The organism is Shewanella sediminis HAW-EB3, from assembly GCF_000018025.1.
GTDB classification, from domain to species: domain Bacteria; phylum Pseudomonadota; class Gammaproteobacteria; order Enterobacterales; family Shewanellaceae; genus Shewanella; species Shewanella sediminis.
Genome location: NC_009831.1, coordinates 2,537,543 through 2,595,213, shown reverse-complemented (window position 1 = coordinate 2,595,213; position 57,671 = coordinate 2,537,543). Strand labels below are relative to the sequence as shown.

General features: G+C 44.2%; 49 protein-coding genes and 8 tRNA genes (1 of these 57 cut by a window edge). 28 read left to right on the top strand and 29 right to left on the bottom strand.

The window, feature by feature from the left end; translation table 11 throughout:
- Positions 1-15 precede the first annotated feature (15 nt).
- The 3 genes from SSED_RS11210 to SSED_RS11200 all read left to right on the top strand — a co-directional run bounded on the left by SSED_RS11210 (position 16) and on the right by SSED_RS11200 (position 3,973).
- Complete coding sequence (locus tag SSED_RS11210) at positions 16-777, top strand: helix-turn-helix transcriptional regulator (protein ID WP_012142488.1); 762 nt, start codon at positions 16-18, stop codon at positions 775-777.
- A gap of 352 nt (positions 778-1,129) precedes the next feature.
- Positions 1,130-3,022, top strand: a complete 1,893-nt coding sequence (locus tag SSED_RS11205) for a hypothetical protein (RefSeq protein WP_041421649.1) — start codon at positions 1,130-1,132, stop codon at positions 3,020-3,022.
- Positions 3,023-3,211: 189 nt separating this feature from the next.
- Positions 3,212-3,973 carry a helix-turn-helix transcriptional regulator gene (locus SSED_RS11200; RefSeq protein ID WP_012142486.1) on the top strand — a complete coding sequence of 254 codons (762 nt, stop codon included), beginning with the start codon at positions 3,212-3,214 and terminating at the stop codon, positions 3,971-3,973.
- 84 nt (positions 3,974-4,057) lie between these two features.
- Here the strand turns inward: SSED_RS11200 and SSED_RS11195 are convergent, their stop codons facing one another.
- Entirely contained in the window at positions 4,058-4,825 is a 768-nt protein-coding gene (locus tag SSED_RS11195; RefSeq protein WP_190273202.1) for a response regulator transcription factor, read from the bottom strand.
- Positions 4,826-5,002: 177 nt separating this feature from the next.
- Here SSED_RS11195 and SSED_RS11190 point away from each other — a divergent pair, with 177 nt between their 5' ends.
- Complete coding sequence (locus SSED_RS11190) at positions 5,003-6,877, top strand: hypothetical protein (protein ID WP_012142484.1); 1,875 nt, start codon at positions 5,003-5,005, stop codon at positions 6,875-6,877.
- Between the two features lie 328 nt (positions 6,878-7,205).
- Positions 7,206-8,420, top strand: coding sequence for a hypothetical protein (locus SSED_RS11185; protein WP_012142483.1), 1,215 nt, complete (start codon positions 7,206-7,208; stop codon positions 8,418-8,420).
- An 864-nt stretch (positions 8,421-9,284) separates the two neighbouring features.
- Here the strand turns inward: SSED_RS11185 and SSED_RS11180 are convergent.
- Together SSED_RS11180 and punC are read right to left on the bottom strand one after the other, a co-directional pair.
- Positions 9,285-9,375 (bottom strand) — tRNA-Ser (locus tag SSED_RS11180).
- Between the two features lie 86 nt (positions 9,376-9,461).
- Complete coding sequence (punC, locus tag SSED_RS11175; RefSeq protein WP_041421647.1) at positions 9,462-10,721, bottom strand: purine nucleoside transporter PunC; 1,260 nt, start codon at positions 10,719-10,721, stop codon at positions 9,462-9,464.
- A gap of 118 nt (positions 10,722-10,839) precedes the next feature.
- Here punC and punR point away from each other — a divergent pair, with 118 nt between their 5' ends.
- The 6 genes from punR (at position 10,840) to SSED_RS11145 (ending at position 14,360) form a co-directional block, all read left to right on the top strand.
- A complete protein-coding gene (gene punR, locus SSED_RS11170) occupies positions 10,840-11,742 on the top strand; it encodes a DNA-binding transcriptional activator PunR (RefSeq protein WP_012142481.1) in 903 nt (300 codons plus the stop codon).
- A 249-nt stretch (positions 11,743-11,991) separates the two neighbouring features.
- The gene (locus SSED_RS11165; protein ID WP_012142480.1) at positions 11,992-12,651 is read left to right on the top strand and encodes a Bax inhibitor-1/YccA family protein; all 660 of its coding nucleotides are present in this window, start codon (positions 11,992-11,994) and stop codon (positions 12,649-12,651) included.
- Positions 12,652-12,816: 165 nt separating this feature from the next.
- Positions 12,817-13,206: a sulfurtransferase complex subunit TusD gene (gene tusD / locus SSED_RS11160; RefSeq protein ID WP_012142479.1), complete on the top strand. Its 390-nt coding sequence runs from the start codon at positions 12,817-12,819 to the stop codon at positions 13,204-13,206.
- A 70-nt stretch (positions 13,207-13,276) separates the two neighbouring features.
- Positions 13,277-13,633, top strand: coding sequence for a sulfurtransferase complex subunit TusC (gene tusC, locus SSED_RS11155; RefSeq protein WP_041422111.1), 357 nt, complete (start codon positions 13,277-13,279; stop codon positions 13,631-13,633).
- Positions 13,633-13,914: a sulfurtransferase complex subunit TusB gene (gene tusB / locus SSED_RS11150; RefSeq protein WP_041421646.1), complete on the top strand. Its 282-nt coding sequence runs from the start codon at positions 13,633-13,635 to the stop codon at positions 13,912-13,914. Before tusC ends, tusB begins: the two co-directional genes overlap by 1 nt.
- 110 nt (positions 13,915-14,024) lie before the next feature.
- Positions 14,025-14,360 carry a TusE/DsrC/DsvC family sulfur relay protein gene (locus tag SSED_RS11145; protein ID WP_012142476.1) on the top strand — a complete coding sequence of 112 codons (336 nt, stop codon included), beginning with the start codon at positions 14,025-14,027 and terminating at the stop codon, positions 14,358-14,360.
- A gap of 434 nt (positions 14,361-14,794) precedes the next feature.
- On the opposite strand, the gene serS is transcribed toward SSED_RS11145, so the two are convergent.
- The 6 genes from serS to lrp all read right to left on the bottom strand — a co-directional run bounded on the left by serS (position 14,795) and on the right by lrp (position 21,749).
- A complete protein-coding gene (gene serS, locus SSED_RS11135) occupies positions 14,795-16,081 on the bottom strand; it encodes a serine--tRNA ligase (protein ID WP_012142475.1) in 1,287 nt (428 codons plus the stop codon).
- Positions 16,082-16,099: 18 nt separating this feature from the next.
- Positions 16,100-16,474, bottom strand: coding sequence for a fluoride efflux transporter CrcB (gene crcB, locus SSED_RS11130; RefSeq protein ID WP_012142474.1), 375 nt, complete (start codon positions 16,472-16,474; stop codon positions 16,100-16,102).
- Positions 16,467-17,798: a replication-associated recombination protein A gene (locus SSED_RS11125; RefSeq protein ID WP_012142473.1), complete on the bottom strand. Its 1,332-nt coding sequence runs from the start codon at positions 17,796-17,798 to the stop codon at positions 16,467-16,469. Before SSED_RS11125 ends, crcB begins: the two co-directional genes overlap by 8 nt.
- A gap of 9 nt (positions 17,799-17,807) precedes the next feature.
- On the bottom strand, positions 17,808-18,434 hold the full coding sequence (gene lolA / locus SSED_RS11120) for an outer membrane lipoprotein periplasmic chaperone LolA (protein WP_012142472.1): 627 nt from the start codon (positions 18,432-18,434) through the stop codon (positions 17,808-17,810).
- 114 nt (positions 18,435-18,548) lie between these two features.
- Entirely contained in the window at positions 18,549-21,062 is a 2,514-nt protein-coding gene (locus SSED_RS11115) for a DNA translocase FtsK (protein WP_012142471.1), read from the bottom strand.
- 183 nt (positions 21,063-21,245) lie between these two features.
- Positions 21,246-21,749 (bottom strand): leucine-responsive transcriptional regulator Lrp, encoded by a 504-nt coding sequence (gene lrp, locus SSED_RS11110; protein WP_012142470.1) that lies wholly within the window; start codon positions 21,747-21,749, stop codon positions 21,246-21,248.
- A 180-nt stretch (positions 21,750-21,929) separates the two neighbouring features.
- Here lrp and ald point away from each other — a divergent pair, with 180 nt between their 5' ends.
- Positions 21,930-23,045: an alanine dehydrogenase gene (gene ald / locus SSED_RS11105; RefSeq protein WP_012142469.1), complete on the top strand. Its 1,116-nt coding sequence runs from the start codon at positions 21,930-21,932 to the stop codon at positions 23,043-23,045.
- A 135-nt stretch (positions 23,046-23,180) separates the two neighbouring features.
- Complete coding sequence (gene trxB / locus SSED_RS11100) at positions 23,181-24,131, top strand: thioredoxin-disulfide reductase (protein ID WP_012142468.1); 951 nt, start codon at positions 23,181-23,183, stop codon at positions 24,129-24,131.
- Positions 24,132-24,404: 273 nt separating this feature from the next.
- Here the strand turns inward: trxB and rplT are convergent, their stop codons facing one another.
- The 4 genes from rplT to thrS form a co-directional block, all read right to left on the bottom strand.
- Complete coding sequence (gene rplT, locus SSED_RS11095) at positions 24,405-24,764, bottom strand: 50S ribosomal protein L20 (protein WP_012142467.1); 360 nt, start codon at positions 24,762-24,764, stop codon at positions 24,405-24,407.
- Positions 24,765-24,782: 18 nt separating this feature from the next.
- Entirely contained in the window at positions 24,783-24,977 is a 195-nt protein-coding gene (gene rpmI, locus SSED_RS11090) for a 50S ribosomal protein L35 (protein WP_012142466.1), read from the bottom strand.
- Positions 24,978-25,060: 83 nt separating this feature from the next.
- Entirely contained in the window at positions 25,061-25,603 is a 543-nt protein-coding gene (infC, locus tag SSED_RS11085; protein WP_083758938.1) for a translation initiation factor IF-3, read from the bottom strand.
- A 3-nt stretch (positions 25,604-25,606) separates the two neighbouring features.
- Positions 25,607-27,535, bottom strand: coding sequence for a threonine--tRNA ligase (thrS, locus tag SSED_RS11080; protein ID WP_012142464.1), 1,929 nt, complete (start codon positions 27,533-27,535; stop codon positions 25,607-25,609).
- A gap of 856 nt (positions 27,536-28,391) precedes the next feature.
- On the opposite strand from thrS, the gene SSED_RS11075 reads away from it, so the two are divergent.
- The gene (locus SSED_RS11075) at positions 28,392-28,592 is read left to right on the top strand and encodes a CPXCG motif-containing cysteine-rich protein (protein WP_012142463.1); all 201 of its coding nucleotides are present in this window, start codon (positions 28,392-28,394) and stop codon (positions 28,590-28,592) included.
- A 41-nt stretch (positions 28,593-28,633) separates the two neighbouring features.
- Here the strand turns inward: SSED_RS11075 and SSED_RS11070 are convergent, their stop codons facing one another.
- Positions 28,634-29,248, bottom strand: coding sequence for a riboflavin synthase (locus SSED_RS11070; RefSeq protein ID WP_041421643.1), 615 nt, complete (start codon positions 29,246-29,248; stop codon positions 28,634-28,636).
- 32 nt (positions 29,249-29,280) lie between these two features.
- Here SSED_RS11070 and SSED_RS11065 point away from each other — a divergent pair, with 32 nt between their 5' ends.
- The 8 genes from SSED_RS11065 to SSED_RS24595 all read left to right on the top strand — a co-directional run bounded on the left by SSED_RS11065 (position 29,281) and on the right by SSED_RS24595 (position 32,216).
- The gene (locus tag SSED_RS11065; RefSeq protein WP_012142461.1) at positions 29,281-30,657 is read left to right on the top strand and encodes an MATE family efflux transporter; all 1,377 of its coding nucleotides are present in this window, start codon (positions 29,281-29,283) and stop codon (positions 30,655-30,657) included.
- Positions 30,658-30,987: 330 nt separating this feature from the next.
- A tRNA-Val gene (locus tag SSED_RS11060) sits at positions 30,988-31,064 on the top strand.
- 49 nt (positions 31,065-31,113) lie between these two features.
- Positions 31,114-31,190, top strand: a tRNA-Met gene (locus tag SSED_RS11055).
- A 45-nt stretch (positions 31,191-31,235) separates the two neighbouring features.
- Positions 31,236-31,312: transfer RNA gene (locus tag SSED_RS11050), tRNA-Met, on the top strand.
- A gap of 144 nt (positions 31,313-31,456) precedes the next feature.
- Positions 31,457-31,533 (top strand) — tRNA-Val (locus tag SSED_RS11045).
- A gap of 194 nt (positions 31,534-31,727) precedes the next feature.
- Positions 31,728-31,804, top strand: a tRNA-Met gene (locus SSED_RS11040).
- Between the two features lie 2 nt (positions 31,805-31,806).
- A tRNA-Val gene (locus SSED_RS11035) sits at positions 31,807-31,883 on the top strand.
- 228 nt (positions 31,884-32,111) lie between these two features.
- Positions 32,112-32,216 (top strand) — tRNA-OTHER (locus tag SSED_RS24595).
- Positions 32,217-32,413: 197 nt separating this feature from the next.
- On the opposite strand, the gene SSED_RS11030 is transcribed toward SSED_RS24595, so the two are convergent.
- Entirely contained in the window at positions 32,414-32,914 is a 501-nt protein-coding gene (locus SSED_RS11030) for a VF530 family protein (protein WP_012142460.1), read from the bottom strand.
- A gap of 321 nt (positions 32,915-33,235) precedes the next feature.
- On the opposite strand from SSED_RS11030, the gene SSED_RS11025 reads away from it, so the two are divergent.
- Positions 33,236-34,846: an ABC-F family ATPase gene (locus SSED_RS11025; protein ID WP_041421642.1), complete on the top strand. Its 1,611-nt coding sequence runs from the start codon at positions 33,236-33,238 to the stop codon at positions 34,844-34,846.
- A gap of 177 nt (positions 34,847-35,023) precedes the next feature.
- Here the strand turns inward: SSED_RS11025 and prpF are convergent, their stop codons facing one another.
- The 7 genes from prpF to SSED_RS23645 all read right to left on the bottom strand — a co-directional run bounded on the left by prpF (position 35,024) and on the right by SSED_RS23645 (position 44,749).
- Positions 35,024-36,241 (bottom strand): 2-methylaconitate cis-trans isomerase PrpF, encoded by a 1,218-nt coding sequence (prpF, locus tag SSED_RS11020; RefSeq protein WP_012142458.1) that lies wholly within the window; start codon positions 36,239-36,241, stop codon positions 35,024-35,026.
- Positions 36,242-36,353: 112 nt separating this feature from the next.
- Positions 36,354-38,960 carry a Fe/S-dependent 2-methylisocitrate dehydratase AcnD gene (acnD, locus tag SSED_RS11015; RefSeq protein ID WP_012142457.1) on the bottom strand — a complete coding sequence of 869 codons (2,607 nt, stop codon included), beginning with the start codon at positions 38,958-38,960 and terminating at the stop codon, positions 36,354-36,356.
- A 66-nt stretch (positions 38,961-39,026) separates the two neighbouring features.
- On the bottom strand, positions 39,027-40,151 hold the full coding sequence (prpC, locus tag SSED_RS11010) for a bifunctional 2-methylcitrate synthase/citrate synthase (RefSeq protein ID WP_012142456.1): 1,125 nt from the start codon (positions 40,149-40,151) through the stop codon (positions 39,027-39,029).
- A gap of 137 nt (positions 40,152-40,288) precedes the next feature.
- Positions 40,289-41,167, bottom strand: a complete 879-nt coding sequence (gene prpB, locus SSED_RS11005; protein WP_012142455.1) for a methylisocitrate lyase — start codon at positions 41,165-41,167, stop codon at positions 40,289-40,291.
- A gap of 68 nt (positions 41,168-41,235) precedes the next feature.
- Positions 41,236-41,898 carry a GntR family transcriptional regulator gene (locus tag SSED_RS11000; RefSeq protein ID WP_012142454.1) on the bottom strand — a complete coding sequence of 221 codons (663 nt, stop codon included), beginning with the start codon at positions 41,896-41,898 and terminating at the stop codon, positions 41,236-41,238.
- A gap of 877 nt (positions 41,899-42,775) precedes the next feature.
- Positions 42,776-43,420 (bottom strand): hypothetical protein, encoded by a 645-nt coding sequence (locus tag SSED_RS10995; protein WP_012142453.1) that lies wholly within the window; start codon positions 43,418-43,420, stop codon positions 42,776-42,778.
- Between the two features lie 759 nt (positions 43,421-44,179).
- A complete protein-coding gene (locus SSED_RS23645) occupies positions 44,180-44,749 on the bottom strand; it encodes a histidine phosphatase family protein (protein ID WP_012142452.1) in 570 nt (189 codons plus the stop codon).
- 213 nt (positions 44,750-44,962) lie between these two features.
- On the opposite strand from SSED_RS23645, the gene SSED_RS10980 reads away from it, so the two are divergent.
- Positions 44,963-45,724 carry a substrate-binding periplasmic protein gene (locus SSED_RS10980; protein WP_012142451.1) on the top strand — a complete coding sequence of 254 codons (762 nt, stop codon included), beginning with the start codon at positions 44,963-44,965 and terminating at the stop codon, positions 45,722-45,724.
- 96 nt (positions 45,725-45,820) lie between these two features.
- Here the strand turns inward: SSED_RS10980 and SSED_RS10975 are convergent, their stop codons facing one another.
- The 5 genes from SSED_RS10975 to SSED_RS10950 form a co-directional block, all read right to left on the bottom strand.
- Complete coding sequence (locus tag SSED_RS10975; protein WP_012142450.1) at positions 45,821-46,696, bottom strand: helix-turn-helix domain-containing protein; 876 nt, start codon at positions 46,694-46,696, stop codon at positions 45,821-45,823.
- 281 nt (positions 46,697-46,977) lie between these two features.
- Positions 46,978-48,204 (bottom strand): FMN-binding protein, encoded by a 1,227-nt coding sequence (locus SSED_RS10965; RefSeq protein WP_012142449.1) that lies wholly within the window; start codon positions 48,202-48,204, stop codon positions 46,978-46,980.
- An 84-nt stretch (positions 48,205-48,288) separates the two neighbouring features.
- On the bottom strand, positions 48,289-48,597 hold the full coding sequence (locus tag SSED_RS10960) for a VcrB family reductive dehalogenase putative membrane anchor (RefSeq protein WP_012142448.1): 309 nt from the start codon (positions 48,595-48,597) through the stop codon (positions 48,289-48,291).
- Complete coding sequence (locus SSED_RS10955) at positions 48,597-50,120, bottom strand: 4Fe-4S dicluster domain-containing protein (RefSeq protein WP_012142447.1); 1,524 nt, start codon at positions 50,118-50,120, stop codon at positions 48,597-48,599. The genes SSED_RS10960 and SSED_RS10955 overlap by 1 nt, the downstream gene beginning before the upstream one ends.
- Positions 50,121-50,157: 37 nt before the next feature.
- Positions 50,158-51,267 (bottom strand): tetratricopeptide repeat protein, encoded by a 1,110-nt coding sequence (locus SSED_RS10950; protein ID WP_012142446.1) that lies wholly within the window; start codon positions 51,265-51,267, stop codon positions 50,158-50,160.
- A 578-nt stretch (positions 51,268-51,845) separates the two neighbouring features.
- Here SSED_RS10950 and SSED_RS23640 point away from each other — a divergent pair.
- From SSED_RS23640 to SSED_RS10930, 4 genes are all read left to right on the top strand, one after another.
- The gene (locus SSED_RS23640; RefSeq protein ID WP_012142445.1) at positions 51,846-52,757 is read left to right on the top strand and encodes a LysR family transcriptional regulator; all 912 of its coding nucleotides are present in this window, start codon (positions 51,846-51,848) and stop codon (positions 52,755-52,757) included.
- A gap of 128 nt (positions 52,758-52,885) precedes the next feature.
- Entirely contained in the window at positions 52,886-54,310 is a 1,425-nt protein-coding gene (locus SSED_RS10940; protein WP_012142444.1) for a reductive dehalogenase, read from the top strand.
- A gap of 12 nt (positions 54,311-54,322) precedes the next feature.
- Positions 54,323-54,598 (top strand): VcrB family reductive dehalogenase putative membrane anchor, encoded by a 276-nt coding sequence (locus tag SSED_RS10935; RefSeq protein WP_041421639.1) that lies wholly within the window; start codon positions 54,323-54,325, stop codon positions 54,596-54,598.
- A gap of 820 nt (positions 54,599-55,418) precedes the next feature.
- A complete protein-coding gene (locus SSED_RS10930) occupies positions 55,419-56,348 on the top strand; it encodes a SphA family protein (protein ID WP_223295975.1) in 930 nt (309 codons plus the stop codon).
- 110 nt (positions 56,349-56,458) lie between these two features.
- On the opposite strand, the gene SSED_RS10925 is transcribed toward SSED_RS10930, so the two are convergent.
- Both SSED_RS10925 and SSED_RS10920 read right to left on the bottom strand, forming a co-directional pair.
- Positions 56,459-57,355, bottom strand: a complete 897-nt coding sequence (locus SSED_RS10925; RefSeq protein WP_012142441.1) for a helix-turn-helix domain-containing protein — start codon at positions 57,353-57,355, stop codon at positions 56,459-56,461.
- A 274-nt stretch (positions 57,356-57,629) separates the two neighbouring features.
- Positions 57,630-57,671 carry the 3' portion of an energy-coupling factor ABC transporter ATP-binding protein gene (locus SSED_RS10920; RefSeq protein WP_012142440.1) on the bottom strand. The gene runs 624 nt beyond the window's last position, so only the last 42 of its 666 coding nucleotides appear in the window; its start codon lies off the right edge, out of view; the stop codon is at positions 57,630-57,632.

Genomic DNA, 57,671 nt, shown 5'->3' with positions numbered 1-57,671 from the left:
TAGCCAGTATTATCTATGACCAATATTTACAATAAACCTTGTGACATCGACCGCGAACATGTTCGCCTTGCCAGTGAATTTTTAGCCGAACAAGGGGTGAGTGAATTCTTCTATGGTATAACAACCAAGTCATTAATGCCTGCGACCAATGAATTTAAAAAACTACGCCGACGGATGCCAAATGAGATGCTTAAGGCAAGATATGGCATCAGTTCCAGTGACAATATACGGATGTACCGTCACCGCTATCTGCAACATTTTGCCGCCGGTGATGAAGCCTACTTCGACAAAAACCTTCCCGGACTGAATATTTGGCGTGACCCAGACTATAGCGGTGGTAAAGGCGAGCAGTTTAAGCGCCTGATGGATGAGTATGGCATCGTCAGTCGTGCTCTATGGCTGTTGCCCATCAAATACAACCCTGACTGGTATGCTGTGTTTGTTATGTTTTCTCCACTGGACAGAAAAACACTCAGCCAGAAACTCAACGCTAATAGTGAACAAATTGACTACCAACTAAAACTCTACTCCAGCCTGTTCAATGAACAGTGTATCGCTCAGCTCAATCCCATCACTAACTTTAACTGCCTCTCTGCCAAGGCTCTACAGGTGCTGGAACTTACCGCACAGGGATACTCATGCGAGGAGATAGGCGAAACTCTGGTGATGACAGAGAGCGGTGTTCACTATCACCAGAACCGTCTCAAAGATTTGTTTAATGCCAAAAATCGGGCCCAACTGGTGAGCTTTGCTCACTCATTAGGCGTCTTAGATTGATTTCGATAGCCAAGGCTCGGTAATCAGAGTTCGGTAAACTATGTCCTGCAACAGCCCTGTAACTAGAGCCCTGTGACAAAGTCTCTATTAACGGACGCATCTAAATCACTATCTGTAGCTGTTCTATTGCAGCTCATTAATGGAATCAACCCACTTGTGTTATGAACCGTGGCTGTTTTCTTTGCAGTTCGTCACGCTTTACATCCCTTTTCAAATAGATATCACAGCCTCCCCACCAAATCCAAAACCCTGCAAATCTGACTAGGGTTTCAGTTATCAAGTTTCGCTACGCTTAACTCGGCCAATAATTCAATTAAAAACCCGGATCCGATTAACACTACGAGAGATGATAATGAAAAAAATACTTAGCAGTGCGCTACTACTCGGCCTGTTAACTGGTTGTGGTAGTGATGACACCACTGAAACACCCGTTATTCCTGAGCCTAAAAAGCCCAAATACCTCACCCTGGACATTAAACCCGAAGCAAAGTTCGAAGGCAGCTTCAATGTTTATCTGGGCCGTTTCCCCGACCCTCTTAAAGATTGGCTGCAGAGTGAAGATGCACGCGATCTCAATGATGATGGCCATATCGATGAGAGAGATGCACATAAAGACGGTGTCTATAACCCTAAGGCTACACCAATTGTCATCGATGCCACCAAGATGCATCAACTGCTCAGCACAAATCCCGATGGGTTGGGAGCCGGTAGTGCTCGAGGTGATATTTTTGTTGATGGTCATTACTCTGTATTTGATGCACTTCGTTATCTGGCCGTTACCCGTAATGACCTGAAGCTCGAATCCATCATCTCACCACAAAACAGCGGCCGGGATACCTATGAGTTCACCCTATCCTGGGATAGCAACGCAGATGGAGTATTCGACGAACAAGATAATGACCTTAAGGATAATCTGGTCATTTATGATAACTATATGGGCACTGACTGGCATTTTCGGTTCACCTTCGATGGTGGTGACCTGACTACGCTTAATGGCACACTCGATGGCCTGGGGCCTCAGGGTGAAGTGACCTATGGCCGCATGGATCAGTTTTGGATCCAACCGGGAATGAATATACGTTTCCAGCCGTTTTCACCTGAGATGACCCAGCGCCGACATTGGGTTCAGGACAGAGAGATGACCCGCCTGGCTGAAAATGGTGGCAAGGTGGTACTCCCACTACTGCGTTTAGTGCCCTCTATGAAGCGGGCACCGACGGATCTGATAAACCTCGAAGTTACGCCTCACAATATGAGACCGGATATTTTTCAAAGCGGCGTGATAACCAAGATGGATATCTTCCTCTCGGCAGCGGACGCGGATACAGACATAGCATTCAACTACTGGCCCTCTCTCTCTACAGGCGCCGAAGTAGGACATTTTGCACTATTCAGAGCGCTGGAAGTCGCATCGGAAGTGGGTCGTGGTTGGACAACTGCATATGGTGATATGGCGGTTCAGGGTGACTTTAATGCTCACTCAAAATGTGACTTTTCATCACCCGCCGGTGGCGGGCAAGATATCCTGGTTGACCCGGAGCACTGTCGCCTGGACTGGAACTCAAATTTTGGCGGCAATGCACTGCATATCATGCCGGATGTCGGGGTAATGAACCAACCGGTTGGCTTTGCCATGGCTGCGATTAAGTCACACTATGAATTATTTGGCATGACTGAGTATTCAGGTAAAGAGGTTACCGAACGTGATTTCAGTCCACAGGAGGATGGCAGCGATGTGATGACGCTTCAGGTATTCCCGCTGCCGAAAGATAACCAAGGGTCGATGCTGAAAGAGAGCCATTTTGGTTGGGGAATTGCCGATTGCACCGAGTGTCATAACGAAAGTAAAGATCCTAGTGGACATGGCGGATATAGCTGGCCGATAAACAGTAGTGACGGTTTCGATGTCACTCAGCCTTACTATTGCGCGACCTGTCATGGCAATAACGGCGCACCATCGGCCCATGGAGAAACCGCTCGCTGTTTCTGGTGTCACGCCGGAGAGTCCAAACCGGCTCACCATGGAGAGGCGTCGACGCAAAAACTCTATCAGGGCGATGCGATTAAGAGTAATGATCACATCTACAACGATCCCAATGAACTTAATGCCCTACCCAGAGACAAAGACGGTAACTATAAGGCCTATGAGAAGGTCTGGAGCTCGGTTAATTCTGACTGGGACATGAGCCGGGTGTTCCCTGACCCATACTCCTGTATGACTTGTCATAAGAATTCGGCTGAATAATTCGAGTGACATATTCAACCAACTCATTTAACCAGTAACTGTCATATCCAGCACAAGAGCCTGTATACTCATATGTATCAGGCTCTTAAAATTCTTAATATAATACAGGGCAAATACTGTAATTATTTTCACTAGCACAATCGAACACCATACAACTTAACAGGCTAACTAAGACAAATAACGATTATCATGGATACGATCGATACAAAACCTTGTCAGGTTTCACCGCAGCAGATGCAATTAATCAGTGACTACCTGATTCAATTCGGGATCACTGAATTTTTTTACGGGATCACCACAAAAAACAGAATGCCTCAGGGAATTGATTTTAAAAAATTGAGCCGTCGTGTCCCCAAAGAGATGCAGAAGGCCCAATACAGTGTCTTTTCGAGTGAGAAGATACGACGCTTCAGGCACGACTACCTTCAATCTTTTGCCCGTATAGATGCCGGTTACCAGGAAAAAAATGTCATGGGATTGAATATCTGGCGCGATCCCGATTACAGCGGTGGTAAAGGTGCCCAATTTAGGAAGTTGATGGAGCAGTATGGCCTCAACAGTCGTGGCGTTTGGTATTTTCCGGTTAAATACCATAGTGATTGGACCGCCGTGTTTGTCTTCTTCTCTAACCTTGAGCGAAATGAGCTGACACAGATGCTTAACGACAACATCGAGGAGATAAACGCCCAGCTGCAGCTGTTTTCAAGCTCACTCAACGAGCAATTTATCACCCAGATAAATCCAATCACAAACTTTAACTGCCTTTCAGATAAAAGCCTGAAGGTGTTGGCACTTACGGCCGAGGGCTATGCCTGCGATGAGATAAGTCATAAGCTGATGCTTACTGAAAGTGGTGTGAACTACCACCTCACACGACTGAAGGAGCTGTTTCATGCCAAAAACCGTGCTCAACTGGTCAACCTGGCCCACACATTGGGGGTGCTGGATTAAGCCGCTTTGGTTTTTGGTTCCGAATCGATATAACATGGAGGGAGCACGATTCCCTCTTACGAAGCAAAGTAACACATAAACTAATCACAATATTGAGGAAGGTTGTGGCATCGCGTTCAGAATCCCTATCTGAAAGGCGCGACTTATTAACTGCACCCTGTTCTTAGCCCCAAACAGCACCTTCATCCTGTCAATATGATAATTGACTCCCCTTTCAGTTAAATAGAGTGACTTGGCAATATCCGGACTCGAGGTGCCCTCTGCCGCCAACTTCAATATCTTAATACTGGTCGTTGTCAAACAATTAAAATTAAATATCGGATTTAACAGATGAATATATTTACTCGAAAAAAATTCTGCATAGACCTGCAGTAGTCGGTCTATTTTTTCTCTGTTTTCATCTATTGCCACCTTCAAGTCCTGATCACTTAGCGATGAGTGAAGCATAAACATATTCATCCAACTGGGATGGTATTTAGAGGGTAACAACCAGGCGACCCGGCTGTTTATCTCATTATCTTTCAGTAAATTAAGTAACTGAGCCTGGCTCGCATCGGGTTGCCGCCAGAGATTGGGGCCGACGACTTTCTTTTCGAAGTAGTACTCATCATGACGAGCAAATACGTTGAGATAGGCGTCTCTGTAGAGTCTGGTTCTCTCGTCAGAGAAAACAGCATAATGAACTTTAGCCATCTCTAATGGTAAGCGTTTCTCCAGCTTCTTAAAGGGGTGTACCTGACCCAGATTAATATTGGAGGTAATACCATAAAAGAAGCCATTGATCCCTAAGGCTTCCAGAGAAGCAAGAAAGTCTTGAATAATACCGACAGACAGCGGGCAATTTTCAGTCAAAATAGTCACCAGGTAGAAACATTGTGAAAACAAACACATTTTAGTTTGAATCGAATCATCATGCATGACCGCCATCACACTTGATTCTGTGCAAAGCAATTAACTGTCAGAAATACCAGTGCCAGAAATGTTCAGCGAGTGAAAAATGCTTACTCCTTAATAACAGAGAAGTAACCTATGAACAAACTCCTATTAGCCGCACTCCTATCTGCGGTATTAGTTTCCGGCTGCAGTGAGGACAGTAATGATACTGCATCGTCACCAGTCGTTCCCCCATCACCGGCAAAAGAGTATTCGACTATCGATGTCACCCCTGCAGCAAAATTTGAAGGCTCTATTACCGTAAGATTGGGGCGGTTCGATGATAAATACAAAGCCTGGCGTTTGAGCGGTGAGGCGAAAGACATCCATAACGATGGTCACATCGATGAAATGGATGCTCAGGCGCTAAAAATCGTCAACGAGCTCGAGCCAGCCATTGTTATTGATGCTAAAAAGATGCACTCCTTGCTGCAAACCAATCCCGATGGACTCGGAAAAGGATCGGCAAGAGCGGACATTTTTGTCAACGGTCACTATTCTGTATTTGATGTTTTACGTTACCTGGCTCTAACCCGTGATGATATTAAGCTCGAAAATGTTATCGACTATAAAGATACCGATCTTGATACTTATCAATTTACCATCTCCTGGGATCAAAATGGTGATGGGATCTTCGATGCGCAGGACATCGAAAGTTTTAACAGTTCAGGCTGGCATTTTAGATTTAAATTTGATGGTGGTGAGTTACGCAGAATAACCGGCAGTCTTGACGGAGTTGGCCCCGAGGGGGAAGCCCACTATGAACGCATGGATCAGTTCTGGGTACAACCCGGAATGGATCTTAGATTTCAGCCATTCAATGCAGAGATGACTGCAAGACGAATATGGGTGATGAAGCAAGAGATGGAACGATACCGACAGGCAGGAAATAAGGTAATACTCCCAGAGCTTGTTGCCTCATTCGACGGTGGCAAAAGCTATGAAACATTAGTGACAGATCTGGAAGTCACGGCCCATAATATTAGGCCCGATATCTTTCAGCCCGGCGTCATAACAGGAATTGATGCATTCCTGTCGGCTAAAGATATGGAACACGATTTTGTGATCAATTACTGGCCAACCGTCGCCAGTAAAGCGCCGGTAGGACATTATGCCCTGTTCAGCGTAAACGGAAAAAACTCCAGGGTTGGCGCAGGCTGGACAACCCGCTTTGGTGAGAAGTCTACTCTCAATGACTTTGCCCCATTTACAAAATGTGATTTTGGCAGTGACGGGACTCAAAACGGTGAGCCTAAGGTGAGCCATAAGGCTTGTTGGGCGGAGTGGAATACCTATTTCGGGGGCAATATGCTTCACCTAATGACAGATGTCTGGGTGATGAATCAAGCCGTCGAACAAGTCCATCTCATCTATAAGAGTCATTATGATATTTTCGGTATGGAGGAGTTCAACGGCAAGATCCCAACTGAGCGAGACTTCAGCCAATCCAATGATGGCAGTGACATGGTGTCACTCAGAACACTATCTCTTCCAAAACCAGAAACATCGACACTGCCGATATTAAAAGAATCACATTTTGGCTGGGGGATCGCCAATTGTGAAAGCTGCCACAATGACAAGCTCCCCCAAGGCCATGGCGGTTATTCATGGCCGGTTAACAGTGTCGATGGCTTCAATAGCATTCAGCCTTACTATTGCGCCAGCTGCCATGGCAGCAACGGAGCACCATTGGGCCACGGCGAAACGGCCCGTTGCTACTGGTGTCACTCAGAGGACCAATTACCAAAAAATCACGGAGAAGCCTCAGTAAAGCAGTGGCTCCGCGGTGCAGAAAACCTGGAAGGTAACTGGCATAACTATAATATTCCTGCTTCGACTCTGCCCAGAGATGCTGCAGGCAACTATGCCCCCTATACCGAGATCCTGAGTACAATTAACTCTGATTGGAACATGAGTAAGTCGTTCCCGGATCCATACTCCTGTATGACCTGTCACCCAAACCCTGAATAAACCAGAAACGAGCAGATTCACTCTCAACCACAAACCGCCCTTAATGGGCGGCTTGTTATATTCAAAATCTTCATCCATTCAAATACAACACCCACTCCAAACAATACCTTACGCAAACACCGATATTGGCTTAACGACTTTGTCTGGCATACGCCGTGAATAAAGCGGCGCGCTTACAGCTCGATTAACTATACTAATACCCACGAGCGTAACTCATGTCGTACTCGAACCACCAACCAATAAACCTAAACTGATGGACCAAAGGAATCAGGATCCCATTAAATTAAGGAATAAAGGAATGACCCGCTAACTTTGAGGAAAATAAGTTATGCAAACACTAGCTCGAATTCCCCTATTAGCAGCGATAGCTGCACTAGTGATATTGTCATACAGCCCCCCGTCAGCTTGGGCAAAAAAAGCAGAGAAAGCAGAGACATACGCGACCATTGAGTTTTCACCCGGGGCAACCGTGCCAGCAGGCACCATGGTAAAAATCACAGGCAGAGCCTTCTGCGATGAATCCCTCGGAGCAATTTGCTTAGCTCAGCATCAAGAACTCACAGTGGGTAAAATCCAGATAACGCCGACTCTCGATGTTACCGATGCGCATGTGGATTGTGTCTCTGGCGATCCGTCCGAGGACAACATTGGCATGGGCGCACCTGATTTCAGTGTTGACTTCGTTACAGCCGGCCTTGGAGGGCAGACTCTGGGGTTCCAGGTCCATTATGTAACCCCTGGGGGAAAGGATGGCCCGAAAAACAGTTTCAGTGTTTGTGTCGATCTAGCCATTACCCAGTCCGATCCCCTGCCCGATGATACTCTGAGTTATGGACAGGGCTTTTACGGCTCATCCCCCACGGGTGAAGCAGTTGTCGCTCAGTTGATTGACGAGCAGACATGTATTGTTATCAACGATATTCTCGTCGCTATTCCTGTCGACATCGGTTTTGAAAGCCAGGCTTGTGAGACATCAGACGATTTTGAATCACTTGCCCTGTTCCTAACCGGCGAGGTGGGTAGTCAAGGTGGTAATAATGATGATGGCTTCCTGACTGCCGGTAACCCATCTGAAAATGGACCGGGTCTGAATCTGGCAGCACAGAAGATAACCCTCCTTCTCAACCTTAATCTGGACGCGCTTGAAGAACTCCCGATTGAACCTGGATATTTCATTAATATCAATACGATACAAGACCTCGTCGCGGGTAAACCCGGCCCATTTGTTGACCCTGTATTCAATAACCATGACCTCTATGATTTCTGCGAGGATACGGTCGATGATGGCCATGATATCTGTGATCCAGGCAGCTTAGTGTTATCAGAACTTGGTGAGCTGGTACAAGCACTTGATGAAGTACAAACCACTGTCGAAGATATTTGCACCGCTGCCCTGTCTATGTTAGAAAACGATTTTCCTTCGATTTTGGTGAATGGTGTTGAAGTGAGCCGTGGCGATATGACCGACATCTTGGGCTTGATAAACGAGTCCTATGATGAAGGCGTTCCCAGCGGGTTTATAACTATGGGTGATGTTGATTAATCGAAACCCTGGGGGTTATATCCTTATCCGCTGTAAGTTGCCTTAAATACGAAAAGCCCCGGCATTTCTGTTGGGGCTTCATCTTATTCCCGTTTAGAAAGAGTGGCGGAGAGATAGCGTTCTGTAAAAATTAGGAACCCTAGGGTTCATATCCGTATCCGATTTATTCGTTTTTGTTTCATTAATTTATAAAACGAAAAAGCCCCAGCATTTCTGCAGGGGCTTCATCTTAATATGGCGGAGGAATAGGGATTTGAACCCTACATATTAGTGCTATAAACCTATTACTATTGAGACCTAGCAATTTTAGACAAATCTACTTGACCACCAGATAGCAAAAAGCCCGATATCTTACGATATCGGGCTTTTCTTAATGTGGCGGAGAGATAGCGTTCTGTAAACCTTAGGAACCCTGGGTTCAATTTCATATCCTTTAATACGAAAAAAGGCTCATCATTTCTGATGAGCCTTTCGTCTTTAATGTGGCGAAGAGATAGCGATCTTTAAACATTAGGAACCCTGGGTTCATATCCTTATGAGAGTTGACTAACTCTTGCTTTAATAGCCAAATACGAAAAAGCCCCAGTATTTCCGCTGGGGCTTCATCTGAATGCGATGGAGAGATAGCGGTCTTTAAACATTAGGAACCCAAGGGGGCATATCCGTATTCATTTAACTCGTTTTAGATTAATTAATTTATAAAACGAAAAAAGGCTCATCATTTCTGATGAGCCTTTCGTCTTGAATGTGGCGGAGAGATAGCGTTTTTTAAACATTAGGAACCCGGAGTTCATATCCATATCAAGTTAAACAAATTCTGAAACGAAAAAGCCCCAGCATTTCTGCTGGGGCTTCATCTAAATGTGGCGGAGAGATAGGGATTTGAACCCTAGACGGGCTATAAACCCGTGCCGGTTTTCAAGACCGGTGCATTCGACCACTCTGCCATCTCTCCGAACGCCGCGAATCATATAGCGACTCGATAACGATGTAAAGTCCTTATCTCTGTTTTTTATTCAAATTAGTGTGTTCGGATAAATTTCAGTCAAGATCCAGCTTATCTTGCTTCATTGCGACGCGGGCAGGATCCGGCATAACAAATTCTTCCCGTACTTTCTCCCATGATTTGCTGTTTCTTAACTTGTAACCGGCAATGACACCAAAGGAGCAGATTAAGATCCCAAATCCAATCGCAACTTCACCATAGCTTGCCCAGATAGCAACGAGACTAGAGGCACCAAAAGCGATACTGATCTGTAGGAAGTTCTGCAGACCCGCCGCCTTTGCGGCATGCTTGGTAAACTCCTGAAGGGCACTGTTGACCACAATCGGATAGATTGCACCATTTGCACCGGCAAGGATTGAGAATGAGATCAGCAGAGGTAGAATACTGTCCATTTTAACTAGCAATGAACAGGCGACAATCGCCACTACACACAGACCAAAACAAGTCAGTAAGACGCTGAGTGATTTTTCTGTACCCACTTTACGAATTAAAATCTTACTCGCATAGCCACCGACAATAAACATGATGGTCTGTGGTATGAAACTTAATCCGATCTCTTTAGCCTGATATCCATGCTGCTCCATAACAATCGGCCAAACGGTTAAGTAGGCAAAGAATGCACCAGAACAGGCACCAAAGATGATCACATTGCCCAGATACTTAGGGTTATTCAATAAGTTCCAATAAGTGAGCTTTTTTGTCCCCTCTTGTGCAGTGCTCGTCACTTTTTCTTTTGGCACAAACAGAACGGTTAGCAACATAAGAAAGATAGCTAAACAAGTTAAAATCAAAAAGATAGTCGGCCATCCACTAATTTCAAGTACGAAAGCTCCCAATAGCGGAGCTAATGCGGGTGAAAGTGCGACAAGCGGCATAATGTTAGAAAAAACACTCTGGGCTTTAGTGGCGTCATATTTCTCGATAACAATGGCTTGCCAAATGACACCCGCACTGCACGCACCTAGTGCCTGAAAGAATCTGGCAATGTTAAAAGAGAGCACGGTTTCACTCGATGCAAGTGAAAAGCTCGCTGCTGCGAAAATCATAAGACCTAATAGCAGTGAGTTACGTTTTCCTATACGCTGTACTAATGGTCCATACAGGAGTTGTCCTATGGCCAAACCGGCTAGGAAACAGGTTAACGAGCCTGCGACTTGAGCAGGGGTTGCTTGCATAGAATCTTCTATCGCTTTAAATGCCGGAAGGTACATATCGGTCGCGATAAAACCCAACATGCTGAGCAATGCAAGGTAGCCTAAAAAGAAGAAGTACTTGGTGTTATTAACTGGATTCATATAAATATTTAATCTGATGTTTACTGAGGATCCGGAGTCTAAATACTTGCTTAAATGATGTGAAACGTTTATTTTTGACATCAGCTTTCAATAATTTTCACAGCAAGGAACTGGTGGTATGCTTTCTGAACAATCACTCCAATTAATCGATATGGTCGCTCGTGTCGGGAGTTTCACCGCCGCGGCCAACAAATTGCACAAAGTTCCATCGGCCGTCAGCTATGCGGTAAAACAGGTTGAAGAGGAACTTGGCGCCATATTATTTGAACGCCACCATCGTAGTGTAACGCTCACCCCGGCTGGCGAATCCTTCGTAAAACAGGCAAGGTCTATTCTCACCAATATGGCTGCCATGAAAGATGATACCAAGCGAGTATCTAATGGTTGGCAACCCACACTTTCTATCGCGTTAGATAACATGGTCAGAGCCGATAAAATAAGTGTATTAATTGCCGATTTCTACCGCCACTTCACCGACGTAGAGTTGATCATTCGAATAGAAGTGTTCAACGGCGTATGGGAGTCAATTGCCAATGGGCGCAGCGATATTGCTATCGGAGCAACGACGGCAATTCCAGTCGGTGGTGATTACCACTTCAAAGATATGGGCGACATAAAATGGGCATTTTTAGTCGGTAAGAGGCACCCTCTTGCAGAGGTTGACAGACCACTAACCGATGATGAATTGCGTCAATACCCTTCAATCTGTCTCGAAGATACATCAAGAGAGATCCCAAAGCGTATGACCTGGTTACTCGAAAATCAGCGTCGGTTAGTAGTGCCTGACTGGATACGTGCTATTAACTGTTTCAGGGAAGGTCTCGGTGTGGGTTACATGCCAATGCATTTTGCCGAGCCCTTCATCAAAGCTGGCGCACTCATACAGAAAGAGTTAGTCACGAAAAAATCACCGAGTCCCTGTTGCCTGGCATGGAACGGTGCCAACATGTCACCGGCTATGTCATGGGTACTTGAATACCTGGGTGATAGTGAAAAGTTACATAAAGACTGGTTCCATTAAACCAGAATCTAGGCCAATTTAAGCTTCAATTAAGGTTCAGGGAAATAGAGGCTGATGAGTCGACGAAAATCGATTTTGTCACTTTAACCCTGTTTCCAGCTGATGTATGATTCAATAACTTAAGATTTACTTGAGCACTGACTTAGTCCATAAATTTAAAAACTAAATCATAGTTAATGGAACTCTTTTGATTTAGGTTAATCTAAACAAGATGGTTAGTGATCGTCCCAGAAGTTTTCGGAGAGCAATATGACACAACAAACACTCTATTCTACAGGAGCTTCCACACTGGAAGTGAACAAGCTCCTGAAAAACACCTACATGTTACTTTCGATGACATTGGCATTCTCTGCAGTTTGTGCAGGTATTGCAATGGCATTACAGATTGGCCCTATGCTCTCTATCGGTATGTCACTTGGTAGCTTAGCGATTTTATTTGTGACATTGAGAAAAGCTGAATCTGCTGCGGGTCTGTTTTGGGTATTCGCCTTCACAGGTATGCAAGGTGCCTCACTGGGTTATATTCTTAACCATTACGCTGGCATGGCAAATGGTCCAGAGTTAATCATGCAAGCACTTGGTTTGACTTCGGTGATCTTCGTGACCTTATCGGGTTATGCCATCACAACTAAGAAAGATTTCTCATTTATGAGAGGCTTCCTTATTGCCGGTCTAGTGATCATGTTTGTCGGCTTGCTGGTTAATATGTTCTTGGGCAACAGCATGGTATTTATGGCGCTTAACGCGGGTATCGCATTGTTGATGACAGGTTTCATTCTTTATGACACCAGCCGTATCATTAATGGCGGCGAGACAAATTACATCCGCGCCACAATCTCTCTTTACCTGGATTTCCTTAACCTATTCATCGCTCTACTTCATCTAATGGGTATCGGCGGCGACGACTAAGGACACATACTTTTATTGGATGAACTAGTATTGGTTTATCATGCCAAATAATGGCATATCCAAAATAACGTGTTTCAGTAGTGCATTTTCAGTTAGAATAGCCCCATTATCGGGGCTATTTTTTTGCCTGCCTATCTATCTATCATCAATATAGTATTTGGTTAAATGAGTAAATTCATCATTCAGGTCAACGGCGCAGCCTATGCGAGTTCGGCCAGCTATAATGCCTACCGCTTTGCGAAAGCCGCACTGGAGTCAGGTCACGAGATTGAAAGAGTCTTCTTCTATCAAGATGGCGTGCTTAATACCAATACTCTTAACAGCCCGGCTTCAGATGAATTTGACCTGACACAAGCCTGGGTGTCGTTGAATCAGAAATATGAAGTTCAGCTGGTTAATTGTGTCTCGGCCGCTCTTAGACGAGGCATCTTGTCTCAAAATGAGGCCAAAGAGAATCAGCGTAAACATTGGAACATGGAAGAACCGTTCGAGATGGGCGGCTTAGGTGAGCTGGTTACAGGTATAGAGACTGCAGACAGAGTGATAAGCTTTTAGGGCACGATTCTTTTAAGACACTATTATTTTAAGATCCTAGGAATGTGTGATTGTTGATGAGCAGATTAAAATGAAAAAAGTCGCGATACTATTTCGTCGGGCGCCCCATGGTTCTCCCCATGGCAGAGAGGCATTAGATCTCGCTCTCTTGAGTGCCAGTTTCGAGCAGGAAGTGAGTTTGATTTTTGTCGATGACGGCGTGCTTAACCTTGTCAAAGATCAGCAACCTGAACGTGTTGGCGCGAAAGATTATATTGCCACTTTCGGCGCCCTCCCCCTGTATGATGTGGAGACTGTACTTGCCTGTGAAGAGTCTTTGGTTGAGTATGGACTTGATTTGACAGACCTCACCATTGAGGTAGATAAGGTATCCCCATCATTAATCACTGAGCAACTATCGAAGGTTGATGAGGTCTTGGTATTCTGATGAATTTACACCATATTCAAACATCGGCAAAACAAGATAATGCGCTCGCATGTTGCATTAAATACATGGATAAACAGGACTCGATACTGTTGTCCGGAAATGGCGTGAATAGTCTCTTATTGTCACAGTGGCGAGAAAGACTAGCCAATATCAGGGTCATGTTACTCATCGACGATGTCGAAGCTCGTGGATTGAGCCAGCGGTTTGAAGACTATACCCTTATCGACTACGACACATTCGTAAAAGAGTCTTTAACGCATGACAAGGTGATCACTTGGTGATGAGTACTATCATCCTAGTGCTATCATCTTTGTCAGTTTGGCTGGACATCAGCCCTTTAAACATTAGTCAGATCAGTTATGGATCTAACAGGTCCAGAGGTTAATAGCAGTTGAATAGTTTTGAATATAAAGGCGAGCAGATTGAAACCGATACTCAGGGCTACCTTAAGCAGGTTTCACAGTGGAACGAAGAGATTGCCGAACTCATAGCCGCACAGGAGGAGATCACGCTCACTCCGGCTCATTGGGAGGTCATTCACTTTGTGCGTGATTTCTATTTAGAATACAAGACAAGCCCGGCAATACGTATACTGGTTAAAGCCATCGGCCAAAAGTTAGGTGCCGATAAGGGTAACTCTAAGTACCTGTATACTCTATTCCCTACTGGCCCAGCTAAACAAGCGACTAAGGTTGCAGGTTTACCTAAACCGGCGAAATGTATCTAGCCTTCCTGAATCTGGCGAGCATCATAGATGTCGCCAAACAACCTTTGTACTCTAATTTTGCGTATTTCAATAAAAAACCCGAAGCTTCTATAATGAAATTTCGGGTTTTCGCTTTTCAGGTGATATAAAAGTCAGGTAATGTTCTTTATAACCAGTATTGCAGCCTTCCCGAATGCAGCGAACATAACAGCGCCGAAAACACAGATGATCGCCACATAGGTAAGCCACTGAAAGTAGCGCCTACCATTATCCATTGCACTTAATCCTTTGTTTTAATTATTATTTTACTAACGTTTTGTAAGTGATTTTTAAAAGCTATTGTTACTAGCTATATTTACAAATTAAAGTTTACAAATTACTCGTTCTAACCAGAATGATTCTAACCAGATTAGGCACTCACCTAAATATGATGAATGCCTAAGTAGATTATGGCTTTAACCGATCTTTTCTAAACCGCCCATGTATGGACGTAAAACTTCAGGTACTGTGATGCTACCGTCTTCATTTTGGTAGTTTTCAATTACCGCTACGAGCGTACGACCTACAGCGAGTCCGGAGCCATTTAATGTATGTAATAGTGCAGGTTTTTTCGCTGACTTAGCCTTGTAACGGGCTTGCATACGACGAGCCTGGAAGTCTTGCATGTTGCTACAAGATGAGATCTCTCTATAGGTGTTTTGAGCTGGTAGCCAAACTTCAATATCGAAGGTTTTGCTTGAACCGAAGCCCATGTCGCCCGTACATAAAACAACGGTACGATAAGGAAGTTCCAGCTTCTGAAGAACCGTTTCTGCATGACCTGTTAATGAATCTAATGCAGCCATAGAATCTTCAGGCTTAACCAATTGAACCAGTTCAACCTTGTCGAATTGGTGTTGGCGGATCAAACCACGAGTATCACGACCGTAAGATCCCGCTTCACTTCTGAAACAAGGTGTATGAGCAGTCAACTTAACCGGAAGATCTGCTTCATCGATGATGGTATCGCGCGCGATATTAGTTAACGGTACTTCAGCCGTTGGGATAAGGCTTAGACCTTGGCCTTCTTCAGTTGCAGGCTTGGTATGGAAAAGGTCTTCACCAAATTTAGGTAGCTGACCCGTACCAAGCAAGCTCTCTTCATTAACCAACAGAGGAACATAGGCTTCAGTATAGCCATGCTCTGTCGTGTGAAGGTCCAGCATGAACTGCGCCAGTGCTCTGTTCATGCGGGCAATTTGCCCTTTCATGATAATGAAGCGTGTACCGGTAATTTTAACCGCGGCTTTAAAATCTAATCCACCTAAAGTTTCACCGAGTTCGACGTGATCTTTCACTTCAAAGTTAAACTCTTTAGGTGTGCCCCAACGTCTAACCTCGACATTTTCACTTTCATCGGCACCGGCAGGCACAGATTCGTCAGGTAAGTTTGGCACACTCATGGCAATAGCATTCAGTGTCTCGAGTAACTCTGCCAGCTCCTGCTTCTTTGTATCGAGTTGCGAACCAAGATCGCCCACTTGAGCCATGATAGGTGCAACATCTTCCCCTTTCGCTTTTGCTTGTCCAATGGATTTGGATATTGCATTACGGGAAGCTTGCAGCTCTTCAGTCGCCATTTGCAACGACTTTCGCTTTTCCTCTAACTTACTTAGACGCTCAACATCTAGAATAAAACCGCGGGTTGCCAGGCGCTCGGCCGTAGCTTCTAATTCTGTACGTAAAAATTTTGGATCTAACATGTTTTATATTCTTAATAGTTAAATGCGAGAAAAAACCAACTGCTGTCCCAAATAGACCATGAATATACATAGGCAGAGGTTCAGAGCGATATTAAAAAATGCCTTTATCCAAGCACCACTCTGGATCAATAACAGAGTCTCATTGGAAAAAGTTGAAAATGTAGTAAGCGCCCCTAAAAGCCCAACACCAACCAACGCCTTAATTTCAGGACTCACTTGACTGACTTGGCCGAGGGCATAAATTGTACCCATCAGAAACGAGCCGATGACATTAACTAACAGTGTACCAAAAGGAAATGCTGAGCCAAATAGCTGAAGCATGAAAATTGAGAGCAGATAGCGAAAAACTGCCCCAATTGATCCACCCAGCGCGACAAATAGAATATTATTCATACCGTTTGATCTCACTGTCTCTATCAAGTTGCGCCAAATGTTCTAATTTAGCTTTTATTCGCTTCTCAAAACCATGTTCCGTCGGGTAGTAAAACCGGGATTCTGCCAAACCTTCGGGGAAATAACATTCACCGCTCGCATAGGAGTTTGGCTCATCATGTGCGTAGCGATAGCCTTCGCCATATCCGAGGTCTTGCATCAACTGTGTGGGTGCATTACGTAGGTGCTCAGGAACGGCTTCTTGACCTGTTTCGCGGGCTAATTGTCTCGCGGCTTTAAATGCCGTATAGACTGAATTACTCTTTGGAGCACTCGCGAGGTAAACTATCGCCTGAGCGATGGCTCTTTCCCCTTCCGATGGTCCGACGCGGTGGAAACATTCCCATGCGTTGAGTGCCACCGTCATAGCCACCGGATCGGCATTACCGATATCTTCAGACGCAATGGCCAGTAATCGACGTGCGATATAAAGAGGATCACATCCTCCTTCCAACATTCGGCAAAACCAATACAAGGCCGCGTCCGGCGCAGAACCACGAATGGATTTATGCACAGCGGAGATAAGATCGTAGAATTGATCGCCATTTTTATCGAAGCCTGCCAGTTGTTGACCAGCAACTTCTATGATCATCTCCTCACTGAAACTGCCACCATCGGCAAGCATATCACTCATCAATTCAATCAGGTTTAATGCCTTACGCGCATCACCTTCAGATACATTGGCGAGCTTTAGCGCAACATTATCCGGGATCAGTAACTTACGCTTACCCAGACCGCGCTCCTCATCTGTCAGCGCCTGTCTAACGATGTGCACAATCTCATCGTTCGTCAACTTCTTAATCAGGTAAACCCGTGCACGCGATAACAGGGCATTATTGATCTCGAAAGAGGGATTCTCTGTCGTCGCACCAACGAATATCACAGTCCCATCTTCGATGAACGGAAGAAAGGCATCTTGCTGACTCTTATTGAAACGGTGCACTTCATCGACAAAGAGTAAGGTTCTTTGTCCTCTGGATTCGGCAACATTCTTTGCGTGCTCGATAGCAGTGCGGATCTCTTTGACACCCGATGTCACTGCCGAAATGCGTTCGACATGCGCATTGGCATAGTTAGCCACTAACTCTGCCAACGTTGTCTTTCCGGTACCAGGCGGTCCCCAGAACATCATAGAGTGGGCACGCCCGGCCTCGAGGGCTTTACGAAGGGGTTTCCCCTCACCTAAAAGATGGGTTTGACCAATATACTGAGATATGGTTTCAGGCCGCATTCGAGCGGCCAAAGGCCTAAAGTCGGGCGCAAAATCGAAACTAAAACTTGACACTAAATTGCCTTAATTGACGGTATTAAGACGCTGATCATCGATATCAACATCATCCGGAACGGTAAATTTAAACATGGAGAGCTCGTCATCGCTGATGGCAGTTTGATCCGATAACATAAATTGGCTTACATTGCCCTGCTGGTCTTGCAGCACCATTTGGGTCAGGGTGTTTCCGTCGAAACACACATCGACCGATTCAACCCCCGCATCGACACTCTTCGGAGCGATACTAAAACACCCCTCTTCATTTGTTACAGTGTATTTTGACCAGGTTTCTTCATCCCGATGAACCAAAAGTGCAATCGGCGATGCATTGATTGCTTGATTGAGATCCATCACAGAGACCTCTTCTGCAAATGGATTATAGATCCAAACATCACGTCCATCGGCAACGATTAATGATTCATCCGGCTCCGTGAGATGCCAATAAAATTGATTCGGATAAGCCAGTGCAAATACACCACTCCCTTTCTGGATCTCTTTTTTATTAACATCAGTCACTGTCTGGGTAAAGTTTGCCTTTAGGGTCGATATCTCGGCAAGTTTTGCTTTTAACACTCCTGACTCACTGGCCTGAGCGTAACCCGAGACCAATAGTGGCAGACTGATAGCGAGTATTGATAGGGTCTTTCTCATTGTCATTCCTTAAAACTATTGTTTATCTCCAATATCATACCGTTATTGGAGATGACTCCTGCATGGGCAGGAGATTAATATCTATTCATACTTAGTAGCTGCAGGTTAACCGGACTAAAATGCCTTAGGCGGTGGCGGCGCAAGTACCTCACGGTTACCGTTATGGCCTTGAGAGCTCACCACTCCCTGAGCTTCCATCTGCTCAATGATTCTAGCGGCGCGGTTGTAACCGATTTTAAACTTACGCTGTACACTGGATATTGAACCTCTGCGAGTCTCTGTAACGAAAGCAACCGCTTCATCATAGAGCGCATCGGACTCTTCTTCGGCATCACTGGCTTCTCCGGGTAACAATACCTGCTCCCCTTCGGTCGAGCCCTGCAGGATCTCATCGATATATTGCGGTTTGCCTCGACTATGCCAATCGGCCACGACAGCATGAACTTCATGATCATCGATAAACGCACCATGAACACGAATGGGTATACTGGTCCCTGGTGGCAGATAGAGCATATCACCCATCCCCAACAGGGTTTCGGCTCCCTGCTGGTCTAAGATAGTACGAGAGTCGATACGGCTCGATACCTGGAACGCCATTCTGGTTGGAATGTTGGCCTTAATCAGACCCGTGATCACATCGACAGAAGGTCGTTGTGTTGCAAGTATCAAATGAATGCCTGCGGCACGTGCTTTTTGAGCGATTCGGGCGATGAGTTCTTCTACTTTTTTACCCACAATCATCATCATGTCGGCAAACTCATCCACCACGACCACAATAGATGGGAGCTTATCCAATTCCGGAGCTTCAGGCTCCATGCTATCTGAAGATTTCCATAAGGGATCTGTGATAGGTTGGCCTGATTCTTTCGCCTCTTTGATTTTCGCGTTGTAACCTTTCAGGTTTCGAACCCCAAGGGCTGACATCAGCTTATATCGACGCTCCATCTCACCCACACACCATCGAAGCGAGTTTGCCGCTTCTTTCATATCGGTAACGACTTCACAAAGAAGATGCGGGATCCCTTCATAAACTGAGAGTTCAAGCATCTTAGGATCGATCATGATAAAACGAACATCATCAGGTCCGGATTTATACAGCAAGCTGGTGATCATCACATTCACACCGACTGACTTACCCGAACCCGTCGTACCGGCTACCAGGAGATGTGGCATTTTGCCCAAGTCGACAACGACCGGCTCACCGGCAATATCCTGACCTAACACCATGCTCAAATGAGACTTACTCTCTGCGAATGTTTTACTGTCCAACACATCTCGCATAAATACGGTTTCACGAAACTTATTAGGTAATTCGATGCCGACATAGGCCTTGCCAGGGATCACTTCTACAACTCGAACACTTTCAGCCAATAGAGAGCGTGCTAAATCTTTAGAAAGGTTGGTGACTTTAGATGCTTTAACGCCAGGCGCTAACTCTAGCTCGAATCGGGTAACAACAGGCCCGGGGAAAACCCCAACAACCTTTGCTACGATATTAAAATCGGCAAGTTTAACCTCTACCAGCGCCCCAACCTGCTCTAACTCTTCACGGCTGATAGGATTAGCCTTCCTATTTGGGACATCTAACAGAGAGATGCTTGGCAGCGGAGTAATGGGTTTCTTTGCCTGCTCGAGATCTTGCCCTGGTAAAACCACAATACCATCAACGATTTTAGCGGACTCGACAACCTTAGGTTTAGCAAGGCTTACAGCGCCAACTGATGTCTGACTGTCAAAATCAATTTCATCGAGTTCAGTTTCCGGAGCTGTGGCAGACGGGGCCAGGTGGACCTCATCATCGATAGCATCCTCTTCACTTTCAAGTTGTGGCTCGATACGACTGTTTGTGTTTAGCTGTTCACCGTGATTTAGCTCTTCAAATTGATTCAAGTGAGTATCTAAACGTTCGGAATCAAGCTCTTCATCTTCAAAATCATCTTCCGATTGATTGCGTTTCTCTTTGAATTTATCGAATACAGACATGAAGCCTTGTGTATCTTCGGTTTCACCAGAGTCACGTTTAAAGCGTTCGGGTAGCGAACGTAGTGAGTTGAAAACCCAAATAGCGGAAAACCCCGTTAAATCGACAATCGTTAACCAGCTAATCCCGGTGAGTAGTGTAAAACCTGCTCCAACAAAACAAAGCAGCAATAGAGTGGTACCTAATTTATTAAAATAAGGCAACATGGCATCGCGGATCACGTCCCCGGCGACACCTCCGGCAGAAAATTCATAGATATCATTAGCATTCATGCTGGCAAGGGCGGCTAAACTGAAAACAATGAGCAGAAAACCAATGAGCCTTAACCCTACCGAAAAGTAATCAATCTCGAGTAGCTTGTGGGTACGTTTAAAAAGCAACCAGCCCGTCAACGCCATAATGATTGGAATAAGGTAAGCGGTGTAACCGAAAAAGTAGAACAACACATCCGCTGTCCATGCTCCTACCGCACCGGTAACATTTTGAATTTCACCTTCGAAATGTGATTGACTCCAACCCGGATCGGAAGAGTAAAAACTACTGAGGGCAAGAAGAACATAAGTTGCTAGCATGCAACAAATAATGAGGCCCCCCTCTAGAAGACGCTGCACTCCGCTTAGCGTTTTAATACTATTTCCCTTAGACAAATGAAAACCCACGAAAAAGAATAAGACAGGTCGTTCTAAGATATCAAAAATAACGCCCTTTTGCAGCGATTTAAGCTACTCAATCACATTATCTATGGTTTATTTAATGTAAATGATGAATTTATAAACAAGATAAAAAAAGGAGCCATAGTTGGCTCCTTTTTGGTATTACAGACTTAGAAATTAAGATTCTGCGGTAACATTTATTGCAACTTTACTCGTCTGCTTTACCTCTTCCATCACAACGTATGTACGTGTGTCAGAAACAGAAGGCAGTCTAAGTAAAGTCTCACCTAATAAGCGGCGGTACGCAGACATGTCTGATACGCGCGTTTTCAACAGGTAGTCAAAATCGCCGGATACTAAATGACACTCTTGAATATCATCTAGTAATTGAACAGCACGATTAAACTTGTCAAACACTTCCGAACTATCACGATTAAGCGTAATTTCAACAAATACAAGCAAGGATGCACCCAAGAAATGGGGATTAACTAATGCCGTATATCCATTAATATACCCTTGTTTTTCAAGTCTTTTAACTCTTTCTAAGCAAGGGGTAGGACTTAAGCCTACACGTTTTGAAAGCTCAACATTGGAAATGCGACCGTCAGTTTGTAACTCATTAAGTATGTTTCGATCTATCCGATCTAAGTCTTTTATAGGACTCTTTTTATTATTAACCATATTTTTAACCTTGCTTTATTACTAAAACAACATTTATCACTACGTATGTCAAAACTTCAGCAGCATAAACTGCCGAACTGATACTATACTAGATTTCCCTGAGACAAGCACGTTCAGGACACGACAAAATAACAATTACACCCATAAAAAATGGGTTTTTATGCAATTTGAGGCTCGAAGATGATAATTGGTGTACCTAAAGAAATCAAAAACCACGAGTATCGTGTTGGAATGGTCCCTTCAAGTGTACGTGAATTGACAAATAAAGGTCATACGGTCTTTATTGAAGCAAACGCAGGTACTGGGATTGGTTTTACAGATCAAGACTATATCGATGTTGGCGCATCAATTTTAGCTACCGCGGCAGAAGTATTTGCCACAGCGGAAATGATTGTAAAAGTCAAAGAGCCACAGGCAGTTGAGCGCGCAATGTTACGCGAAGATCAGCTACTGTTTACCTATTTACACCTTGCACCAGATCTCCCACAAACTGAAGATTTAGTCAAAAGTGGATCAGTTTGTATCGCTTACGAAACTGTGACCGATGACCGCGGCGCCCTCCCCCTTCTCGCACCTATGTCTGAAGTTGCCGGCAGAATGTCTATTCAAGCGGGTGCCATGGCACTTGAAAAAAACATGGGCGGTCGTGGTATGCTACTCGGCGGAGTACCGGGTGTTGAGCCTGCAAAAGTCGTGATAATAGGCGGTGGCATGGTGGGTACTAATGCTGCGCAGATGGCTGTAGGTTTGGGTGCAGAAGTTGTTATTCTTGACCGTAACATCGATACACTAAGACGCCTTAATGTTCAATTCGATAATAAGGTAAAGGCTATCTATTCAACGGCTGACGCCATTGAAAAGCATGTTCTCGAAGCCGATTTAGTTATTGGTGGCGTACTGGTTCCAGGTGCAGCAGCCCCTAAGCTCGTCACTAAAGACCACATCAAGCGCATGAAGCCTGGCTCTGCAATCGTCGACGTTGCAATCGATCAAGGTGGTTGTATCGAGACTTCACATGCTACCACTCACCAAGATCCTACCTATATCGTAGATGACGTGGTTCACTATTGTGTGGCTAACATGCCAGGTGCCGTAGCACGTACGTCAACGTTCGCACTAAACAATGCAACGCTGCCTTATATCATTAAGCTTGCCGAGCTTGGTTATAGAAAAGCACTGTTGCAAGACAAACATCTGCTAAATGGTCTTAACGTCATGCATGGCAAGATCACCTGCAGTGAAGTTGCTGAAGCACTGAACATGGAATTTGTTGACCCAGCAATCTTACTTAACTAACACCAGTTTTAGTTAAGACAATCAAAGGGAGCCATAGGCTCCCTTTTTCGATTAGAGCAATCTAAATTATTGCCTTTACCCGATGCATTAAATTCCCTACAATCGCTGCAATTCGCTAAAGGTACGGAGATAAGAATGAGTCAAGCTAGACACTGTGAACTACTAATATTAGGGTCAGGCCCTGCAGGCTATACAGCCGCAGTTTATGCCGCTCGCGCAAACCTAAAACCTGTATTAGTGACAGGTTTACAACAAGGTGGTCAATTAACTACCACTACCGAAGTTGAGAACTGGCCCGGCGATGCTGAGGATCTGACCGGTCCGGCATTAATGGAGCGCATGCAAAAACATGCAGAGAAGTTTGAGACTGAAATCCTTTTCGATCATATCAATGAGGTTGATCTTAAGGTTCGCCCTTTCAAATTGAAAGGCGACAACGGTGATTTTACCTGTGATGCACTCATTATCTCAACGGGTGCCTCAGCCATGTATCTTGGTCTGGAATCTGAAGAAGCATTCAAAGGCAAAGGCGTGTCAGCCTGTGCAACTTGTGATGGTTTTTTCTATCGCAACCAGAAAGTTGCCGTGATCGGTGGCGGTAACACAGCCGTCGAAGAAGCACTATACCTCAGCAACATCGCTTCTGAAGTCCACCTGATCCACCGTCGTGATGCATTCCGCAGCGAAAAAATCTTAACTAAGCGTCTTATGGATAAGGTCGAGAACGGTAACATTATTCTTCACTTAGACAACACATTAGATGAAGTTGTCGGTGATCAGATGGGTGTTACTGGCCTTAAGATGAAGAGCACTAAAGACGGTTCTATTACCGATCTTGAAGTTATGGGTGTATTCGTTGCCATCGGTCATAAGCCAAACACTCAGATGTTTGAAGGCCAGTTAGAGATGAACAATGGTTATATCAAGGTTCAAAGTGGCCTCGATGGTAATGCGACTCAAGCGAGTATAGAAGGCGTGTTTGCGGCAGGAGATGTAATGGATCAACATTATCGTCAAGCCATCACTTCAGCAGGAACCGGCTGCATGGCCGCTCTCGATGCCGAGCGTTACTTAGACTCGAAGTAAAAACTCGGATCGGATACAATAAATTTAAAGCAGACTTAGGGTCTGCTTTTTTTTGCGCTAGCTATCAGTAATTGATTAAGGCCATCAATTGACTAAAGTCATTAAGCGCCGACTTAATTTAGACACAACGTCTATTTATTACCATCCATGGCAAATAGACATAAGTGTTCCAGACACAAAGTCTATTTAAATCCATCCATGGTAATTAGACATAAGTGTTCCAGACACAAAAAAGGGACCCGAAGGTCCCTTTTTAATAGATGTACTAACTAATTACTTAGCTAATGCTTCTTTTGCTTTCTCAACTAAAGTTGTAAATACAACTTTATCAAAAACAGCGATGTCAGCCAGGATCTTACGATCGATTTCAATAGAGGCTTTTTTCAAACCATTAATGAAACGGCTGTAAGACAGACCATTTTGACGAGATGCCGCATTGATACGTGCAATCCAAAGTTGACGGAATTGACGTTTCTTCTGACGACGGTCACGGTAAGCATATTGACCAGCTTTAGTTACGGCTTGCTTTGCAACACGGTAAGTACGTGAGCGAGCTCCGTAATAACCTTTGGCTAATTTAAGTACTTTTTTGTGACGAGCACGAGCGGTTACACCACGCTTAACTCTAGGCATTGTTCATTGCTCCTTTAATTAAGCGTATGGTAGTTGACGTGCAATTGCAGGCACATCAGACTTAGCTACTTGACATTTTGCACGTAAGTGACGTTTACGCTTAGTGCTCTTCTTGGTCAAAATGTGACGTAAATGGGCTTGCTTACGTTTGAAACCATTGGCGGTTTTCTTAAAACGCTTCGCTACACCCTTGTCTGTTTTCATTTTAGGCATTGCTAAAACTCCGCATTGGGATATTAATAAAACGCAAGGCGAGCAGAGACCTTAACAGACCCTGCTACTTTTATTTGGCCTTACTATTTCTTTTTCGGCGCGAGGACCATCACAGCTTGACGACCTTCCATTTTCGGGAAAGACTCAACTACTGCTATCTCAGCCAAATCATCTTTAATACGATTCAAAAGATTCATACCAAGACTTTGGTGAGCCATTTCGCGACCACGAAAACGCAGCGTTACTTTCGCTTTGTCACCGTCATCTAGAAAGCGATTCAGGTTGCGTAGTTTTACCTGATAATCGTTTTCATCAGTACCGGGACGGAATTTAACTTCCTTCACCTGTATCTGTTTCTGCTTCTTTTTTTGTTCTTTTTGAGCTTTCGCTTTATCAAAAAGGAACTTTCCGTAGTCCATTATACGGCAAACAGGCGGCTCAGCGTTAGGGCTAATTTCAACCAGGTCTACACCGGCCTCATCAGCTAACTCTTGTGCATCCCTAATCGTTAAGACTCCAAGAGCCTCACCTTCTAAACCGTTCAGACGTACTTCTGAAACGCCAGTGATGAGTTCGTTTATTCTATTCGGGGCCGCCTGGCGCCCTGCTGTTTTTTTGATCTTTATGACCTAATCCTCCAACAAATTGAGACTACGGAGCGAAATCTGTTCATTGATCTTAGAGGCGAAATCTTCGATTCGCATCTTACCTAAGTCAACACCATCTCGGGTTCGCACCGCAACTTCCTTATTATCCATTTCTTGATCACCGACGACCAATAAATAAGGAACACGCCTTAAGGTGTGCTCGCGTATTTTAAAGCCTATCTTCTCATTCCTCAAGTCTTTAGATGCACGAATTCCACTTTCTTTGAAGATATTTACCACTTCATCGACATAATCGGACTGTTTATCGGTGATATTCATCACTACGACTTGCATTGGGGCCAACCAAGTAGGAAATTTACCCGCATACTCTTCAATAAGAATACCCAGGAAGCGCTCTAATGAACCTAAAATTGCACGGTGGATCATAACTGGCGTTTGACGGCTGTTATCTTCGGCAACATAAGTTGCACCAAGACGGCCCGGTAAAGCGTAATCCAGCTGAACCGTACCACACTGCCATGCACGATCGAGACAGTCATGTAGCGTAAATTCAATCTTAGGTCCGTAGAAAGCCCCTTCACCAGGTAGGATCTCATAAGCAATACCATTGGCTGTCAATGCTTGCTTAAGTGCTTCCTCTGATCTGTCCCACATATCATCGTCGCCAATACGCTTTTCTGGGCGAGTCGATAGTTTAACGACGATATCTTTGAAACCAAATGTCTCATAGGTGTCATATACCATCTTGATACAAGCACTAACCTCTTGCTGTACTTGATCTTCAGTACAGAAGACGTGAGCATCATCTTGAGTGAAGCCACGTACGCGCATCAAACCATGAAGTGAACCTGATGGTTCATTACGGTGACAACAACCAAACTCGGCCATACGCAATGGTAGATCGCGGTATGACTTAAGCCCTTGATTAAAGATCTGTACATGACCTGGACAGTTCATTGGCTTAATGGCATATTCACGGTTTTCTGAGTTAGTCGTGAACATGGCATCGGCGTACTTATCCCAGTGACCAGAACGTTCCCAAAGCACACGGTCCATCATCAACGGACCTTTTACTTCTTGGTATGTGTATTGACCTAACTTTTGACGAATAAACTTTTCAAGTTCTAAGAACAAGCTCCAACCATCGTTATGCCAAAATACCATTCCAGGCGCTTCTTCCTGCATATGATAAAGGTCGAGCTGCTTACCAATCTTACGGTGATCACGCTTAGCCGCTTCTTCCAGACGGTTAAGGTGTACTTTAAGTGCTTTTTTGTCTGCCCAGGCAGTACCATAAACACGTTGTAGCATCTTGTTGTCTGAGTTACCACGCCAGTATGCACCGGCCACACTCATCAGTTTAAAATTTTGACAAAATTTCATGTTTGGTACATGAGGGCCACGGCACATATCAACATACTCTTCATGATGATATAACGCTGGCTGGTCGTCTTTACTGATGTTTTCATCCAAGACTTCCATCTTGTATGTTTCGCCGCGAGCTTCGAATGTATCGCGGGCCACTTGCCAACTGCCTACACGTTTTTCAACTTTGTAGTTTGTCTTTGCAAGTTGGGTCATGCGCTTTTGCAGCGCATCAATATCTTCCTGAGTAAGCTTGTGGTCAAGATCGATATCATAGTAAAAGCCATTATCGATAACCGGACCGATAGCCATCTTAGCTTCAGGCCATAGTTGCTTGAATGCATGACCGAGTAGATGCGCGCAAGAGTGACGAAGGATCTCTACACCCTCTTCGTCTTTTGCTGTGATGATAGAAAGCTCTGAATCGGTGTCAATGATATCGCAAGCATCTTTAAGCTCACCATTAACTCGACCAGCGATACATGCTTTAGCAAGACCGGGACCGATATCGGCAGCGACATCTAAAGTAGAAACAGGGTTAGCAAACTCACGTTTGCTTCCATCAGGAAGTGTAATAACAGGCATGAAAATTCCTTATCCAGTGGTGACCCCCACGTAGGGCCACTTGCTAATTAAATAATAAAAGAAAAGTACCAATGGGATAAGCCATTACAAGAGTCTTAGTCACCTTAGGCACAAGCGCGTAATTCTACGAGATTTAGTCGTTGTTGCGCAAGCAAAACAGCTCAATTCAGTCGTCAACAATGGGATTTAAGGCTTAATTTTAGTGTCATCACATTAAAACGTTATTGTCATCAATCCTTCACCCACTTATTTTAGTCTAAGTGCACCTTTAAACAGAGGAGAGTTGCGAAATCAACGGGCACTGTTATTCGATAAGGAAATAACTCAGGAGGCTAATCAAAGCCCGCTCGATATTATCGCTATTTCTAGTAACGATTAGAGGCTCAAACAGCTCCTCAGGTCGGTATCTGGGTTCCCCCTATTTTGCAGATAACACCGCAAAAGTGACATCCAAAGACGAACAACCGACTTCTTTAAGCATGAGTGGCCGTGTACCCATCAAAATAATTCAATACCAACCTGATTTACCGCAGTAAAATAGTCATTCTATCTAACTGTTTCAATATTCAAGGTTACCTGAGTCTTTCTGTATCGGGTAGAGAGACAACCTTGGGTATGACAGTTAAATCTCAACGTGATGAGCACAAGCTTCAAACACCATGGGCTATACTTAACGGTAAAGAAATCTTGTTTCAGACTAAGCATAAATACCAAGCCTGAGATAGCTGTATCTATCTGTGTAGTTAAAAGCAAAAGGAAGACAACCAGACAGGTTAAAGATCTTTCTGCTTCAGTTACCAGGATATTGGTTTATATCGATGTTTACTTGGAACCATGAGTGAGCAGGAGTATAAAGATGAGGTATGCCACACAAACGATTAGTTGTCCTCATTGTGGACACCATCAACATATAGATGTCGATGGTACCAGTGGTGATCAAGATTACTATGATGACTGCAGGATTTGTTGTAACCCCATCCACCTTAGGATCCATATCGATGAGGCACGACATAAGATTGAGTTATTTATCGACTCAGGCGATGAACAGATCTATTAAGCTGCCCATCACCTCGTGACGACTCAGTCACAGTACTAGCATTATGAACCTGCGCGTTTGGCCAGTACACGCTCGACAGTATCGACAATTGCCTGAGTTTGACTATCTATTTCAATATTCAGACATCCCCCTACCTTCGAATCATCGAGGTTCGTCAGTTTTAATGTCTCTGGAATTAGATGCAACATGAAACTGCTATCGGTTACTTCACCAACAGTTAAACTGCAACCATTAACGCCGACGAATCCTTTATAGAGAATGTAGTTCATCCATTTGGGGTCAACCCCCAGTTTGATATCAAAATGGCTATTGGTATTACTCACTTCGAGTATACGAGCCTGGGTATGAACATGGCCTGATAAAATATGACCACCAATTTCACTGCCGAAAGTTAAAGAGCGCTCTATATTCACCTTAGAACCAAGAGTTAAATTTGAGAGGTTGGTCACACTCAAAGTCTCTTCCATTACGTCGAAAAACACCCTATCATTTGCAATTCGTGTAACCGTTAAACAGACACCGTTGTTAGCAACACTCGCGCCTGTTATGAGCCCCTCACGTAACTCGGGTTCCATAGCGATCTCAAGCGTATTTAAGCCATCTTTCTTATTTATCGCAACCACTTCGCACGTGGCTTGAACTATACCTGTAAACATAATTTCTCTCATTTGCATTAAAGGCAGTTTTCATGAATCAATTCGGCTTTCAAGCCAAACGTTTAGTGCAACTTGCACTACCTGTTCTTATCGCCCAAGTCACACAGACCATGATGGGCTTCATTGACACAGTAATGGCTGGTCGAGTTAGTGCAGTGGATATGGCGGCCGTTGCCGTCGGAACCAGTCTGTGGCTTCCAGCACTACTATTTGTACAAGGCCTGTTGATGGCATTTACGCCGGTTTTTGCTCACCAACATGGCGCAAATAACCAGAAAGCGATTCAACCACTCGCTCATCAAGCTGGATATATTGCCATAATAGGCAGTATAGGTGTGATCGTGTTTCTCACTTTTGCACAAAATATTTTTACCATGATGGAATTAGAACCAGAACTCGCCAGATTGAGTATCGGTTACCTTAATGGGTTCGCTTGGGGGGTGCCCGCCTTCGTGCTTTATCAGGTGCTTCGAGGCTGTAGTGAAGGGATCTCTTATACTTTACCGACTATGGTTATCGGGTTTGTTGGATTGGCTGTGAATATTCCCGCTAACTATATCTTTATCTATGGACACTTTGGGATACCTGCAATGGGTGGTGCGGGTTGCGGTATCGCTACCGCTTTGGTTTTTTGGGCAATGTTCATTGCCATGATTATTTATATGCAACTACATAAAAAGTTTGCTGAACTGGCACCGTTCAAATCTTTCCACAAACCAGATTGGAAAACGATGTGGGATATGACCAAGCATGGGTTTCCAATTGCGATGGCACTATTTTTCGAGGTAAGCCTGTTTGCAGTTATCGCGTTGTTACTGGCACCTCTGGGCGCCAATGTTGTCGCAGGACATCAAATTGCACTTAATTTCTCGTCAATTGTATTCATGTTACCGCTATCTATTGGTATCGCAGTATCTATTCGTGTCGGTTATTACCTGGGTCAAGATAAGGCTCATATATCTAAGCTCATAACGAAAGTTGGACTCAGCCTCTCATTTACACTGGCAATTATTACGGCAATCATTACGGTCTTGTTCAGAACTGAAATTGCATATCTGTATAATGATAATCCTGAGGTGGTGGCTTTAGCTGGCAGCCTGATGTTTTTAGCCGCACTTTATCAGCTGTCAGATTCGGTGCAGGTTGTCGCTGCAGGTGCACTACGAGGCTATAAAGACACGCGTAGTGCTCTTTATATTACCCTCGTTTCATATTGGGCTATTGGCATGGTGCTTGGTTATATACTTGCCAGAACGGATTTGATTGTACCGCATATGGGAGCGCACGGCTTTTGGATTGGGTTAATTGCAGGTTTAACCAGTGCGGCAATTCTATTTGCGTGGAGATTACGTCATATCCAAAAAACGGGGGATTTAAAGCAAGTCATCATGGATACAGGCCATAAGTGAGTCGATAATCATGCTTTTCAAAGGAGGAATCCGCGGGTTCCTCCTCGTATATGTCGTATAAAAGAGCAAGTTGCACAGCAAATCTACACTTAATCAGAAAAATTGTTTTTTTACTTGCAACCAAAGCAGTATCCCGTAATATAGCGCTCGTTCCAAGGCAATAGCCAAACGGACAGTTAAGAATTCTTGATAACTGAATAAAAATGTTATTGCGTTATACGGACGCGGGATGGAACAGTACGAAAGCTACTCGGACTCAACTCTTTATAAGAACAAGGCGAAGGTCGTTGCCCTGCCCTTATAAAAAGTAATCCGGCTTCCGCAACCAATACAACCGTAGCTCAGTTGGTTAGAGCACTACCTTGACATGGTAGGGGTCGGTGGTTCGAATCCACTCGGTTGTACCAATTCTTTTATAGAAGAATAAAAAATCTATTATTAAAAGCAGTATACGGACGCGGGATGGAGCAGTTTGGTAGCTCGTCGGGCTCATAACCCGAAGGTCGTTGGTTCAAATCCAGCTCCCGCAACCAATTCTTTAGTAAATAGAATCAAAATAATTTACAGCGTTCATCGGACGCGGGATGGAGCAGTATGGTAGCTCGTCGGGCTCATAACCCGAAGGTCGTTGGTTCAAATCCAGCTCCCGCAACCAATTCTTTTATTGAAGAATCAAAATATCAATTATAATGTCGCGGAATGGAGCAGTATAAAAGCTACTCGGACTCAACTCTTAATAAGAACAAGGCGAAGGTCGTTGCCCTGCCCTTATAAAGGTAATCCAGCTTCCGCAAACAATACAACCGTAGCTCAGTTGGTTAGAGCACTACCTTGACATGGTAGGGGTCGGTGGTTCGAATCCACTCGGTTGTACCAATTCTTTTTATAGAAGAATAAAAACAACTATTAAATAAACACGGACGCGGGATGGAGCAGTATAAAAGCTACTCGGACTCAACTCTTAATAAGAACAAGGCGAAGGTCGTTGCCCTGCCCTTATAAAGGTAATCCAGCTTCCGCAACCAATTCTTTAGTAAATAGAATCAAAACAATTTGCAGCGTTTATCGGACGCGGGATGGAGCAGTATGGTAGCTCGTCGGGCTCATAACCCGAAGGTCGTTGGTTCAAATCCAGCTCCCGCAACCAATACAACCGTAGCTCAGTTGGTTAGAGCACTACCTTGACATGGTAGGGGTCGGTGGTTCGAATCCACTCGGTTGTACCATCTCTTCTTTATCGCGAGCAGAGATCACAGGCCAACGAAAGTTGGTTTTTTTATGCCTGAATTTTACCAAAATGAAACAGATAACCTCGGCAAGCTTGGTTAAAGCACTACCTCTCTTTAAAACGGCGGCGGTAGGGGTCGGTATTCTTCTCTGAAATAGTAATCCACTCGGTTGTACCATTTCTTTATAGAAGAATATAAAATCTATTATTAAAAGCAGTATACGGACGCGGGATGGAGCAGTATGGTAGCTCGTCGGGCTCAACTCTTAATAAGAACAAGGCGAAGGTCGTTGCCCAGCCCTTATAAAAAGTAATCCAGCTCCCGCAACCACTTTTCTTTTTAGAGAAGATCAATCCAGCAAAAGTTGGTTTTTTTATGCCTGAATTTTACTAAGTTAATTGAAGGGCTACCAACTCTTTCTTTCCAACTCTTTCTTCCAATAAAAAAGCGCCGCTTTTATCTCAATTAAGATAAAAACGGCGCCCTACTGTACTGCTCTATAGATATTTCTCTATTGATGCTTAAGCCTACTTACCCCAAGGGTTTTTTGGATCTTGCGACGGTGCAGGTTTATTATGACTTGAGCTACGATTCTGAGCGTAAGAATCTTGGGCTCTTGGCTTATCGCTACCGTAACGTGGTCGACTGCCCTTATTTTGTTTCATCGCTTCATAATCAGCGGTTGCCTTAGCACGCATATCTGCAATAAGTTCAACCGTTAACTCTTGAGGTTTGCGCGGCACAATACCGTCTTCAAAACCACGTTCACGCGGCTTAAGCTCAAACTGAGCCGCACTGCCTTTAGGCATACGCTTAAAACGATATAGGTAGAAAGCTTCTACACGCTCCCTCGCCCACTCGGTCTTTTTCAAAAACTTAAGACAGGCAGGCATATTCGGATTGGTCTTGAAACACGCTAAACGCAATGCCGCGTCTAAAATCTTCCAATCATAAAAATCGACTAACTCAGTGAGCATGGTCTCAAGACTTAGGCCATGTAATGGGTTGTTTTGTTGCTGTTCTATCATGAGATGTCCAAATACCGCAGGTAATGTCTATAAAAATATCAGCATTCACCGAGTGAATAACTGGACCACCCAAATTAAGTGGCCTGTTCAATGGGGCTATAATAACAATAAATCCTGCGATTCACCCACTCAAAATTGAAAATACACCCCGTTATTATTATCTTCCTACCAGATAACTGCGTTTAAATGCTGTCATTACTCGACATATGAGCGGCTATGTCTGTATAATCCGCGGCTGTTTTACCCACGCAAACGCACCTCCTATTTGGGTTGGCTTTATTTTTGCTAAGTTCCAAACACTTAACTTTTCAGGATATTCCATTGATTTCTACCGCAAACATCACGATGCAGTTCGGCCCGGAGCCTCTGTTTGAAAACATTTCCGCTAAATTTGGTAATGGCAACCGCTACGGTTTAATTGGCGCAAATGGTTGTGGTAAATCCACGTTTATGAAGATCCTCAGTGGTGAGCTTGCGCCTACCTCTGGTAATGTCTCAATCACACCAGGCCAAAAGGTCGGCACACTAAGCCAGGATCAGTTTGCCTTTGAAGAGTTCAGCGTGATTGACGCCGTCATTCAGGGCGACGCTAAACTGTGGGAAGTAAAGCAGGAACGTGAGCGGATCTACTCGCTACCAGAGATGAGCGAAGAAGATGGCATGAAGGTAGGTGAGCTCGAAAGCGAATTTGCCGAAATGGACGGTTACAGCGCTGAAAGCCGTGCGGGTGAAATTTTACTCGAAGCCGGTATCGAAGAAGAGTTTCACTTTGGCCTAATGAGCCAAGTCGCACCGGGTTGGAAGCTACGTGTGTTATTGGCACAGGCATTATTCTCAAACCCTGATATATTGCTGCTCGATGAGCCTACCAACAACCTGGATATTCACACCATTAACTGGTTGGCCGGTCAGCTAAACAAACGTAAGTGCACCATGATCATCATCTCTCACGACAGACACTTTTTAAACACTGTTTGTACGCATATGGCAGATATTGATTACGGTGAGCTACGCATCTATCCGGGTAACTATGAGTACTTCATGGAAGCCGCAGCCTTAATTCAAGAGCAGTTACTCGCCGGTAACGCTAAGAAGAGCGCCGAGATGAACGAGCTACAAGACTTCGTTAACCGCTTCGGTGCCAACGCATCTAAAGCGAAACAAGCCAGTTCTCGTGCTAAGAAGCTCGAAAAAATCTCACTCGATGAGGTTAAGTCGTCTAGCCGTATGACGCCATCTCTTAGATTCGACGATGGTAAGAAGTTACATCGCCAAGCGCTGGTATTGGAAAATCTGGGTCACGGTTTTGACGATGAGATCTTATTCGAAGGCGGCGAGCTTATTCTCGAGGCTGGTGCAAAACTTGCTGTTATCGGTGAGAACGGTGTCGGCAAATCGACTTTCCTGCGTTGTTTAGTGAATGAATTACAAAACAACCAAGGTGTGGTCAAGTGGTCTGAAAATGCGTCTATCGGCTATTGCCCACAAGACAGCAGCAAAGATTTTGATAACGACCTAAACCTATTCGACTGGATGTCCCTGTGGCGCACACCTAAGCACAACGACTTAATGGTCCGTGGCATGTTAGGCCGCCTCTTGTTCACAGAAGATGATGCCAACAAGAAAGTCAAAAACTGCTCGGGTGGTGAGAAAAACCGCCTGTTATTCGGCAAGTTAATGATGATGGACATCAACGTGCTCATTATGGATGAGCCAACCAACCATATGGACATGGAAGCGATTGAAGCGTTAAACAACGCACTAAAGACCTACCAAGGTACACTTATCTTCGTTAGCCACGACCGTGAGTTTGTATCATCGCTGGCCACGCGAATTATCGACGTAAAAGATAAGCGGTTGGTTAACTTCCAAGGTACGTTCAACGAGTACATGGCAAGCCAGCAAGAGATGGAAGCGAGAAAAGTCTCCTAATCAGCCTGAAGTTATCCCTTTATTAAAAAAGTAATAAAGATAACACGTAAAAGCTGTCACCATGTTCTCCTATAGAGAACAAATGAGTGACAGTTTTTTTGTTTTTAGCTATTTGTTTTTGCCTATCTTTTTTACCTTAGCGTGACCCGTTTCTATTACTGAGTTACAGACACCAATTTAGAGCACATCGGCCGGGACAAGCACCCAGCCTTCCATCAGCACTCGTGCGCTGCGGCTCATTACCGCTTTATTCACTCTCCACTCACTATTTACAAGACTTGCCTGTGCACCCACTCTTAACGTGCCCGAAGGATGGCCAAAGTGGACACTTTCTCTCTCGATATTACCCGCCGCCAAGCTCACCAGTGTGCCGGGTATTGCCGCAGCGGTGCCGATGGCAACTGCCGCGGTTCCCATCATGGCATGATGGAGTTTACCCATAGAGAGTGCGCGTACGTTTAAGTCGATATCGGCTTTATTGATCAATTTCCCACTCGATGAGGTGTAATCAACGGGCTCTGCTACGATGGCCACTTTGGGTGTATGCTGGCGCCCTGCCGCTTCATCAATATGCTTTATCAGGCCCATCTTAACAGCGCCATGTGCACGAATGCTTTCAAACATAGCCAGAGCTTTCACATCTCCATTGATGGCCTCTTGTAACTCGGCACCTGTGTAGCCTAAATCTTTCGCGTTGACGAACACAGTTGGAATACCGGCATTGATCATGGTGGCGTTAAGCACACCGCTGGCAATCACATCGGTTGGTAATACTAAATCATCGACTAAGTTACCCGTTGGGAACATAGCCCCCTCGCCATCGGCAGGGTCCATAAATTCGACTTCAACTTCTGCCGCAGGAAATGTCACACCGTCCAATTCAAAATCACCGGTTTCCTGTACTTCACCATTGGTGATGGGGACATGGGCAATAATGGTTTTACTGATGTTCTTCTGCCAAATTCGAACCACAACAATGCCATTTTCAGGTATGCGACTAGGATCGACTAAGCCACTGCTGATGGCGAAAGAGCCGACGGCAGCAGACAAGTTACCGCAGTTACCGCTCCAATCGACAAATGGCTTATCGATAGCCACTTGGCCAAACAGGTAATCGACATCGTGATCGGCCTTTGCGCTTTTCGCAACGATAACGGTTTTACTGGTACTTGAGGTCGCACCGCCCATGCCGTCGGTTTGTTTTCCATATGGGTCGGGACTACCGATAACCCGCAGCAACAATGCATCTCGGGCGCTGCCCGCTATTTGTGCGGACTTTGGCAGTTCGGTTAAGTTAAAAAACACACCTTTACTGGTGCCGCCGCGCATATAGGTCGCAGGCACCTTTATTTGAGGTAGATGCTTTTGAGGTGGATGAACCTTTTTGCTAGTCATAGGGGTACCCGTTAACATTCTTACTCGATATGAATTTGAGAGGGTTAAACAAGCGCCGGATTAGCGCTAAAAGCTCAAATCCGGCGCACTTACTGCCATCAACCGCTACCGGTTATGCAACAGACGACGCTAAGAAGTCCTGAGCGAAGCGCTGCAAGATACCGCCAGCCTCATAGATAGAGACCTCCTCGGCAGTATCTAAGCGACACTTAACCGCTATTTCAACATGCTCACCGTTTTTACGCGTCATCACCACAGTTAATGCCGCGCCAGGTGTTCGTTCACCAAACACATCATAGGTTTCTGTACCGTCGATTTGATAGCTATGACGATTATCACCATTAGTGAACTCAAGCGGTAAGACGCCCATACCAACTAGGTTGGTACGGTGAATTCGCTCGAACCCTTCGGCGACAATCACCTCAACACCGGCAAGACGAACGCCCTTGGCCGCCCAATCCCGTGATGAGCCTTGACCATAATCGGCACCCGCAATAATGATAAGCGGCTGCTTGCGCTCCATGTAGGTCTCAATCGCTTCCCACATACGTGACTCTTGTCCCTCTGGCTCGATACGCGCAAAAGAGCCTTGCTTAACCTCGACTTCACCATTCTTACCTAGCTGAGTCACCATCTCATTAAACAGCTTAGGATTTGCAAAGGTAGCGCGCTGTGCGGTCAGGTGATCACCGCGATGCGTTGCATAGGAGTTAAAATCCACTTCAGGTAAGCCCATTTTATCCAGATAGGCGCCAGCGGCACTGTCCAGCATGATGGCATTAGACGGTGACAGGTGATCGGTTGTGATGTTATCACCAAGCACCGCCAGTGGTCGCATCCCCTTCATGGTACGCTCACCTGCTAACGCGCCTTCCCAATATGGAGGGCGACGAATATAGGTACTCTGTGGACGCCAATCGTATTGCGGATCGTTATCGGTGCCATACTCCACTTTAATGTCGAACATCGGCTCATAGACTTTTCGGAACTGCTCTGGCTTCACGCTCTTCGCGATAACGGCATCGATCTCTTCATCAGATGGCCAGATATCTTTAAGTGTTATCGCATTGCCGTCGCTATCTGTTCCCAGGCTGTCTTTCTCGATATCGAATCGAATAGTACCGGCAATCGCGTAGGCGACAACCAAAGGTGGCGACGCCAGGAAAGCCTGCTTAGCGTAAGGATGAATACGACCATCGAAGTTACGGTTACCCGAAAGTACTGCTGTAGTGTAAAGGTCGCGTTCGATCACCTCTTTTTGAATCACAGGATCTAACGCACCGCTCATGCCATTACAGGTGGTACAGGCAAAACCGACGATACCGAAACCGAGCGCTTCAAGCTCAGGCAATAAGTTCGCATCTTCAAGATACAACTGAACCGCTTTAGATCCCGGTGCTAATGAGGTTTTTACCCACGGCTTACGGGTCAGTCCTTTTGTATTTGCGTTACGCGCAAGCAAGCCCGCGGCAATCACGTTACGTGGATTAGAGGTATTAGTACAACTGGTGATCGCAGCGATAATACAGGCGCCATCGGGCATTAAGCCCTCTTCATTCTCAACAACGCCACTAATGCCTTTTTCGGCAAGATCACTCGTGGATACGCGGCGATGTGGGTTAGATGGCCCGGCAATGTTACGTCCTACCGCCGACAGGTCAAAGTGCAGTACACGCTCATATTCTGCATCTTTTAGGCTGTCGGCCCAAAGTCCGCTCTGCTTAGCGTAGGTTTCGACGAGCTTAACCTGGCTGTCATCACGCCCCGTTAGTTTCAGGTAATCAATGGTCTTATCATCGATATAGAACATGGCGGCAGTGGCGCCAAACTCAGGAGTCATGTTTGAGATCGTTGCGCGATCGCCCAAGGTCAGATTCGCCGCACCTTCGCCGAAGAACTCGAGGTAAGTAGAAACCACTTTCTCATTACGCAGGAATTCAGTGATAGCCAGCACGATATCGGTAGCGGTAATGCCGCTCTGACGCTTACCCACCAGCTCGACGCCGACGATGTCCGGCAGGCGCATATAAGATGGGCGGCCCAGCATTACGCTTTCGGCTTCCAGTCCACCGACGCCGATTGCGATTACGCCTAATGCATCGACATGGGGCGTATGGCTGTCGGTACCGACTAAGGTATCGGGGAAAGCGACGCCATCACGGGATTGCACAACAGGCGACATCTTCTCGAGGTTAATCTGATGCATGATGCCGTTACCCGGCTGGATCACATCGATATTTTTAAAGGCGGTTTTAGTCCAGTTGATGAAATGGAATCGGTCTTCATTTCGTCTGTCTTCAATGGCGCGGTTTTTCTCGAAGGCATCTTTCTCAAAACCCGCATGCTCAACAGCCAGTGAATGATCGACAATTAGCTGAGTCGGCACTACCGGGTTAACCTTCGACGGATCTCCCCCTTTATCGGCAATCGCATCACGTAAACCAGCCAGATCAACCAGAGCCGTTTGGCCTAAAATATCGTGGCAAACCACGCGTGCGGGGTACCAAGGGAAATCGAGGTCTCGCTTACGTTCGATGATCTGCTTTAACGAATCGGTGAGCTTAGCAGGGTCGCAGCGGCGTACCAGGTTTTCGGCATATACACGAGAGCTATAGGGAAGTTTGCTATAGGCACCGGGGCTGATGGCATCGACGGCGGCTTGGGTATCATAATAATCTAAATCTGTACCCGGTAATGGTTTACGGTATGAGGTATTCATAGCTGATTCCGCTTCTTTATCGAAAGGATTTGTGGTCCTGAGATGGCTATCTCAGGACCTTACTGCTTATCTTTGACTGATAGGTGTGACGGTTCTTGGCTCTGAACCTATGTAGTCTGCGCTCGGGCGAATGATACGGTTGTTAGAGCGCTGCTCCATCACATGAGCGGCCCAGCCAGTAAGACGTGAACAGACGAATATTGGCGTAAACAGCTTAGTCGGAATACCCATGAAGTGATAAGCCGATGCATGGAAGAAGTCCGCATTACAAAACAGCTTCTTGCTGTCCCACATGAACTCTTCACAGGCGACAGAGATATCATAAAGTGACGTATCGCCGAATTCATTAGCCAGCTTTTCAGACCAGGTTTTAATGATGACATTTCGGGGATCAGAAGTGCGATAGATTGCATGACCAAAGCCCATGATCTTCTCTTTGCGCTCCAGCATGCCGGCCATTTGAGTCTTGGCATCTGCAGGCGAGCTGAATTTTTGGATCATATCCATTGCCGCTTCGTTCGCGCCACCATGCAGTGGCCCACGTAAGGTTCCGATAGCACCGGTAATACATGAGAACATATCTGATAGAGTGGATGCACACACGCGTGCGGTAAATGTCGATGCGTTGAACTCATGCTCGGCATAGAGAATTAACGATACATCCATCACGCGGCGGTGCTGCTCCGATGGTGCCTTACCGTTAAGCAGGTGCAGGAAGTGTCCACCGATAGAGTCTTCCTCAGTCACACAATCAATCTCAACACCTTCGTGAGAGAATTTATACCAGTAACACATGATGGCAGGAAACGCGGCTAACAGCCGGTTTGCCGCTCTGTTTTGCTCCGTGAAATCGTTTTCCGGCTCAAGATTTCCCAAAAATGAGCAACCTGTACGCATCACATCCATTGGGTGCGCATCGGCCGGGATCCGCTGCAGGACCTCTTTCAGCGCTTGAGGGAGATCGCGCAGGGCGAATAACTCTGTTTTATAATGATCCAGCTGAGTCTGATTTGGCAGCTCACCATTAAACAGCAGATAAGCTACCTCTTCGAATGTCGCATTATCGGCCAAGTCTGAAACATCATAGCCACAGTAGGTCAGGCCTGAACCTGACTTTCCAACTGTACAAAGGGCTGTTTCACCTGCGCTTTGACCACGAAGGCCTGCACCACTGAGTTTCTTATCTACCATAACGTGTTCCTTTTATTATTTATCTGCTCTTATGTGTTGGTATGAGTTTAAGGCTCGATTATTACCTATTTTGGTATTTACCAGGCTAGTCACAAAACATAAGCTGTAGGGTGTTAACTAAAATATTTCTATCTGGATCAGAGATTTTTACCTTCTGCAAACAGGCTATCGAGCTTCTGTTCGTATTCGTGGTATCCCAGGTAGTTGTATAGGTCCATACGCGTTTGCATCGAATCGACCACTGCTTTTTGGTCGCCATTGTCGAGTATAGAGGTGTATACCATCTCGGCCGCTTTATTCATGGCTCTAAATGCGCTCAATGGATAAAGCACCATCGCTGCGCCCCACTCTCCTAGCTGCTCCTTGTTCCAGAGCTCCGTTTGACCAAACTCTGTGATGTTGGCAAGAATAGGCACATCAAGCGCATCAGAAAAGGCACGATAGTGCTCCTCTGTTTTAACCGCTTCGGCAAAGATACCGTCGGCGCCGGCCGCTACATAGGCTTTAGCGCGCTCAATCGCCGCTTCCAGCCCCTCTTGAGCGAATGAGTCGGTACGTGCCATGATGAAGAAATCGGGATCGGTACGGGCATCTACCGCCGCTTTAATACGGTCGACCATCTCTGCCGTTGAAACGATCTCCTTATTCGGGCGGTGACCACAACGTTTCTGCGCAACCTGATCTTCCATATGAACCGCCGCAGCGCCGGCTTTTTCCATATCACGAACGGTCTTGGCAATGTTAAATGCCCCGCCCCAACCGGTATCGATATCGACAAGCAGAGGGAGATCGCAAGCCGAGGTGATGCGCTGCACATCGACAATCACATCGTTGAGTGATGTCATACCTAAGTCCGGCAGACCATAAGAGGCATTAGCGACACCGCCGCCGGAAAGATAGATAGCCTGATGGCCAATCTGCTTTGCCATCATTGCCGAGTAAGCGTTGATGGTCCCCACTATTTGCAACGGTTTATTGTCAGCCAATGCTTGACGAAACTTCTTACCTGCACTCATCTTTGTTCTCCCTTTAGAGCTGGATACTAAATCGGTTTAAATTTAATTAACTGCTAACTAACTGCTAATTAATTGCTTGCTAATTTCTTTTCGACATTATTTTTCGAATACAAGATGTGACGACGCATCAGCATCTCTGCCAGCTCTTCATCCCGATTGGATATGGCTTGGACTATGTGCTTATGTTCATCAAATGCTGTAGTGATCCTGGGGCCCGTCATTCCAAGCTGGACCCGGTACATACGAACCAGGTGATAAATGCCGTCTATTAACATGGATATAAGGTGCTTATTCTTACTGCCGAGAATGATTCGATAATGAAAATCGACATCACCGGCTTCCTGGTAATAGGACTCGCCGGTTTTGACCTTTTGAAAATGGGTATTTAATAGCACATTCAGATCGCCAATATCCTGATCGGTCATATTTTTTGCAGCTAACCTCGCAGCCATCCCCTCTAAAGACTCTCTAACCTGATAGAGCTCGACTAAGCCTTCCGGTGTTAAGGTGACCACTCTGGCGCCGACATTTGCCTTACGCTCGACCAGATTACAGGACTCGAGACGATTGATGGCTTCGCGAACGACGGCACGGCTCACGGCATATTTTGTCGACAACTCAGTTTCACTAAGCTTAGATCCGGAAGCGATCTCCCCCTCAACAATATCTTTTCGCATTTGAAAAAATGTTTTATCTGCCGCTGTAACAGGCTGCTCGTTGAAAAAGGTCATATATTTACATATTCATTACAAATCAGATTGTCGACAATATAACCCTACTTTGCCGAGCTGGTCAATAAAAAACCGACACATTGTCGACAAAAAGACTCAACTATTCGTCCTAATATTGAACAATTAATCACCTAGTCGGTGTGAGAAGCTGAAGGAAGTATCAATAAAACAGAAAGTTAGATAAGGAGGAGGACGTCAGAACCGAGTAATACGTCCTAATTCTGTCTGATCGGGTTACTGAGCTAGAGGAAATGTGTCTTAAGACAATCAAAGTTTGATCATTTTGTAAGTCACATTTGGACAAAAACTTGTCTACTTGTCGGATCACAAGTTTCAAATATCTTTTTAGGTTAGATTCATTAACCTGGTTTGGTCTTGGATTTACTCGTGGGAAACCATAGCCCTACTTGTACCAATTGCTTGCAGCAGGTGCTGTATAGGACATACGAATGTCGTGAAGGCAGGATGCCTAAGAACGACCTAATGTGCAAATGTAAACCTCCCTATTAACGGAAAGGGTCCCTATAGCTTCGGCCGTGACATCCCTGTCACGGACGGTCACAGCCGCGTTTACACTTGAATGTTTATCTCTTCGACTTTGGGTGGCGGGTACTCTGTAACGCATTTATGGACAGAAACGTGCTAGAACCAAAGCTTTAAAAATGGCTGTTGGCATTAGGAAAAGTATGGCAACACCTTAGAGCAGCCCAAGGCGAAACTAGAAATTATCCTGTGTTCTAGGGGCTTACCACCAACATGGCTTTTTATTTGGTTCTACTATTTCTCAATTTGATATGTTACGAAGAGTTTCTGATAAGGGCAGAAAGAAACTCGTATCTTTATCATAAGATACGAGCTTTATTTCTACCTATAGTTTTTAATCATTTGGTAGTGTAAACGCGAACGCGACTTTATAATTCACAGCAGCATTGTGGTAGGTATAACAGTCTGCAGTGGGCGCCTCTTGACACTGCTGACTCATGTTAAATTGGGTGAACTCATTAATAAGCCCGGTGACAGAACCATGCAGCTTACCGTCCTGGACCTTATCAAGAGTCAACTGACCTCCCATCAGCATAGTGTCGATAACATCAATAGAAGTATCGAAGCTAATCGTGAATTCCGGCTTTTCTTTTTCTATAAGTCTCAATTTCAAATCGAGCTTTTGAAAGTTGTCCCTTATAGAGTCGATAGTGTAATCATTACCAATCTCCGGCTTCAAATCAAAGACAAAGGTGGAATAAGTTCCTGAATACTTGAACTGCTTTACACCACTACAATCAATAGTGTTATCACACACCATTTCTAGCGTTGCAATTAAGTTATTAACATCCCGTATCTGGATATCCAGCGTCCCAATAAATCCGTCTTGTATGACATATTCACCAACAAGTTCAGTATCATAAAAGAAATATTCATGTGGAAGTTCATTGGGATGAGTTCCGTCAACATTATCATTACTTGAGTTACATCCGACTAAAAATCCAGCGAGTAGGATAATACCAAAACAATACTCTCTCATAACCACTCCAATAAATAATTTTTAAATAAATTTATTTAAAAAGGATGGTAAGAAGATTTGAGAAGAGTTATAAGCCAGAATTTTCTGCTTAAAAACCAAAAGGATCTCCTTATCCATAATTGCAACACCTTCAATCAGTGTTGCAGCGAAGTTACAATACCGTTGCAACCAAGTTTGTGATGAACTGCAAAAAAATAACAGGTATTTCAATGGCATGATTCACTTCAATGCTGTATTTAGCTAGAAACAACAACTCTACTGTTGAACTTCATTAAAAACTGGGATTAGCTAGCCAGTAGCCTTTGGTAAGCAGGATTACCATGCCAAAGTAAAAAACAGTTTGATATAGAGAAAGGAACGCTATTAATTATGTGGATTGAGGATGCGGAGCAGTAAGCTCAGCGCATGAGCTTTTATATGGCAAAGCTAAAATAGTGACTTTCGACTCAACAGCAGTGTTAACACGAAATGGGGCATTTCCAAGTTAGCCAAAACAATCGAACCTCAATCGAAGAGAGAAATTAACCCAGTGTAATGCGGCTGCGGACGTTGATGGCATGGATGCCATCGTCGAGCCTCCATGGAAGGATTTACGGTGTTTCGCAGGAGTATCTGCACATAAGGTCGTTCTTTCACATCCTGTGATTACGACATTGGTGCATCCATGCACAGCACTCACCGCTGGTGATAGATAGCAATGAAGGTATAACCTTCAAAAAATTATCTAATACCAACTCAGCCCGAAGCTAAAGCGGGGTTTTAGGTTAGCGCATCAAGCCGAAAATTTTGCAGGTTAAATTCGATGATTTCACAATTACCTGGCAGTAACTGACGGTTGGACCAAGCTTGTTCTCCGGCGAAGAAATTTTGAATGACTCGTAACCATTCCCCATGGCCGATAACCACCAGGGTTTCTACATTTATGTAAGATAACCCCTTCAAGAAGTGCTGTACCCGACTCAATACATCAGTAGCGGATTCAGCCCCCTCAATGTCCATCTCATTGTCGATGAATCGCCGCTCGTAAGCTCCCCACAGATCCTGAGATTCACTATTATGCAGTCCCTGTAACTCACCAAAGCATCGCTCACGCAATAAGGGGGACGATTCGATGGGTAAATTCAGGTTATGGTTGGCTAGAGTCGCCGTCGCCATGGCACGGCCCAGATCGCTGGTGAATATCAGATCAGGATTATGAGAGGCTAATTGAATGCCCAACCGTCTGGCTTGACACTGCCCCTCCAGAGTTAAGTGACTATCGAGATGACCTTGCAGTTTCCCCTGTTTATTCCATTGGGTTTCACCGTGACGACAAAAGAGTATTTTCATTCTTAACGTGGATCCTGGAACGGGTATTTAGACAAGCCTTGAACACTGAATTTTATCACCAAGCTCATCTCCTATGCTATGGGATAATTCACAGTGTTTTCAGAGTTTCTTGTTGACTTAAACTACAAGTGGAGGCCACCGACACAGGCTCAATCATGCCAAATTTACTTGCTATACTTAGACACATCTATCTAAGGCGATGGCAGGACAAGAATGACAAGTTTGCGAACCCGGCATCTTACATTGCTCTTTCTGTTGTTATTTTCACCTCTATTTCTTCCCTGTTCGCAAGCTGATGAATATACTTTCGCCTCTATTGAGTTTGAACCATTTGGTTATGTTGAAGATGGGGCCATCAAAGGCATCATTCCAGATATTGCAAGAGCCATAGCAGATGAAGCGAATATACAGATTGAGATAACGTTATTACCCTATTCCCGCGTGGTTAATTACATTAAAAACGGCAACGCTGACTTTGCCATATTTAGCCGAAATTCTGATAATGATGATGAAGTTGACTACATCTCTCTGCTATTCATACAAAATGTCATCCTGTTAACAAAGAAAGGAAATCCACTCCTGAGCCATGAAGAGATCTATGATCCGGATAAAGTTGCTAGCATAGGTTACCTCAGAGGCACTAATTTTTGTCCCGAAATATTACTGGACGATAGGCTATCAACCTTCGAGCTAAAGGACTTTACTCAGGGCTTAAAAATGCTGAACTCGAATAGAATTAGTGCGTTTCTGACAATTGATAATACGGCTCTATATGAAAGCAAAAAACTCGGCCTGCAGTCGTCATTCGAATTCCCGGGATTAAGCCTGAAAACAATCGAAGCCTGGCTACAAGTCCCAAAGCAAGGTTCGACTGATAATCCGCTCCCGATAGGTAAAATTCGCTCTGCTACAGAGAAACTCACGACAGAGGGAAAGGTAGACGAGATATTACAACAGTATTTAATAACGAATTGATATCAATCTTAATGGTGTTGACCATGAACCGATACAGTTGTCGCATCTAAGACTTGGTCAATTGTTTCGCCTAAATCCATTATTTAGTAAAAGAAGCTATTTGGAATTATGGAATAAACATAGGTTGCGAAACTCTTTAGGCGTTAAACCACAGTGCTTTTTAAAGAATTTTGTCAGGTTGGTTGGTTCACTGAATCCTAACTTCTGGGCAATAGACGCAATCGGGTCCTGACTGTATGCCAATAGCCTTTTAGATTCTAAAACCGCATATGAATCGATCAACTCCTTTCCTGTTTTCCCGGTATTTTCCTTGGCAATTTGGTTCAATTTCTTTGTCGTAACACCCATCATATTTGCATATTTTTCTACAGTACGGGTATACACATAGTGTGTCTTAATCAGATCATGAAACTTACAATAATCTGATGAATAGTGAGCGTGGCTATTTGATTCAAAGGATGATTGATGCTGTCGAACCAATGTTTTTAATATTAACGTTCGCAAGGAGTTACGGATCACCTCTTCGCTTAGATTGCTGTGTAGGTTTTTGTACTCCAACCATAACTGGTCAAAGAAGAAGCTGCAGGTTTGTTCTTTTTCATGCAAAAAATTGATGTCTTCAAAAGCCGAACGGATCCTGCTTTTATAAGGGTCATCATTACCGTAAAACAAAATATTGTCGCAAAAAGGTATGATGTAGCCGCGGATCCCTGGATTATATTCAAATCTATGCGCCTGATATTTAGATATAAACAGTATTGTTCCCGGCTTTATATGGCACACCTGATGATCAACATAATGCTTGCCGCATCCATGTGTAATATAAATAATGGCGTTAAAGAACAGGCGGTGGGGATCGGTAAACAAGCCTCTCTCATAGTTACTATAAAAATCCTGCATCGTATGCATGGCGAAGTCAAAATCAATTTTTGACCGTGGAAACTCGACACCGAATATCATATCTTCACTCATTACATTCCCATTCATAACTCATTTAATACACTCGCAATGCATCAGCTACTGTTGCTAACAGAAATGTTACTTCGTTTGCTCTTCAAACTTTTCTGCCCACTCTTTATAATTAATCGAGTCATTTACTGGTACCTTTGAGCTTGTAGAATGCTCTGAATAGGTAGCAACAAAAAGTGGCGTGTTACTCGCTTCCAATCGAGTCAAGTGATTGACCCTTAACCCAAGGTGAACACACACAAACACCGCTGAAACAATGTAAAACATGAATAGCAACTTCTTCCTCATTTAGACACCTCATTGCTCTTTACTGCCGCATCAGCCATTTGATTAGCTTCCATTATTTCTCTTTTAGCTAGATGTTTATTTAACATTGACTTAAACCATTGCCTGTTGAACCGAATAAAATCTGTCATTGGATTCATCGGACAAAGGGTTCGACACCAAGGTCGCTTGACAACCAATGACGTTACGATTGTTACCGTCGTTAAAACAAAGAGATATATTGAACCTATCATGCCAAACATGATGCCGAATGGTTCATATGAAAATGACGCCGGATTGCGGTAATAGAGGCCTAGGCATAAAGTGACCAGTAAGAGTCCCCTTGGAAACCATTCAAAAAAAACAGGTGTCAAACTTATCGTTTTTGTATTGCCAAGCTTTGCCAAACACTCCTGTGTCGCCCCAAAGGGACAGAGAGTATTGCAATACACGTTCTTATTCGTCGCGATGATGTATAGGATCACCAGAGAAAGTAAGATTAACGAGGTATAGTTACCCAGCCCGCTAAGCCACGTCCCTGAAATAAGGATCCCCATTGTCGATGATGAAAATAAGCTAGAGGAGTAAAAACCAAATACACACATAGAGGTGAGCATAATCGCCCAGTTGAACATACTCTTTTTGCGATGACGTGTTTTGTTCACCAAAATAGCCATCGTAAACATCACAATAGCCATCAGATCCAACCATCGAAAATAAGAGATGGGCTTTTCATTCACAGCTCGATTAATATCGAACAGTTCGACCCTAACCGGATCTGCTGCCCGTTTAATGGCCTCGGTTAATGCATTGGTCGATATCGTCGCCCCACTGACACCATCAATTTCGAAGTTCGATTTGATATTTTCTCCAAGTAACTTCTCCATCAAATTTGATTGGATGACCTTATCCAGATAGGAGCTGGTGTCCTTAGATGATAATACAGCGATTCGTTGAATTTCCCCCAGTGAAGAGACTGTCACTGCAACCTCAGTCATGCCCCCGTAGCCAATGCCACTACCAAGACCGATATACTCGACCGGGTTAAGGTTATTCGGGATCCTCCCTTCATATAGGCGGTCATCGATCTGATTTAAGAGATCTCCTTTAATCAACAACTGATCCACCATACCGCTCTGGTTATCGGTAATTCGGGTACTTCCACCATACCAGGCCAGTAGTAAGAGTATCACTGACACGATACTGGCAACTTTTTTCCAGAAATCGCTTCGTTTCTTGCTATACATAACACCTCTCAAAGCCCTGATACTTACCTCAGGGCTCCGGTTATCAATGTGGTGACAAGGATTTTGACACCGGGGGATATTGCGTTATTGAGAATTCGGTTTTAACAGAACCAGCACTTTAAGTATTGCTGCGCCACCGATCACCAATAGTGTCCCGACAAAGCCCAACACATACCAACCCGCGTTTCCTTCATTTTCGCCCAGCAGTGTAAATGCGCCGGCAATGGTCAAGATAAAACTTAACCACCAGAACCCCACGATGGCCCACTTCCACCAATTCATTCCTAATTGATATTCTTTGGCCCATTGACTAGCCCCTGTAAACACCAAGACCTGAATTGCACCTAATACCATCCAAAACAATGGATCCAATAGCGTTGATTGAGGAAACATTAGAAACCCTCCCAGTTGCCGTCATATTCCCAAGTCTTCTCGACTTTCAGATACTCTTCACTTCTCATCCACTCTGGTGGCTGATGGTAACTTGCAAAATTGCCACCACTCCACTCCGGATGATATGACTCTGCATCGGGGTAATAGAAGAAATTATGCTGCATCGCTAATAATGCATTACGTGTAACGCCGGTAGGGTCTCTGGGTTCTGCCTGTTTAACTAAGGCATGTATCCAGTTATTTTTTCGGGTATACGGACATACAGCGATACAGACTCGACAGCCTAGACCACTCGGGGTCGGCCCTTGATTCCAGAATCTCCAACAACCATCCTGGTTAAATGCATACTTCCGTATACCACGAACCACATCATCGGGTTTATCGGCTTTGCTGATAGAACCGCTCGGACATGCATCTGCGCAAATTTTGCAACTTTCACAGAAGTGTTTCATGTTCAGATCTATCGGCTTATCGTGTTCCAGATCCAAGTCAGTGATCACAGCCGCGAGGCGAATGTTGGGCCCCACTTCTGGCGTCATCAAGATCCCATTGCGCGTCGACTCGCCGAGACCTGCAAGCATGGCCAAGGGGGGCATAATCACTTCATAACTGTTACCGGGGAACTGTGGACGAGCGGCATACCCTAACTCTCCTAAATAGGCTGCCATTAACCCTGATGCCATCTTGGCGCGATAATATGCATCATAGGAAGTTGAATAACCAACCGCGGCATACATAGGATCCCAGTTCATCGGCACGCCAAACACGATGACATTCTTCCAGTGTTTTGGGATTTCGTCTCCCCATTCAGGCATGCCTCGCATCATGTTTTTAAATACAAAATTTGAATCAAGCTTAGTGATACCCACCAGACTCATACCAAACTTAAATGCCATCTGTTTAATCAACTTAGAGGCATGCTTAGGCGACTTAAATTCCTTTGGCTCTCTCTGCACCCACTTGAAATCATCCACATCGGGATGCTCAGTCGGCTCAGGTGGAAAGTCCGCGTGTAAACCTTTGCTGTATGCACCTGAATAGGCCCAGGCAAGAGCGAATCTGTCGCGATGCTTTTCAATGTTATTGTCATGTTTTACTTTTTCGCTAAATGACAGCAGCATCTCTTCCCAACGCTTCGGGTATTTTGCGTAGTATTCTCTCACTCTGAGATCTGGAATTTGAGTCCAGTCTTCACTTGGTACCCAACCCCCTTTAATCGATTTAACCAGACTAAATGCACGATTAAACAGGTAGTCTCCCCACTCTGGTCGCTCAATTTTTCCTACCACCTCCATTGTTGGCGGAAAATCAACCTCGAATGCCTCGCGGTTAAAGTACATATCCTTACCGGCTTCCGTTCTTCCCCAGCCAATATTGGCATCGGGATCTCTGCCAAGTACGAAACCAGCACCTGCACCGGCGCCGACTGTGGCCGTTGCTGCGGCAATTCCACCCAACTTAAGGAAGTTTCGGCGTGAACTGTTAGTCGTTGCCTCATCTCCGATCTGTGCATCATCTTTCATTGATTACCTCTGACTATTACAATTTTATTTACTGTTTTTATTGAATATCCACCATCACAATGGCTTGTTTTTTTCTAACCTCATCCATTTGACTTCGGTATGTATCTTTAAACTGGGGGGAGATTTTTGATAATTGAGACATAGCCATTTCGGCTTGTATCCATCGCTGTGTGTGAAAATTAGCGAGAAAGAGATGTTCCAGAGACCAGGCGTCGTGAGGATCGAGTTCAAGCAAAACCTTAAGATCAGTCAGTAAAGGTTCCCATTGGCCATCGGCAGCGAGCGCCTGAGCGCGAATCGCAAAAATATCGATATCTTCGGGTCTGGCCTCTAAGTATTCACAGAGCGCCAAGATAGCCTCAGGATACTGTTGACTTTGATGTGCCCAAATACCACTTAAACGACTCAGTTCGATACTTTCTATTTGATAATTCTTGGCGCGATCTAACCAAACCTTCGCCCGCTCAAGTTGCTTGAGTGCCAAGAAGCTGCTTATGGCAGTGACATAGCAGGCGGTGAGTGTGGGGTCTATTTTGTAAACCTGAATACAAGAATCGATGGCCTGTTCGAACTCACTTGCCTGATAATGACAACCCGCTAGATTTTGGAAGCCACCAACAAATTCAGGCGCTAGTTGGGTACATTCTGTAAAGCATTTAACCGCTTGTTCAGTATCACCTTGTGTTAGTCGAATATAGCCAAGGTGAAAATGCCCCAAATAATTTTTTGGACTATTGCTGATGGCGTTATAGAAGGCTATTTCGGCTTGCTCACTCTCGCCTAAGTGTTGAAGAATGATCCCCCGCTTGATGTCAAATTCAGCAGCATCAATGTGATGTTTATTATTTATAACCAAACTTAAGGCAAGCTGATAAAGTTTGGTTGAGATAAGCGAATTAAATAAGTGGTTTATCTCGTCCCCTGTAAACCTTTGCTCTTTAAACACATCATTAAGCACTGCACTGAAGGCTTCATGCTCAATCCAATCAATGTATTGAGGATTAGTTGTTGTATTGATATTACCGAACTGATTATTAAGAAAGATGACCTTTTCATTTAGTGAATCAACAATAGATTCATTACATTCAAACTCATGAGTTCTTTTTTGTAAAAAAACAAGCAGTTCTAACCATTTATTATCTATCACTCATCCGCCTTTACCACAGAATGAAATTTATAGTTAACATAATAACCATTGTGGCAACGGGCAAAAGGTTCAATTAAGTCGAAAAATGATAGATATGTGCCAAACCACAAAAATATGAAGCAAGACTTCAAACTGGTGATTTGGAGAAGCGGCTCACACTTCAATGGTTAATATCGATATGCGACAAAGCAAAAAAGTTAAGCAGTTACAGACAAATACGAGAAAGCAGATAAAAATAATCATCATGTTAATACGCTTAAATACGGTAGATTTTTACCAGAGATGGCAATGATTGGTAGGGCTCGATCACATTTTAGTGATAGCCAGCATGCGATAGGACTAAAACAACCATTTTATGACACATTCCACCCTTTTTTGTCACAAGGGAAACCATTAGGATTTATCAATATTGATCTTTCGCGTGGCAATTTATTAAACGGTTTATCTAAAGATTTAATAATGACTACATGTTTAATAATGATTTGATTAATCACAAAACGCTTGCTGACAACACTTTATCATTAATAGTTAATCAAATTCCTTATCAACAAATTTAGTAACTATAAAAAGTAGGAAAAATGAAAACGGAAGACCTTGCCCTATTCAATACTGTAGCCGAATTTTCAAGTTTGACCGGGGCCGCACGAGTACTGAACATTCCGGTATCTAAGGTGTGTCGACATGTGGCACAACTGGAACAGCACTTAGGCACACGTTTATTTGAGCGAACGACGCGAAGCCTATCCCTCACCGATGCAGGAATAGAGCTTATTCACAGAAGCAAAAAGATTCTCACAGAAATAGAAGCACTCGAATTAAGCATAGGTCAATTGCAAGGGAATACATCGGGTACAGTCACCATCGCAGCACCACTGGATTTTATAAACTTGACCTGTAACGAGATGCTGAATAAGTTTTATCAGCAATACCCTGGTTTACAATTAAAATTCATCTCCTATCAAAGTAGATTGAATCCAATGGAGATTCAGGCTGATTTGATCTTCTTTGTCTCTCATAGCAATCCACCGGATAGCACTATGGTAGGACATAAATTATCAACAATGAAACGCCTGTTTATTGCCAGCCCGGAATTTATAAAAAAGAATCCAGATTTGAATCATCCCAAACAACTGAGTAATTACCCATGTTTACTTTCATCAAAGGGAATACAACCCGGACATGTTTGGTTATGGACTGATGAGAATCATTCCAATTGTATAAATGTCGATGGCCCCCTCGAATCGGAAAGCAATGAGCTTTGCATTTCGGCTGCGATAAGTGGTCAAGGCATCGCCTGGGTACCGAGAGAGATGTGTAACGAACAAATTAAATCCGGGAAATTACAGTTATTATTCGATGGGGAATATGGCACCGATGTTTATATGTGGTCACTATTTTCAAGCAGAGAATATCTCCCCCATAGAGTAAAAGTTGTTCTGGAATTTTTTAAGAAAGAGATCGGTATTTTATTGCAGCAGTCGATTGAATAAACTTAGAAACTATATTCTTGCAAAAAGTAGAATACTTTTTTTCAAACAAACAAATACTCCCATTTAGGTATTAGATTTATGATCAAGCAGCAATTTCAGATTTAAATTGAAACGTAATAAGGGTGAAAATGAAAGAACAAGAAAAAGATGAGCAGGTCATTGATCAACACAGGCGGCAACTCTTAAAATTAAGTGCAGGGACTATCGCTGGTGTCGGCGCAGTGGCCGGAGCCGGAAGCTGGATAAAACACAGAGTCGAAGGCGTCGAGCAGGATGGATACCCAGTTGAAATTTCTCCATCTTTTAAACGTAAAGATCAACGTGACGTCTTACTGACCTTTGCTGGCAGTAAAGCACTCGGCGAAAAACACCCTGAACGTAACTTGAGCCTAAGTAATGATGCTGACGGCCCTGCTAAGTCAGGTGAGAAGTCATTCAATTTTCAGAAAGGAATTTATCAATTCGCTACGGCCCATACACGTGCGGATAACAATAAGGTCGGCTATACCCAACTCGACTATGCCCTGGAGCAAGCTTGCTGGCATGGAATGAATATCTTAGCACCGTTGGAATCGATGGGGGTACCCAACCAAGGCACATTTGGCTGGGATCAATCTGAAGTCAAAAAAGAGAAATACCCATTTAAAGACTCGGTTGAGATATTGAGTGCAATAAAAACGGCAGCGAAAACATTTGGGGCGGTCAGAGTCGGAATTTGTAAACGTGATAAACGCTGGGACTATGATCCCTTGTATGATCTTACACAAGAGAAGACACTGACATGGGAGGAGGATTTTCCCTTCGAACCTAAAAGCGTGATCGTTATGCTGACCGATATGGATTACGATGCAATGGCAACGGCACCTATGATCCCAGCATCTGCCACTGCCGCTATGGGTTACACCCAGAATACGATTCAGGGTGGCGGTATGGCCAAGTTTTTAAGAGAGCTTGGATACATGGCCGTCGGTTCCGGTAATGATCTTGGCAGCTCGGTCTCTTATGCTATTGCAGCAGGATTGGGTGAAGGCGCCCGAAATGGCGCGCTTATTGCACCTAACCTTGGACCCAGAGTACGAATTTCGAAAGTTTATACCAATCTTGAACTCGATGATGCGGCCTACGACAAACCAAGGGACTTCGGCATTCTAACCTTTTGCGAAAACTGCAAGAGATGCGCCGAATCATGCCCGGGTAATGCCATAAGTATGGATGATAAACCTTCAATGAGTTCAACATTTGCCGGCAATGATGACCCTGATTACAACTGGCAAGGTCAACCAGGCATGCGCAAATTCCATAATGACGCCAAGAAATGCTTCAAGTTCTGGTGTGACAATGGAGGGGATTGCGGAGCGTGCATTGCTTCATGTCCATGGAATAAACCTGATTTCTGGCACCATAGACTCATTGATGCTTCCAATACCTTCACAGCGGGTCCGGTCCACACCATGATGAAGCAAGCCGATATTCTGTTTGGTTATGGTAATACCAATGATGATAAAGCGGTTGAAAAATTCTGGCGTAGTGGTTTTAGTGGCGACTTTACTTAGAGGAAATTGTTAATGATGGGATTGATGTGGTATCTGTTAGGAATGGTAACTACCGGCGCTATTTGGGGTTACGTGTACCTTCAACGTCGCTATAAATTAAACTGGAAAGCCAATTTGGGCCTATTCTCCGCGTTTGCATTTGCATGGATTTGTATCGGTTGGTCCTGGGGATCCTTTGCCGAGGGCGAACCTCAATCTGGTGCTATGGGTCTGCTTAACTTCGGTCTGCCAGCCCTAATTTTGGCTCTCTTTACCTGGAGAAAGTTCATTCAGCCAGAAAGTAAATAAATCTTTCTCTCCTTGCTCAGCTCTTCGGCTATCACCGGAGAGCTTAACGATACGGGAAATATATCTATTCCCGCACTCCTCCGTAAAAGGGATATTTTGTGTCAATTAAAAATTGAATACACAATGAATTTTCGCTTTGACATTTTACTTTAAGCACAGCCTCACCTTTATTAGAACTAGCCTTCCATTATATATTTCCACCTTATCTCCCGACTTAATAACCCAACAGATCATACATCCACATGTCATATATCCACAGTCCGCTGAGAAACCTACCACTTAATTATCTTTCCTGCGAACAACATTACCCTTGTAAAAGATACTTTCAAACAGCAATCCAGCATTAGACATTTACGATAGTGGATAGAACGAAACAGTTAAACAAATTAAACAAAACTTATTACTACTCTTTATAGAAATGACTTTATCATCTTTTAGAATAACACCAACAAAAACAAATGACGTCACCCTCACAATTTCAAACACTATGTGACAGACCTCGTTAAAATACAGTGCGCAAGCAAGCAAAACAAAACTACAAATATCTACACCCAAATAAAAAACAACAAACAGCCTACCACCCCCCAACTTAATAAGGGTATATTATATTTTGGTAATTTGACCGCGAACAATTACAACAGTACTGTTACAACATATAACCAAGGGCACATAACACCTGGAGTCACCGCCTGAACATATAAAATCTGAAGCGCAAATTTTAATTGGCAATTCAAACAACCAAGCTGAATTGCACGATTGATAATAGCTGACACATTTAAAACATAACAATATAAACAAAAGTATATTTTGGAGATAAAAATTGAAAACGTTAACAACTAAACTAATTTATCTAGCTGGCATGACAGGCCTTATTTTAAATACCTGTTCTGCTGTTGCAGCGACATCAGGCTCACATTATCCAATGGGAGGCGAAGGTGTAATGGCTGGTACACCGCCACCACCGGGCATGCATTATCGCATGTACAACACTTGGTACAATGCCGATACCATCAATGATGATCGCGGTGATGATTCTGGTTTAGATGTCGATTTAGATGTGTTTTCACAAGTACACAGAATCGTACACGTAACAGAAAAGAAAATCTTTGGGGCTAACTGGGCCTACAACGTTCTGGTTCCTATGGTCAAAACAGATATATCAATAGCGCCTATCGGCGTTAACGACTCCAGTTCGTTCTCTGTTGGCGACATAGTGTTAGAGCCGTTAGCCCTGTTTTGGTATCAGGAAAACTATGAGGCGGCACTTGGACTGGCACTTATCGCCCCGACGGGTGATTACGACTCAACAGATGCTGCATCTCCGGGCAAGGGCTATTGGTCAGGAATGATGACTCTGGGTGGCACCTACTATCTGGACTCAGAGAAATCCTGGTCAGTCAGCGGCCTGACCCGCACCATAATCAATGGAGAGCAGGATGAAACAGATGTTCGTCCTGGTTCTGAATTCACTATTGAAGGTGGTATAGGCAAACAATTTATGCTCGATCATACCTGGCTTATCCGTCCCGGTATCAGTTATTGCGCGACATGGCAGATCAGTGACGACAGTCAAGATGGTCATGGCACCGTGGCTGATGAAAGAAAAGAGGGGTATGGCATTGGTGGTGAGCTGAACGTAATGTATTTACCTTGGCTGTTACAAGGCAATATTCGTTACACCAATGAATTTGGTGCAAAGAACATGACCGAAGGGTCATCGGTGGTATTTACACTGACAAAATCTTTCTAATTCAACATACCAACAAGGCAACGTCATCACCGTTGCCTTCATCTTCTACACTCGTCAATACGCCGTTTACTCACTCTCTAAACGGAGTTGAGAATATCATTTAAGGTGTTTTAACTATGTTTATGCGAGACCGTTAATCGAAACTCTTTAGGTGACATCCCGGTGTGACATTTAAAAAACTTTGTCATATTTGTGGGTTCATCAAATCCGGTTTTATAACAGATCTCTTTGATACTGAAGTCACAGTGCGCTAAATATCGCTTTATTTCCAGTACTAAACGCTCATCTATAAACTGCCTCACCGTCATATCGGTAAACTCTTTACAGACAGCATTTAACTTTCGATAGCTGACGTTTAAATTTTCACAATAAAAATGTGACGTTCGCGACTCAAAAAGTTTTTCATCAATCATTTTTTGTAGTTTTAAAAACAAAGCATGTCCCTGATGATCTGTCAAAAACATATTGTTCTTCGTTTGTATACGTTCAACAAAACTCAATAAAACACCGAGTAAGCCACGAATAATCTCCTCCTGACAAATATCATCTGGCCGACTATATTCGTGATACATGATATCAAACAGTGAAGTCGCATCTTTTCTGGCATTATCCAGTTCAGATATGGGTAACTGAGGAGAGTTCAGCGCATAGTTAAACATTTTATAGTAAAGCTTATCACTCAACCCTTTGATATTTTTGTTGATAAATTCTTCAGTAAAGTAGACAACATAACCTTGAGCAGCTTCATTTTTTTCAAAGGCATGTAACTGACCTTTACAGATAAAGAATAATGAAGCGCCTTCATATTTAAAATCTGTAAAATCAATACTGTGGCTACCTTTTCCACCGGTGAAAAAGACAATAGCAAAAAAAGTGAGTCTGTGAGGAATGTAAGGTTGTACATTATACAGAGACTCATTTTCGAAGAAGTCAGATATCGTGGTTACAACAAACTCTCCATGACTAAAAGAGTTAACGAAATCAACATTAACTATTTCACCCTTCATAAGCTCCCCATTTATGTATCAATCAGCTGCTGATTTAAACATCTGTATAAAATAAATCAGAATAAAACTATCATCACCAGACAAATGCTTAAAACTCAAAATCCATAACAAATAATGAGTTGAGATGAAAGCGATTGCGATATATCGACGTTTAGACGAATGTTAATATTTTAACACTTTTGAAGGGGGCATGTTAATTTGAGTTCACATAAAGCCGAAGTTTAAAATTGAGTTCCTTATAATCAACTGCGTTTTATACCTTTGAACAACCCCGCTAAGGCAAGGCAACCATGGTCCCCTGAGTTAACTGGTACTC

Bases quoted from the DNA above. Each gene is read 5' to 3' on its own strand.
- SSED_RS11210 (WP_012142488.1), top strand. From the start codon at position 16: ATGACCAATATTTACAATAAACCTTGTGACATCGACCGCGAACATGTT.
- SSED_RS11205 (WP_041421649.1), top strand. From the start codon at position 1,130: ATGAAAAAAATACTTAGCAGTGCGCTACTACTCGGCCTGTTAACTGGT.
- SSED_RS11200 (WP_012142486.1), top strand. From the start codon at position 3,212: ATGGATACGATCGATACAAAACCTTGTCAGGTTTCACCGCAGCAGATG.
- SSED_RS11190 (WP_012142484.1), top strand. From the start codon at position 5,003: ATGAACAAACTCCTATTAGCCGCACTCCTATCTGCGGTATTAGTTTCC.
- SSED_RS11185 (WP_012142483.1), top strand. From the start codon at position 7,206: ATGCAAACACTAGCTCGAATTCCCCTATTAGCAGCGATAGCTGCACTA.
- punC (WP_041421647.1), bottom strand. From the start codon at position 10,721: ATGAATCCAGTTAATAACACCAAGTACTTCTTCTTTTTAGGCTACCTT.
- punR (WP_012142481.1), top strand. From the start codon at position 10,840: ATGCTTTCTGAACAATCACTCCAATTAATCGATATGGTCGCTCGTGTC.
- SSED_RS11165 (WP_012142480.1), top strand. From the start codon at position 11,992: ATGACACAACAAACACTCTATTCTACAGGAGCTTCCACACTGGAAGTG.
- tusD (WP_012142479.1), top strand. From the start codon at position 12,817: ATGAGTAAATTCATCATTCAGGTCAACGGCGCAGCCTATGCGAGTTCG.
- tusC (WP_041422111.1), top strand. From the start codon at position 13,277: ATGAAAAAAGTCGCGATACTATTTCGTCGGGCGCCCCATGGTTCTCCC.
- tusB (WP_041421646.1), top strand. From the start codon at position 13,633: ATGAATTTACACCATATTCAAACATCGGCAAAACAAGATAATGCGCTC.
- serS (WP_012142475.1), bottom strand. From the start codon at position 16,081: ATGTTAGATCCAAAATTTTTACGTACAGAATTAGAAGCTACGGCCGAG.
- crcB (WP_012142474.1), bottom strand. From the start codon at position 16,474: ATGAATAATATTCTATTTGTCGCGCTGGGTGGATCAATTGGGGCAGTT.
- lolA (WP_012142472.1), bottom strand. From the start codon at position 18,434: ATGAGAAAGACCCTATCAATACTCGCTATCAGTCTGCCACTATTGGTC.
- lrp (WP_012142470.1), bottom strand. From the start codon at position 21,749: ATGGTTAATAATAAAAAGAGTCCTATAAAAGACTTAGATCGGATAGAT.
- ald (WP_012142469.1), top strand. From the start codon at position 21,930: ATGATAATTGGTGTACCTAAAGAAATCAAAAACCACGAGTATCGTGTT.
- trxB (WP_012142468.1), top strand. From the start codon at position 23,181: ATGAGTCAAGCTAGACACTGTGAACTACTAATATTAGGGTCAGGCCCT.
- rplT (WP_012142467.1), bottom strand. From the start codon at position 24,764: ATGCCTAGAGTTAAGCGTGGTGTAACCGCTCGTGCTCGTCACAAAAAA.
- rpmI (WP_012142466.1), bottom strand. From the start codon at position 24,977: ATGCCTAAAATGAAAACAGACAAGGGTGTAGCGAAGCGTTTTAAGAAA.
- thrS (WP_012142464.1), bottom strand. From the start codon at position 27,535: ATGCCTGTTATTACACTTCCTGATGGAAGCAAACGTGAGTTTGCTAAC.
- SSED_RS11075 (WP_012142463.1), top strand. From the start codon at position 28,392: ATGAGGTATGCCACACAAACGATTAGTTGTCCTCATTGTGGACACCAT.
- SSED_RS11070 (WP_041421643.1), bottom strand. From the start codon at position 29,248: ATGTTTACAGGTATAGTTCAAGCCACGTGCGAAGTGGTTGCGATAAAT.
- SSED_RS11065 (WP_012142461.1), top strand. From the start codon at position 29,281: ATGAATCAATTCGGCTTTCAAGCCAAACGTTTAGTGCAACTTGCACTA.
- SSED_RS11030 (WP_012142460.1), bottom strand. From the start codon at position 32,914: ATGATAGAACAGCAACAAAACAACCCATTACATGGCCTAAGTCTTGAG.
- prpF (WP_012142458.1), bottom strand. From the start codon at position 36,241: ATGACTAGCAAAAAGGTTCATCCACCTCAAAAGCATCTACCTCAAATA.
- acnD (WP_012142457.1), bottom strand. From the start codon at position 38,960: ATGAATACCTCATACCGTAAACCATTACCGGGTACAGATTTAGATTAT.
- prpC (WP_012142456.1), bottom strand. From the start codon at position 40,151: ATGGTAGATAAGAAACTCAGTGGTGCAGGCCTTCGTGGTCAAAGCGCA.
- prpB (WP_012142455.1), bottom strand. From the start codon at position 41,167: ATGAGTGCAGGTAAGAAGTTTCGTCAAGCATTGGCTGACAATAAACCG.
- SSED_RS11000 (WP_012142454.1), bottom strand. From the start codon at position 41,898: ATGACCTTTTTCAACGAGCAGCCTGTTACAGCGGCAGATAAAACATTT.
- SSED_RS10995 (WP_012142453.1), bottom strand. From the start codon at position 43,420: ATGAGAGAGTATTGTTTTGGTATTATCCTACTCGCTGGATTTTTAGTC.
- SSED_RS23645 (WP_012142452.1), bottom strand. From the start codon at position 44,749: ATGAAAATACTCTTTTGTCGTCACGGTGAAACCCAATGGAATAAACAG.
- SSED_RS10980 (WP_012142451.1), top strand. From the start codon at position 44,963: ATGACAAGTTTGCGAACCCGGCATCTTACATTGCTCTTTCTGTTGTTA.
- SSED_RS10975 (WP_012142450.1), bottom strand. From the start codon at position 46,696: ATGAGTGAAGATATGATATTCGGTGTCGAGTTTCCACGGTCAAAAATT.
- SSED_RS10965 (WP_012142449.1), bottom strand. From the start codon at position 48,204: ATGTATAGCAAGAAACGAAGCGATTTCTGGAAAAAAGTTGCCAGTATC.
- SSED_RS10960 (WP_012142448.1), bottom strand. From the start codon at position 48,597: ATGTTTCCTCAATCAACGCTATTGGATCCATTGTTTTGGATGGTATTA.
- SSED_RS10955 (WP_012142447.1), bottom strand. From the start codon at position 50,120: ATGAAAGATGATGCACAGATCGGAGATGAGGCAACGACTAACAGTTCA.
- SSED_RS23640 (WP_012142445.1), top strand. From the start codon at position 51,846: ATGAAAACGGAAGACCTTGCCCTATTCAATACTGTAGCCGAATTTTCA.
- SSED_RS10940 (WP_012142444.1), top strand. From the start codon at position 52,886: ATGAAAGAACAAGAAAAAGATGAGCAGGTCATTGATCAACACAGGCGG.
- SSED_RS10935 (WP_041421639.1), top strand. From the start codon at position 54,323: ATGATGGGATTGATGTGGTATCTGTTAGGAATGGTAACTACCGGCGCT.
- SSED_RS10925 (WP_012142441.1), bottom strand. From the start codon at position 57,355: ATGAAGGGTGAAATAGTTAATGTTGATTTCGTTAACTCTTTTAGTCAT.